Source organism: Belliella marina, from assembly GCF_042682445.1.
Lineage (GTDB): Bacteria > Bacteroidota > Bacteroidia > Cytophagales > Cyclobacteriaceae > Belliella > Belliella marina.
Window position 1 is genome coordinate 288358 of the sequence record NZ_JBHUHR010000022.1, and the last position, 40475, is coordinate 328832.

At 40.2% G+C, this 40475-nt stretch carries 36 protein-coding genes (1 of these 36 running past the window's edge); 11 read left to right on the top strand and 25 right to left on the bottom strand.

Annotated features, from left to right (window positions below):
* The 14 genes from proC to ACFSKL_RS08585 all read right to left on the bottom strand — a co-directional run.
* Window positions 1-75: the 5' end (the start) of a pyrroline-5-carboxylate reductase gene (gene proC, locus ACFSKL_RS08520; protein ID WP_376885334.1), read on the bottom strand. The gene continues 729 nt to the left of window position 1, outside the view; the window shows 75 of its 804 coding nt (coding positions 1-75); its start codon is at window positions 73-75; its stop codon lies beyond the left edge, outside the window.
* 253 nt (window positions 76-328) lie between these two features.
* Window positions 329-823 (bottom strand): hypothetical protein, encoded by a 495-nt coding sequence (locus ACFSKL_RS08525; protein WP_376885335.1) that lies wholly within the window; start codon window positions 821-823, stop codon window positions 329-331.
* Window positions 820-1536 (bottom strand): 16S rRNA (uracil(1498)-N(3))-methyltransferase, encoded by a 717-nt coding sequence (locus ACFSKL_RS08530; RefSeq protein WP_376885337.1) that lies wholly within the window; start codon window positions 1534-1536, stop codon window positions 820-822. Before ACFSKL_RS08530 ends, ACFSKL_RS08525 begins: the two co-directional genes overlap by 4 nt.
* A gap of 290 nt (window positions 1537-1826) precedes the next feature.
* Window positions 1827-3602: a DEAD/DEAH box helicase gene (locus ACFSKL_RS08535; protein WP_376885340.1), complete on the bottom strand. Its 1776-nt coding sequence runs from the start codon at window positions 3600-3602 to the stop codon at window positions 1827-1829.
* A gap of 252 nt (window positions 3603-3854) precedes the next feature.
* Window positions 3855-4115, bottom strand: coding sequence for an acyl-CoA-binding protein (locus tag ACFSKL_RS08540; RefSeq protein WP_376885342.1), 261 nt, complete (start codon window positions 4113-4115; stop codon window positions 3855-3857).
* A 126-nt stretch (window positions 4116-4241) separates the two neighbouring features.
* On the bottom strand, window positions 4242-5531 hold the full coding sequence (locus ACFSKL_RS08545) for a citrate synthase (protein WP_376885344.1): 1290 nt from the start codon (window positions 5529-5531) through the stop codon (window positions 4242-4244).
* A gap of 304 nt (window positions 5532-5835) precedes the next feature.
* Complete coding sequence (locus ACFSKL_RS08550; RefSeq protein ID WP_376885346.1) at window positions 5836-6255, bottom strand: BrxA/BrxB family bacilliredoxin; 420 nt, start codon at window positions 6253-6255, stop codon at window positions 5836-5838.
* An 18-nt stretch (window positions 6256-6273) separates the two neighbouring features.
* Window positions 6274-6615: a DUF59 domain-containing protein gene (locus ACFSKL_RS08555; protein ID WP_376885348.1), complete on the bottom strand. Its 342-nt coding sequence runs from the start codon at window positions 6613-6615 to the stop codon at window positions 6274-6276.
* 5 nt (window positions 6616-6620) lie between these two features.
* Window positions 6621-7049 carry a SufE family protein gene (locus ACFSKL_RS08560; RefSeq protein WP_376885349.1) on the bottom strand — a complete coding sequence of 143 codons (429 nt, stop codon included), beginning with the start codon at window positions 7047-7049 and terminating at the stop codon, window positions 6621-6623.
* The gene (locus ACFSKL_RS08565; RefSeq protein WP_376885351.1) at window positions 7046-8269 is read right to left on the bottom strand and encodes a SufS family cysteine desulfurase; all 1224 of its coding nucleotides are present in this window, start codon (window positions 8267-8269) and stop codon (window positions 7046-7048) included. The genes ACFSKL_RS08560 and ACFSKL_RS08565 overlap by 4 nt, the downstream gene beginning before the upstream one ends.
* A gap of 8 nt (window positions 8270-8277) precedes the next feature.
* A complete protein-coding gene (gene sufD / locus ACFSKL_RS08570; RefSeq protein ID WP_376885353.1) occupies window positions 8278-9555 on the bottom strand; it encodes a Fe-S cluster assembly protein SufD in 1278 nt (425 codons plus the stop codon).
* Between the two features lie 31 nt (window positions 9556-9586).
* Window positions 9587-10348 (bottom strand): Fe-S cluster assembly ATPase SufC, encoded by a 762-nt coding sequence (sufC, locus tag ACFSKL_RS08575; protein WP_376885355.1) that lies wholly within the window; start codon window positions 10346-10348, stop codon window positions 9587-9589.
* 50 nt (window positions 10349-10398) lie between these two features.
* Complete coding sequence (gene sufB / locus ACFSKL_RS08580) at window positions 10399-11844, bottom strand: Fe-S cluster assembly protein SufB (protein ID WP_376885357.1); 1446 nt, start codon at window positions 11842-11844, stop codon at window positions 10399-10401.
* A gap of 255 nt (window positions 11845-12099) precedes the next feature.
* Window positions 12100-12579, bottom strand: a complete 480-nt coding sequence (locus ACFSKL_RS08585; RefSeq protein ID WP_376885358.1) for an Lrp/AsnC ligand binding domain-containing protein — start codon at window positions 12577-12579, stop codon at window positions 12100-12102.
* A gap of 384 nt (window positions 12580-12963) precedes the next feature.
* On the opposite strand from ACFSKL_RS08585, the gene ACFSKL_RS08590 reads away from it, so the two are divergent.
* From ACFSKL_RS08590 to ACFSKL_RS08610, 5 genes are all read left to right on the top strand, one after another.
* A complete protein-coding gene (locus tag ACFSKL_RS08590) occupies window positions 12964-13458 on the top strand; it encodes a hypothetical protein (protein ID WP_376885360.1) in 495 nt (164 codons plus the stop codon).
* Window positions 13459-13575: 117 nt separating this feature from the next.
* Window positions 13576-15504, top strand: a complete 1929-nt coding sequence (locus ACFSKL_RS08595; protein ID WP_376885362.1) for a M14 family metallopeptidase — start codon at window positions 13576-13578, stop codon at window positions 15502-15504.
* 410 nt (window positions 15505-15914) lie between these two features.
* Entirely contained in the window at window positions 15915-18749 is a 2835-nt protein-coding gene (locus tag ACFSKL_RS08600) for a S9 family peptidase (protein ID WP_376885364.1), read from the top strand.
* Window positions 18750-18975: 226 nt separating this feature from the next.
* Window positions 18976-20619, top strand: coding sequence for a sodium/sugar symporter (locus tag ACFSKL_RS08605; protein WP_376885365.1), 1644 nt, complete (start codon window positions 18976-18978; stop codon window positions 20617-20619).
* A gap of 594 nt (window positions 20620-21213) precedes the next feature.
* Window positions 21214-22752: a GH3 family acyl-acid amido synthetase gene (locus tag ACFSKL_RS08610; RefSeq protein WP_376885367.1), complete on the top strand. Its 1539-nt coding sequence runs from the start codon at window positions 21214-21216 to the stop codon at window positions 22750-22752.
* Here ACFSKL_RS08610 and ACFSKL_RS08615 read toward each other — a convergent pair.
* Together ACFSKL_RS08615 and ACFSKL_RS08620 are read right to left on the bottom strand one after the other, a co-directional pair.
* Window positions 22749-23321, bottom strand: a complete 573-nt coding sequence (locus tag ACFSKL_RS08615; RefSeq protein ID WP_376885369.1) for a hypothetical protein — start codon at window positions 23319-23321, stop codon at window positions 22749-22751. The two genes, ACFSKL_RS08610 and ACFSKL_RS08615, sit on opposite strands and share 4 nt — an antisense overlap.
* A gap of 149 nt (window positions 23322-23470) precedes the next feature.
* Window positions 23471-24544 carry an endonuclease/exonuclease/phosphatase family protein gene (locus ACFSKL_RS08620; protein ID WP_376885370.1) on the bottom strand — a complete coding sequence of 358 codons (1074 nt, stop codon included), beginning with the start codon at window positions 24542-24544 and terminating at the stop codon, window positions 23471-23473.
* A 117-nt stretch (window positions 24545-24661) separates the two neighbouring features.
* Here ACFSKL_RS08620 and ACFSKL_RS08625 point away from each other — a divergent pair, with 117 nt between their 5' ends.
* The gene (locus tag ACFSKL_RS08625; protein WP_376885373.1) at window positions 24662-25531 is read left to right on the top strand and encodes a 3-keto-disaccharide hydrolase; all 870 of its coding nucleotides are present in this window, start codon (window positions 24662-24664) and stop codon (window positions 25529-25531) included.
* A 27-nt stretch (window positions 25532-25558) separates the two neighbouring features.
* Here ACFSKL_RS08625 and ACFSKL_RS08630 read toward each other — a convergent pair whose 3' ends face one another.
* Window positions 25559-25876 (bottom strand): HesB/IscA family protein, encoded by a 318-nt coding sequence (locus tag ACFSKL_RS08630; protein ID WP_376885376.1) that lies wholly within the window; start codon window positions 25874-25876, stop codon window positions 25559-25561.
* 526 nt (window positions 25877-26402) lie between these two features.
* Here ACFSKL_RS08630 and ACFSKL_RS08635 point away from each other — a divergent pair.
* Together ACFSKL_RS08635 and ACFSKL_RS08640 are read left to right on the top strand one after the other, a co-directional pair.
* Window positions 26403-27575: a pyridoxal phosphate-dependent aminotransferase gene (locus ACFSKL_RS08635; RefSeq protein WP_376885378.1), complete on the top strand. Its 1173-nt coding sequence runs from the start codon at window positions 26403-26405 to the stop codon at window positions 27573-27575.
* 11 nt (window positions 27576-27586) lie between these two features.
* A complete protein-coding gene (locus ACFSKL_RS08640; RefSeq protein ID WP_376885380.1) occupies window positions 27587-28723 on the top strand; it encodes an AEC family transporter in 1137 nt (378 codons plus the stop codon).
* Between the two features lie 270 nt (window positions 28724-28993).
* On the opposite strand, the gene ACFSKL_RS08645 is transcribed toward ACFSKL_RS08640, so the two are convergent.
* The 8 genes from ACFSKL_RS08645 to ACFSKL_RS08680 all read right to left on the bottom strand — a co-directional run bounded on the left by ACFSKL_RS08645 (window position 28994) and on the right by ACFSKL_RS08680 (window position 36284).
* Window positions 28994-30346 carry a hypothetical protein gene (locus ACFSKL_RS08645; protein WP_376885382.1) on the bottom strand — a complete coding sequence of 451 codons (1353 nt, stop codon included), beginning with the start codon at window positions 30344-30346 and terminating at the stop codon, window positions 28994-28996.
* A gap of 381 nt (window positions 30347-30727) precedes the next feature.
* Window positions 30728-32128: an NAD(P)(+) transhydrogenase (Re/Si-specific) subunit beta gene (locus ACFSKL_RS08650; protein WP_376885383.1), complete on the bottom strand. Its 1401-nt coding sequence runs from the start codon at window positions 32126-32128 to the stop codon at window positions 30728-30730.
* A complete protein-coding gene (locus tag ACFSKL_RS08655) occupies window positions 32125-32442 on the bottom strand; it encodes an NAD(P) transhydrogenase subunit alpha part 2 (RefSeq protein ID WP_376885384.1) in 318 nt (105 codons plus the stop codon). Before ACFSKL_RS08655 ends, ACFSKL_RS08650 begins: the two co-directional genes overlap by 4 nt.
* Window positions 32443-32444: 2 nt before the next feature.
* Window positions 32445-33569: a Re/Si-specific NAD(P)(+) transhydrogenase subunit alpha gene (locus tag ACFSKL_RS08660; RefSeq protein WP_376885387.1), complete on the bottom strand. Its 1125-nt coding sequence runs from the start codon at window positions 33567-33569 to the stop codon at window positions 32445-32447.
* Window positions 33570-33802: 233 nt separating this feature from the next.
* Complete coding sequence (locus tag ACFSKL_RS08665; RefSeq protein WP_376885389.1) at window positions 33803-34315, bottom strand: gamma carbonic anhydrase family protein; 513 nt, start codon at window positions 34313-34315, stop codon at window positions 33803-33805.
* 304 nt (window positions 34316-34619) lie between these two features.
* The gene (locus ACFSKL_RS08670) at window positions 34620-34820 is read right to left on the bottom strand and encodes a hypothetical protein (protein WP_376885390.1); all 201 of its coding nucleotides are present in this window, start codon (window positions 34818-34820) and stop codon (window positions 34620-34622) included.
* Window positions 34821-34889: 69 nt separating this feature from the next.
* The gene (locus ACFSKL_RS08675) at window positions 34890-35924 is read right to left on the bottom strand and encodes a type II toxin-antitoxin system HipA family toxin (protein WP_376885391.1); all 1035 of its coding nucleotides are present in this window, start codon (window positions 35922-35924) and stop codon (window positions 34890-34892) included.
* A gap of 3 nt (window positions 35925-35927) precedes the next feature.
* On the bottom strand, window positions 35928-36284 hold the full coding sequence (locus ACFSKL_RS08680) for a helix-turn-helix domain-containing protein (RefSeq protein ID WP_376885393.1): 357 nt from the start codon (window positions 36282-36284) through the stop codon (window positions 35928-35930).
* A gap of 311 nt (window positions 36285-36595) precedes the next feature.
* On the opposite strand from ACFSKL_RS08680, the gene ACFSKL_RS08685 reads away from it, so the two are divergent.
* The 3 genes from ACFSKL_RS08685 to dinB all read left to right on the top strand — a co-directional run bounded on the left by ACFSKL_RS08685 (window position 36596) and on the right by dinB (window position 39935).
* Complete coding sequence (locus tag ACFSKL_RS08685; protein ID WP_376885395.1) at window positions 36596-37318, top strand: YceI family protein; 723 nt, start codon at window positions 36596-36598, stop codon at window positions 37316-37318.
* A 270-nt stretch (window positions 37319-37588) separates the two neighbouring features.
* Window positions 37589-38845, top strand: coding sequence for an anthranilate synthase component I family protein (locus tag ACFSKL_RS08690; RefSeq protein WP_376885397.1), 1257 nt, complete (start codon window positions 37589-37591; stop codon window positions 38843-38845).
* Window positions 38846-38852: 7 nt separating this feature from the next.
* Window positions 38853-39935: a DNA polymerase IV gene (gene dinB, locus ACFSKL_RS08695; RefSeq protein ID WP_376885399.1), complete on the top strand. Its 1083-nt coding sequence runs from the start codon at window positions 38853-38855 to the stop codon at window positions 39933-39935.
* The last annotated feature ends 540 nt before the right edge of the window (window positions 39936-40475 follow it).

Below are 40475 nucleotides of genomic sequence, written 5' to 3' on the forward strand. Positions count from 1 at the left end.
TTCCAAAAGTCCGTTGGCGATCGACGTCCCCAGGTTTCCACAACCGATGATGGCAATTTTTTTATTCTGTATCATTTTAATTTTGAGTCAGTAGATCGTCACAATATTTCATAAAGTTAGAAATAAATAAAACAGTCTTTGCTATCACTGCGGAAATCAAAGTGGGGAGTGCCTGTTTTTCGAATATTATATGCTTTTCAATCTGGATTTGATTGAATATTCTGAAAGGAATCCCTACTTTTTGGAATTTCAGCTTCCAGCACGGAAAGCTGAATTGTTGTTGTCTTATATTTATCTTGGAATTTGGGGTATTTGACCTGCTGCACTATCAAAACCTCACAGGGGAAGTTCTTATTTCAGGTTCTGCGATCTTGATAAAAGATTCCCCTTCTTTGGCATGACAGGCATTACATCCTGATGTCAATGCCCTGAATCCCTTGATGAACTCTTCTTTGTTTTCTTTTTTGATCAATTCTTCCATTGCCGGAAGTGATTCCTTCAGGAAACTTTCTGCAGATGCTGCTCTGGTGGGTCTTCTTTTTATGCCATCTTCGATGGCTTCTATCATGTGCTCTACTTGATGTTCAGCATAGCCCCAGTTTTCATCCATTCCTGCCCAATATAACTCAGAATATCTATATGATACTTCGATCATTGTCCTGCTGAATCCACCCAAATGATGCGCTACTTCTTCGAATTTCTCTTCGGAAGTGCCCTCCAGCCATCCTTCGGAGCCTACAGCTGTACGCTCGTCTTCGGTTACAACTGATTGGCATGACACAAGTATAGCTAGGGCGAATAAGTTTAGGATTGTTTTTTTCATAATTCTTTCAAGTTGTTTTTTAATTGTAAAGTATGGACGGCTGCAACTGCGGCTGTTTCTGAGCGTAATCGGCTTTTGCCAAGTGAACATGGCAAGAAGTGGTTATCGAAAGCGAGCTGTAATTCCTGTTTGGAAAAATCACCTTCCGGACCGATCAATATCAGGTAGGCATTATCTACTTTGGTTTTGTCAAATAGATGCCTGTTGTTTTCCTTGTCTACGTATGCGATAAACCGCTGGTAAGTATCAAAGTTTTTGTCCTGTACCAATTCATTCATAGGCCTCACAGGATTAAGTTTAGGGATTCTTGTCTTGAGGCTTTGTTTGCAGGCAGCTATGATTTTCTTTTCCAGCCTGTCCAGTTTCAAATGGCTTCTTTCGGAAAATTCAGATTCCATAAATGTGATTTCGTGAACGCCTATTTCAGTCAATTTTTCAACCATCCATTCCATACGGTCAGAATTTTTGGTAGGGGAGATGGCCAAGTGGATATAAAAATCATCTTCTGGAATAAATTCCCTTTCTTCTATTCTAAGTTTGGCTTGTTTGGGATTGGCATCGGTGATCACACAGTGAAACAAGCTCCCTTTTCCGTTGGTGAAATGAACGCGGTCTCCCTGTGATTTTCTCAGTACCTTTATAAGGTGTTTTGATTCGTCGGCTTCCAGTGAGAATTGATCTTCACTGGTATGTTCATGGAAAAATAGTTGCATCGGTTATGTTTTATAATCTTATGGATATACGCTTTCTTGCCAGTACCAATCAAAATAATGTACCCACTTTGTTTGCAGCTGCTGTTGGTTGCTATCTGCATAATTGCAAGTGTTCTATCTACCTAATGGCGTCATTGGGGATAATCATATTATTCCAAAAGCTAAATTAAGTAATGCTTTTGACAAGATGGAATTTGTATGTGGAAATCTTGCTTAAAAAAATTGCCTTATAAAACGAAAAAAGCGCACCCTCCAAGAAGGGTGCGCTTTTATAAACCTAAGGTCAACAATTAACCTTTTGAAATCTCTATATTGACAATTTTACCTTTGATGGTATTGTCTCTCATAACACTGATTACGTGTTCTGCATCCTTCTGAGGTACGTCTACAAATGAGAAGTTGTCGAAGATGTCGATACCGCCAATGCTTCTTCCCGGTACACCGGTTTCGCCTGCAATGGCCCCAACGATATCATTTGGACGGATTCTGTCTTTTGCACCTACGTTGATGAATAGACGGGCCATTCCTGGCTCCCTTACACCTTTTTCCCTTGAAGAAGTTCTTTCCCTTCTAGTACCTCTTTCTCCACGGTCGGATCTTTCACCACGGCCTTCAGAACGGTCTCTTCCAGAGAATCTGTCACCTCTTTCGCTTCTACCTCTTCCTCCAAAGTCTCTTTCACCTCTTCTGGAACCTCTGTCTCCACGATCTCTATCTCTTCCTCCACCGAAATCCAAACCGAAGTTTTGGTCTTCCATTTCCTTGACAGTTTCACCCATCTGCATTTTGATCAGTCCCAAGGCAACTTGCTCTATGGTCAAACCTTCTGCCAACATCATTCCGATAGTTTCTTCGAAAAGTTGGTTGTCTTCCTCTTTGCTGATAGATGCATTCACATCTTTTACCAAAGAGGCTTTCTTCAACTCTACCAAGTCGGTTACTGAAGGTGGATCCATTTTATTGATTGAGGTCTTGATGAATTTCTCAAGGTCTCTCAATCTGTATGTATCTTTTCTTCCTGTTACAAAACTCAAAGCCATACCTGACTTACCAGCCCTACCTGTTCTACCGATTCTGTGGACATAATTTTCTTCGTCTAGTGGCAAATCATAATTGAATACCGCTTCCACATCATCTACATCGATACCTCTAGCTGCCACATCTGTAGCCACCAATACTGAGCAAGTCCCTTTTCTGAACTTATTCATTACCTTGGTTCTTTGTGCCTGAGAAAGGTCTCCATGAAGTGCCTCTGCCATGATCCCTTTAGAAATCAACGCTTCTGTTACTTCATCTGTAGCTCTTTTTGTATTACAGAATACCACACTTAGTTTGAACTGGTTAATGTCCATCAATCTGGCCATCAATTCAATCCTTAAGCTAGGCCTAACTTCATAATATGCTTGAGAAATATTCTCTACAGTCAATTCTTTTCTCAATACCTTTACAATCTCAGGATTGGTTTGGTATTTTCTTGTCAAGTCAAGGATTGGCTTAGGCATCGTTGCTGAGAAGAATACAGTTTGTCTTTCTTCCGGCATGGAGCTCAATATAGTCTCGATATCATCTCTGAAACCCATATCCAACATCTCATCAGCTTCATCCAATACGATGATGCTCACTTGGCTAAGGTTAAGGGTTCTTCTTTGCATGTGGTCCATGATACGACCAGGTGTTCCTACTACAATCTGAACACCCCTCTTTAGGCTTTTGATTTGTCTATCAATAGACTCACCACCATAGATACATGTGCTGCTGATTCCTCTTTTGTACTTGGATAGTTTGACGATTTCGCCTTCTACCTGTACTGCAAGCTCACGGGTAGGGCATAGGATCAAAGCCTGTGGCTTGTTGATCGCAGGATCTACCTGATCGATGATAGGAATACCAAAAGAGGCAGTCTTACCAGTTCCGGTTTGAGCTTGTCCAATGACATCTCTGCCTTCAAGCAAAAGAGGTATAGATTGTGATTGAATAGTAGACGGTTGGGTGTAACCCATATCCTCTACTGCCTTTAGGATTTCTGCTGAAATCCCAAGGTCTGAGAATGTTAATTCTTGTTCCATGAAATGTTTCCTTACTCTTCTGAACCATGATTTCCTAGAAGCATCCCAAAGTAAGCGACAGTAAGGAAACCCACGGTTAGAAAAATGTTATAATTTTAATTCGGTTGCAAAGGTAATGGTAAATATTTGGAATTGCAATATGTAGGTTAAAGATTTTAGAATATTCTTTAAGATATTCTGGATATGCTGAAAAAATATTTTGTGTAAAATATTTGAAACCCAATATCTCTATCGAAAAACCAAGCTTTTATCTTACATATATTTTGAAGAAAGGCTATTTACTAAAGAAATATACTCTTCCGATGCTTTTGCTTTTTCTTTTCCGGATTCCTTCAGCCAAGCATTGTATTTTGCTGCTGCGACAAAGTCAAAGCCTCCAGGTCTCTCTTCTTGGTTGTCACCTATGGTAGCTTGCTTGTACAAAGCGTAGATTTTCAACAACTCTTCGTTGCTTGGTTTGCTGGTGAATTTTTTGGTCAATGCTACAGCTTCTTCTATGGTTGTTGCGCTCATGTGTAAACTCAAAATGTGTGTTTGGGTTTCCAAATATAGAGAAGTTATTGCTATGATAAAACAACAGCGCAAAAAAAGCCCAAGACATCTTTGCCTTGGGCTTTGCATTATAATAATGAAAGGAAATTAACCTCTTTTGTTCATGGATACATAATCCCTTTCGGTAGCTCCAGTGTATACTTGGCGCGGTCTTCCGATAGGTTCGTTGTTTTCCCTCATTTCTTTCCACTGGGCGATCCATCCCGGAAGTCTTCCGATTGCAAACATCACTGTAAACATATCAGTTGGTATTCCCAATGCCCTGTAAATGATGCCTGAATAGAAATCCACATTTGGATACAGGTTTCTGTCGATGAAATATTGATCGCTCAAAGCTGCTGCTTCCAATTCCTTGGCTATTTCCAAAATAGGATCATCTACACCTAGTTTTGCCAATACATCATCTGCTGCTTTTTTGATGATCTTTGCACGGGGATCGAAGTTTTTGTACACCCTGTGTCCAAAGCCCATCAATCTGAAAGGATCGTTTTTGTCTTTTGCTTTGTCGATGAATTTCTTGGTATCACCACCATCGGCTTTGATCTCTTCCAACATCTCGATAACCGCCTGGTTGGCTCCTCCATGGAGTGGTCCCCATAGGGCGTTGATACCTGCTGAGATTGAAGCGTAGATGCTTGCTTGGGACGAGCCTACCATTCTTACAGTCGATGTAGAACAATTCTGCTCGTGATCCGCATGAAGGATTAGCAATTGATCCAAAGCCTTTGCCACTACCGGATCTGCATCATATCCTTCAGCAGGAAGTGCAAACATCATTTTCAAGAAATTGGAACAATAATCCAGGCTATTGTCAGGATAATTAACAGGATGTCCAACCTTGTTTTTGAACGCCCAAGCAGCGAATGTTGGGATTTTTGCCAAGAGACGGATGATGCTTAGGTTGACTGCCTCTTCGTTTCTGGTAGGATCCAAAGATTCTGGATAGAAAGCGGTCAAAGAGCAAATCAACGATGAAAGAACACCCATAGGATGCGAACGAGAAGGAAAACCATCAAGAATCTTCTTGATATCCTCGTGTACCAAAGTATGGGTAGTGATTTCTCTCGTAAATTTTTCGTATTCTTTTTGACTTGGAAGTTCTCCGTATATCAGTAAATAAGAAACTTCCAAAAACGATGATTTTTCTGCAAGTTCTTCTATTCCATATCCTCTATATTTAAGAATACCATTTTCCCCATCCAAATAAGTGATTGCACTTGAAGTGGATCCGGTATTTTTAAAACCTGGGTCTATTGTGATCAAGCCTGTTTGGGCTCTCAACTTCGCAATATCAATAGCCTTTTCGTTTTCTGTACCTTCAATTACTGGGAGTTCGTATTCTTTTCCTCCATATGATAACTTAGCTGTTTCGGACATAGGTTGATTATTATTTATTAGTTTATTGAATTCTCTATTTGATACAAACTGATTTCAGTGGGTTAAGTTAGTAAAAACGAGTGTTATTTACATGATTAATCGGATCAGCGGTTAGCTATTAGAAATAGCTTTGATATTGGGTAAATACTGTTTATTGCATCATTTTTTTATTATTTTCTGCAAATTCACAGTTTTGAAACTCAAGATAAAAACATTAGCTATGGGTTTCGAAATAATATACTGTTTGCAGTCGGTAAATTTGCTATATTTTTTTAGCAAAAAAAAATGCCCCGCAGGGCAAATATTATACACAGAAATGCTCAAAAACCTCAACTAGATGTTCTCCGATCATTTGGGCATTGCGACCTTCAATGTGATGTCTTTCGATAAAATGAACCAATTCACCATCTTTGAAAAGCGCCATGGCTGGAGAAGATGGGGGATAAGGCAATACCAACTCCCTGAATTTTGTAACCGCAGCAACGTCATTTCCTGCAAAAACGGTTGCCAATGCAGTAGGTTTGGCAGTGCTTTTGTCCAAAGCATATTTTACTCCTGGCCTTGCAGCACCTGCTGCACAGCCGCAAACTGAGTTCACTACCACAAAAGTAGTTCCTTTGTGGTCTTTTAGATGGTTTGCCACATCTTCGTCTGTTCTGAATTCCTGAAAGCCAACGTCAGTTAATTCTGCACGCATTGGTGCAATCAAATCCTCTGGATACATATGTTTTTTATTTAATTTTTAAAGAAAACCCAATTCCAATTTTGCCGCATCCGACATCATGTCCTGGGAATAGGGTGGGTCAAATGTCAACTCCAATTCCACATGATTGATTCCCTGGATCTGCTGTATTTTATCTTTGATTTCACTTGGGATGAATTCAGCCGATGGACAGTTTGGGGAAGTAAGTGTCATGAGTACAAATACGTTGTTGACAGGATAGATGCTGATCTCATAGATCAATCCCAGTTCGTACACATCCACAGGTATTTCGGGATCGTACACTTGCTTGATGGCAGTGATTACCTTTTCCTTCAATTCCTGGGAAGGGATTTCCACCATGTTGTTGTTAGTCTCGGACATATCTTTTATGCGTTGATTTTAGCTTGGTAAGCTATAGCGTATAGTTTCATTTGCTTGATCATCGCCACAAGACCGTTTGATCTCTGCGAACCAATGATATTTCCCATTCCGATTTTATCGATGAAATCCAACTCTGCACTGATGATTTCCTGGGGTGTCTTTCCTGACAATACCCGGATCAAAAGGCTGATCAATCCCTTGGTGATATCGGTATTGGAATCAGCTAAATAATGAACCTTATTGTCTTTTTCAGATGCCGTAAGCCATACCTTTGATTGACATCCCTTGATGATATTTTCATCTATTTTGTCTGTTTCCGGCATTTCCGGCAGTTTGTTACCCAATTCCATGATATAGAAAATGGTAGACTCCCTATCATCTCCCAATATGCTGAATTCTTCGATGATCTCGTTTTGGATATCTTGAATACTCATTTGTTCTTTATTTTTGCAATTTTCGAAACAGAGGCTACAAGCGTATCGATTTCTGATTTGGTATTATAAACAGAGAATGAGGCCCTAACAGTTCCTTCGATTCCAAACCTTTGCATCAAAGGTTGTGTACAGTGATGCCCTGTCCGTACTGCGATGCCATTTGCATCCAGCATCATTCCTACATCAAATGGGTGCATTCCGTTGATGTTGAATGAGATAACGCTTACTTTGTTTTTTGCAGTACCTACCGGAATGAAGCCTTTGATTTGCTCCAATTGTTCCGTAGCGTAGGAGAGGAGTTCGTCCTCGTATGCTTTGATGGCTTTTTTGCCTGTTTCATTGATGAATTCCAGTGCCTTTCCAAATGCAATCACATCCCCGATATTTGGAGTGCCTGCTTCGAATTTGAAGGGGATTTCATTGTAGGTGGTTTTTGCAAAAGTGACCTCCTTGATCATTTCCCCACCACCTTGGTAAGGCGGCATGGCATCCAACACTTCCCTTTTTCCATAGAGTACCCCAAGGCCTGTTGGGCCATAGAGTTTGTGTGCCGAGAAAGCCATAAAGTCACAATCCAAAGCCTGAACGTCAATTTCAAGATGGCTGGTGGATTGGGCACCATCCAATAGTACTTTCGCTCCTTTTTGATGGGATTTTTGGATGATTTCGGCTACAGGGTTGATTGTACCGAGCGCATTGGATACATGGACTACACTGACAAGCTTTGTTTTGCTGGTCAGCAATTCGTCAAATGCCTGCATGTCCAGCTCCCCAGCTTCATTGATGGGGATGACTTTTAGGACAGCACCTTTTTCTTCACATAGCATTTGCCAAGGAACGATATTGGAATGGTGTTCCAAGGTAGAAATGATGATTTCGTCCCCTTCTTGGATAAATTTCCTTCCAAATGTGGCAGCTACCAAATTGATGCCTTCTGTAGTACCCTTGGTGAAAATGATCTCTGCTTCTTCCTTTGCATTGATAAAGGACTTGACCAAGCCTCTCGTCGCTTCATAATATCTGGTCGCCCTGTCGGCAAGCGTATGCGCTCCTCTATGGATATTGGAATTGTCTTTTTTGTAATAATCAGACAATGCATTGATCACCGCCAAAGGCTTCTGGGTAGTCGCTGCATTGTCAAAATAAACCAAAGGCCTTCCATTTACTTCTTGGTGAAGTACAGGGAATAGGCCTCTTATGTGATCAATATTAATTGGCATGGATAAATCTAAAAATTGCTTCCCAATCTTTCTTGTACTAATTGGATGCAATATTCTCTAAATGGTTCATATGCAATGTGCTCGAATACCTCACCTGCGAATGCGTAAAGCAACAAGCCTCTGGCATTCTCTTTTCCAATACCTCTTGCTTGAAGATAGAATAGTGCCTCTTCGTCAAGTTGTCCTGTAGTACAGCCATGTGAACACTTCACATCGTCAGCCCAGATTTCCAATTGTGGCTTGGTATTGATGATGGCATCTTCAGACAACAGGATATTGTTGTTTTGCTGGAATGCGTTGGTTTTTTGTGCATCTTGGCGAACGAATATTTTCCCATTGAAAACACCTCTGGAGGCATCTGCCAAGACTCCTTTATACAGTTCGTTGGATTCGCAATGCGGCTTGGTATGGTCTACATTGGTATGGTTGTCCACATGGGTTTTTCCATTCAAGAGATAGAGTCCATACATATTGCCTTCACAGCCACTGTCCAAAAGGTTCAGTGTAAGGTTGTTCCTCAACATACCACCTTGTAGCTGGGTAGCTACCGAAGTGAAGGTTGCGTCTCTGTGGATGTCAGTAGCGAAGTTGTTGACTGCAATTGCATTTCTGTTTTCGTTTTGCAGTCTGTAGTAGAAGCCGTGTGCATTCTGGCTTACCTTCACTTCTACAACCGTGTTGGAGAAATATGCTTCTTCATCCAGGGAAATGGTGTTTTCTATAAATGTGACTTCGGCATTTTCGGCAACTTCTATCAAAACCCTCGCTTGGATCACCTGTCCTTCATTTGCTTGGTTGAAATGAAGCAATAGAATGGGGTTTTCTACTTTTTTCCCTTTTTCTACACTGATGTGGATTCCATCTTCAAATTCCAAGCAGTTGAGTGCTGTGAAAGGGTCTTTATCATGCTTTGCAATTTTCCCCAACAAGTCAGGGTTGGATTCCGACAATTTTGAGAAAGTATAGTTTTGGCTCGAAATGGAGGAAAGTTCAGCTGTGAAATGACCATTGTTGAAGACAAGTACATCCCCTTCAAAACCTTCAAATAGATTTGATTTTATATCAGCTGGTGAAAGCTCGGTTTTCTTAGCCCTGAGATATGAAGATATATTTTGCTCAATCTTTTTGCTGATCTGGGTAAATTTATACTCTTCCTCTTTCAGGTGTGGCAAGCCATTGCTTTCCAAATATTCCAAACCATCTTGTCTCAAGTCTTGAAAAGTGGAGAACTTGGATTTGTTTTCCAGAAATAGCCCTGTTGCTTTATTTTTAGTAATTGTAGTCATTGTATGGTATTCTTTGAGAAATAAAAGGGGATTAAACAGAAGCTGCGTCGGCTTCTTCTTTGATCCAATCGTATCCTTTTTCTTCCAATTCCAGTGCGAGTTCCTTTGTGCCTGATTTTACAATTTTCCCATTGTAAAGGACGTGGACGAAATCCGGCACGATATAATCCAGCAATCTTTGGTAGTGGGTCACTACAATTGTGGCATTTTCTGAAGATTTCAATTGATTCACGCCATTGGATACGATTCTCAAGGCATCTATGTCCAAACCGGAATCTGTCTCATCCAAAATGGATAAGGTAGGCTCCAGCATAGCCATTTGGAAAATTTCATTTCTTTTCTTCTCACCACCAGAAAAGCCTTCGTTCAAAGATCGGCTCAACAATTTCTGGTCGATTTCAACCAGTTTCATTTTTTCCTTCATGATCGTAAGGAATTTGACAGCATCTAGTGCTTCCAATCCTCTATATTCCCTTACTTGGTTGACGGCAGTTCTCAAAAAGTTGGTTGAGCTGACACCTGGGATCTCTACCGGGTACTGGAATGCCAAAAACACACCTTCTCTCGCCCTGTCTTCCGGTGAAAGGTCCAATAAGTCTTTTCCTTTGAAAGAAACTTCGCCTTCCGTCACTTCATACTCTTCCCTTCCTGCCAAAACAGATGCCAAGGTTGATTTTCCGGAACCGTTGGGTCCCATGATCGCATGGACTTCTCCAGGCTTCACTTCAAGGTTGATTCCTTTCAATATTGGTGTGCCTTCAATGGAGGCATGTAAATTCTTTATCGTTAACATTTTGTAATCTTCAATTATTAATATTCAAATCTTTCAATCAATCTTAAAGCTTATCCTACAGAACCTTCCAATGTGAGCGCAAGCAATTTTTGAGCTTCTACAGCAAACTCCATAGGGAGTTGGTTCAATACTTCTTTGGCGTATCCATTGACAATCAATGCTACGGCATCCTCTGTGGCAATACCTCTTTGGTTACAATAGAATAATTGATCTGCACCGATTTTTGAAGTAGTAGCTTCGTGTTCCACTTTGGCGGAAGGGTTTTGGATATCTATGTATGGGAAAGTGTGTGCTCCACATCTATCACCCATCAACAAAGAGTCACATTGGGAGAAATTTCTCGCATTGGTAGCTCTTTTCATGACCTGAACTTGGCCCCTGTAGGAGTTTTGTGATTTGCCTGCAGAGATACCTTTGGATACAATCCTAGACTTGGTGTTTTTACCAATATGGATCATTTTGGTCCCGGTATCCGCCTGTTGGTAATTGTTGGTGACAGCCACGGAATAGAATTCCCCTATAGAATTATCACCTTTTAGTATGCATGAAGGATATTTCCAAGTCACAGCAGATCCTGTTTCTACTTGGGTCCATGAGATTTTTGAAAAATCCCCAGCACAAATACCTCTTTTGGTCACAAAGTTATATATACCGCCTTTACCGTTTTTGTCTCCAGGGAACCAGTTTTGTACAGTAGAATATTTCACTTCGGCATTTTTGGCTGCATAGATTTCAACCACTGCTGCATGAAGTTGATTTTCATCTCTTTGTGGTGCTGTACAGCCTTCCAGATAAGATACGTAAGATCCTTCTTCAGCTACGATCAAGGTTCTTTCGAATTGACCAGTATTTGCGGCATTGATCCTGAAATAGGTGGAAAGTTCCATTGGACATCTTACTCCAGCCGGGATATAGCAGAATGATCCATCAGAGAATACTGCGGAATTCAATGCTGCATAATAATTGTCTGTGATGGGGACTACAGATCCCAAATATTTTTTGACCAAATCAGGATGCTCTTTCACCGCTTCACTGAATGAACAGAAGATAATGCCCTTTTTGGATAAAGTCTCTTTGAAAGTGGTACCAACAGAAACTGAATCAAGAACTGCATCCACAGCTATTCCCTGAAGTTTTTTCTGTTCGTTGAGTGATATGCCCAATCTTTCGTAAATCTGCAAAAGTTCAGGGTCTATTTCATCCAGACTCTTTGGTTTGTTTGATTTCTTAGGTGCTGAATAATATTTTAATCCTTGTAAGTCAATTTTAGGATAAGTTACATTCGCCCATTCAGGCTCTTTCATATCAAGCCAAGTCTTAAAAGCTTTCAACCTCCAATCGAGTAACCATTTAGGTTCTTCTTTCTTGGCAGAAATCCATCTGATGATGTTTTCATCCAGTCCTGTGGCAGCTTCATCGACTTCCATGTCGACTGACCAGCCATGTTCGTAATCCTTGGAAGTAAGCTCTTCTAAAATTTGATTGTCTTTGCTCATGTGTGTGAGTTATTTAGACTAATTATAGTTTGTGATGCGAAGATACAACATTTATCTAAAATATATTGTTCAAATTGATCCCAATAATCTATGGGCTATAGATAAATGCTATGGTAATAACCTGAAAAGTAGTAGATTGTATAAATAACAAGGCTAGATGTAAATCATCTAGCCTTTGTTGTATAGTGATAAATAATCTTGATATTATTTAAAATTTAATTTATTTAGATTTAATCTAATTTATTTTAATTCAAATCAGCTTTTTCCTGTCTTATCGAAGAACTGAATCGGTCTGTTGATACTTTCTTCCAATACGATGAGGGTTTCTGTCCTGTCTATCCCTTCGACTTTCTGGATATTGTCCAAAACAGTCCTGAGATGATTGGTGTCTTTACAGATGATCTTGGCGAAGATGCTATAATTACCAGTAGTATAATATGCATTGATTACTTCCGGTATCTGTTTCAGGTTTTCTATCACCGTATCATAAAGAGAGCTTTTCTCCAAATAAATCCCCAGGAACGCAGAGATGTCATAGCCTAATTTTGAAAAATCAATATTCAAGGTAGCACTTTTAACTATTCCCATATCTTCCAGTTTTCGCATTCTGACATGCACAGTTCCGGATGAAACGAATACTTTTTTGGCTATTTCTGTGTATGGAGTTTTGGCATCATCATTTAAAAGAGAGATGATCTTCAAATCTACATTGTCAATATCTAAAATTTTGTCCATTATTTTGAGGTTAAATTAGAGGTATGTTAATAAATCAGTTGTCAAATTATGAAATACTTAAAAAAATGCAAAATTTTTTCTACAATTTGTAAAATTGAAGAAAATACATTTATTTTGGCATCTAAGAATTAAGAGTAAATATTATTTGGCGTTTATTAAATGACGTCAAATAAAAAATTGGATAATTAAGATTTATCTTTTTTATTCCTTATTTTAAACATGAAAAACTTTTAATCTCTAAAGTTATATTTGGGTTTATATTCTGAAAAGGGTCTTGCTGATGGCAAGACTTTTTTATTTTCTATGATTAAGTTTAAAATACAAAAAATTGGATTTGAAATAAAATAATCTGTATATTTGATTGATCAGTTTAAATCCTTCAAAATGTTGAAATCCGAAAGCTTAATTTTATTCTTTGTAATTGGTTTTGTACAGATAGGTATTGGTAATAGCCTTGATTCCAATGATAAAGATCTCTTGGGTGGTGACAATAGAGTTCGCGCTGAAGTGGAGGAAATAGCTGATATAAGGATGAGTTCTTCAGATATCTCATTGATAAAACCAATCAACGAAGATGGATCGTCTTACCCCAATGATTTTGGTTCTGCATGGGTTTGGCCTGAATTCACCTTGGACTTGGTAGAAAGTTATGCGCCATTTTTGTTTAGGACGGAAATCAGTGCCCAGCTGGAAGAGGTGAGGGTTGTACTGAATGTCAACAACAAAGGTAAATTGATAGGATATGAATTTATCACGGAAGTGGACAAAGGCTTGGAGGAAAGAATGGGATATGTTTTGCGAAAGCTTCCCAAATGCCTTCCTGTCCCTGGTTATTCCGATTATGGTGCTGCAGACTTTGAATTGATCATCAAAAGGTAAATGATAAGAGTGTTTGTTTGTTTTTCCCTACTGAGAAATCGGTAGGGATTTTTTTTTGGGCGGTTAGGAATGCTTTTGATACAAGCTTAACTTTAGACAAACAAGCATCCTTTGATTATGAAAAACACTTTACTATTGACATTTCTTTTGTCCATCAGCATAGGGTTCGCAATGTCCCAATCAACTGGTGGATCATTGAAAACAGCCAAAATCTGGCCGGAAGACAACGCCAATACAAAAAATTATACAGTCTCGGGTGAGCGGCATGGACAGTCTTTTTTCAAGAAGCACCAATTTGAGGAAGTCCAATATGAACCTGGAGATGTATTGACTTTTGATATTTACCATACTCCTAATGTGATGTATCATTGGTATCGGCAATGGTCAGAGCAGTATCCCGATATTACGGAACTGTATGAAGTGGCGACTTCCTACGAAGGCAGACCGATTCTCCAAATGACCATTACCAACAAAAAGACAGGGAAGCATACAGACAAACCGGCTGCATATTTTGAAGGAGGAAGACACGGTGGAGAGGTTACCAGTAGTGAGGCGGTACTTTGGCTGACCAAGCATTTGTTGGAAAATTATGGCAAAGATCCTGAGATCACGGCATTGATAGATACCAAGACGATCTATGTCAGACCCCAAAATAATCCCGATGGATCTACGATGTACTTGTATACAGCGCAAAGAAATAGGAGTACAGTCAGGCCATATGATGTGGACAAGGATGGCTTGATGGATGAAGACCCCGAAGAAGACCTCAATGGGGATGGGATTATCCATATGATGAGGAAAAAAGCGGAGACAGCCGAAGAGAAAGAAAAAGCCAATTATATACTTGACCCCAGAGATCCAAGTGGCAGGTTGATGAAGCGGGTTTTTGAAGGGCAGGGCGATTGGTTGATGTATACTGAAGGGATCGATAATGATGGTGATGGAAAATACAATGAAGATGGTATAGGTGGATTGGATCTGCACAGAAATTATCCGGAAAACTGGAGGCCTGATTCCGGCGGTGATATGACTGGAAGAGGCTATACCCAGTGGGGTGCCGGAGAATACCCAATGAGTGAGATCGAAACGAGATCTACGGTTCTGTGGCTTTTGTCACATCCAAACATTTCGGTGGTCAATTCATTGGACACAAGAGTTCCTATGCATCTAAGGCCACCCTCGACTTCATCGGGCGAAGAGAGTATGTTTCCAAAAGACCTGGAATTATATCGGAAATTTGACAAAATGGGCCTTGATATCACAGGTTATCCTTGGGCTGGAGATGTCTATGAAACCTATAGTACAAGGTACAAGACCAATAGGCTTACAGGTGATCCCTTGAAACCCAATCCCTTGTTTGGACATGGACCTGATTTTGGATATTTCTATTATGGCGCCATATGGTATGGTGATGAGCTATGGAATAACGGAGCGATGAAGGATTATGATGGGGATGGCGTGTACGATGATTATGATGCACTCATGTGGGATGATGAAGAGAATGGTTCCAATGGGTTCAAAAAATGGGAGAAGTTTGATCATCCTCAGCTTGGTGAGGTTGAGATTGGAGGTTTTCATCCCAAATTCTTTGCGCAGAATGGTCCGCCTTGGCAATTGGAAAGATGGATTGAGAAACAGTCCTTGTTCAACTTGGCGATGGCAAAAGAGCTGCCACAGATTGAGTTGAAGGATGTGAAGGTAAGTTTGGTTGCGTCTGGTGAATATGAAGTTTCAGTTTCTTGGACCAATTCAGGTGGGCTTCCGGTAGCATTGGAACAGGCTAAAAGGGTGAAAATTGTACAGGAAGACAGGTTGATGCTTGAGTTTGACAAAGAGTTGACCAAGGGATATGAAAATGCCAAAGTTCAGATTACTTCCCCTGAATTGCATGATAAGACTATCTACGCAGGTTATACTGAAGCTGGTGAATTGAAATCTGTGAGCTTCAAAGTCAAAGTGAATCAGGACGAACCTGTCAAAGCAAAATTGAAACTGCTTTCAACCCGAGGAGGGTATGTCGAAAAAGAAATCACCATTAGAGATTGAGATTAATGTATCAATCTGGGGGAAATGCCTCGCCTTTAGGCGAAGACTTTAGTGTTTTTTCTTTGTGAACTTGGTGTTTTTACTTGGTGATCTTTGTGGTAAAAATTATAACCACAAAGATCACCAAGTTTTTCACAAAGAACACTAAGTCTCGGATTCCCTTTAGTCTCCTTTAAGCGAAACCAAACCTATCGGTCTTTAGCCGATAGTTGTTTAGTCTAGCTCTTAAAAGCTTTAGGCTGAAAGTATTCAAGAGCTTCTCGTTTGAGAGCATTGGATACCATGCCTATGGGGCTTCATGATATGAAAAACATGGCATCTATGGGCTTACAAATATAATTTCCCATTGATATAAAATTGAGGGTATTTAAATACAATGTTTATTTACTTGTGCACAAATTATTAAAAATATGATATTCAAGACAAGACACCTTTTGGGTTTTATGGTCTTTTTTGTTGTGCTGAATGTAAGCGCCCAGCAAAAGAGGGCATTGACACATGCTGATTATGATGGATGGGAATCCGTCTCTTCTGACAAATTATCTTCCGATGGCCAATGGGTTGGCTTTGAAGTCAATCCCCAAGATGGAGATGGAAGGCTTGAGATTGTCAGCCACCAAAATCCAAGTAACAAATATATTGTCCCAAGAGCGAACAGGTTGTTGTTCTCGAATGACAATAAATATGGAGTGGGAAGGATAGTAGCGGAGAAGGATTCCATCAAAGTCCTGAAGCTTAAGAAAACCAAAGCAGATGACATGCCAAAGGATTCCCTCTTTATCATACAGTTGGCAAGTGGGGAGCTGGAAAAGATCGCCAGGGTAAAATCATTTGCCACCCCCAAAGAGAAATCAAATTGGCTTGCAATTCATTTCGAAAAGGAATTGCCGGTAAAGTCTGAGAAAAAAGAAGAGGGTGATACGACGAAAGTAGAGGCACCTGAAAAACCAAAGAAAACAGATGGGACCAAATTACTTGTGAGGACATTTGATGGAAAGTCTACCTATGAATATGACCGGGTGAAATCTTATGGTTTTTCCGAAAATGGATCCTATCTGTATTATGTCAAAGCCACAGAAGATACATTGAAAAATGCCGGGATTTTCCTCTTGGATTTGAAATCCGGTGTATCCCAGATCATTGATATTGGGAAAACCGATTATTTGTCTCCCCAGGTTTCTGATTCGAACAAATACTTGGCTTACCTGACTACCGAGGATTCTTTGAAAGCAAAGAAACCTTACTATGACTTATATCTCTATGATATTGCCAAAGCAAGCAACCAAAAAATAGTTGATAAAAATACTCCTGGAATTCTTGTTGACGGTATGGTGAGCAAATCCGGGAGGATTAACTTTTCTACCGACGACAGTAGGGTTTATTTTGGGACAATCTCTGACTATGCAACCTTTGACTATGAAGATGACACTACGATCTTGGATGATGAAAGGGTCAAATTGGATATTTGGGGTTGGCAGGATGCTGAAATTCAGCCAATGCAGTTGAAGAACAAAAACAGAGAGGCAAGCAAAAGCTACCTGGCAGCATACAATATCAAAGACAAGAAAGTTATTCAAATAGGCGATGATAAAATCAATAGTATCAACTATGATCCAAAGTCAAAACACAAATTAGCCATCGCCACAGATGACGCACCTTATAGAAGGGAATATAGTTGGGATATACAGATAGGAAGGGATACATATTTGGTGAACCTAGAGAATGGATCGAAGACATTGATCCAAAGATCATTGTCAGGGTATCCCCAATTGTCCCCAGCTGGTAAATATGTGTATTGGTACGACAACAGTGACAGTTCTTGGTTTGCGTATGAGGTTTCTACAAAATCCTTGAAAAATCTGACCAAGGAAATGGATGTGAATTTTTACAATGAGCAACATGATTCCCCGTCTCTCCCCGGAAGTTATGGTGCTGCAGGTTGGTTGAAAGATGATAAGGCATTGTTGGTATATGATAAGTATGATGTCTGGAGTATAGACCCGACTGGAAAAGAGACCCCAAAAAACATCACCCTAGGTGAGGGCAGAGCGCAAACAATTGAATTTAGAAGACAAAGATTGGAGGAAGAAGAAAAAGAGGGAATCGACCCTTCCTTACCTTTTGTACTGACAGCCTTTCATGAATTCAATAAGCAGAATGGATTCTATAAAGGCGATATCACTGGGGCGAAAGCGCCAACATCTATTGTGTTTACAGACCATAGGTACGCAGGGTTGAGCAAAGCCAAAGACTCCAATCTAGTCACAGTCAGAAGATCAACATATCAGGATTATTCGGATATATATGCTACTGATTTGGATATGTCCCAATTGACCCAGCTTTCATTTGCAAATCCACAACAGGGAGAAGTGAATTGGGGTACTGTTGAGTTGGTAGATTATCTTGCCAACGATGGAGTGCCTTTACAGGGGTTGCTATTCAAGCCCGAGAATTTTGATCCCAAAAAGAAATACCCGATGATGGTCTATTTCTATGAGCGGAATTCTGATGGTTTGCACAATTATAGAGCACCAGCCCCAAGTGCCTCGACGATCAATATTCCTTATTTTGTAAGTAATGAATACTTGGTGTTCGTTCCGGATATCAAATATGATTTGGGACTTCCAGGGCCAAGTGCATACAACTGCATCATTCCGGGAGTTCAATCAATCATAGCCAAAGGGTATGTGGATGCAGACAATATGGCGATCCAGGGGCAAAGCTGGGGTGGGTATCAAGTTGCCTACCTGATCACAAGAACCAATATGTTCAAAGCGGCTGGTGCTGGAGCTCCGGTAGTAAACATGACATCGGCGTATGGGGGGATTCGTTGGGGAACTGGAATGAGCAGAATGTTCCAGTACGAACAGACACAAAGTAGAATAGGGGGGACACTTTGGGAGAAACCACTTTATTACTTAGAAAATTCTCCTTTGTTTTATATGGACAGGGTGCAGACCCCTGTTTTGATCATGCATAATGATGCGGATGGTGCAGTGCCATGGTACCAGGGGATAGAGATGTTTATGGCTTTGAAGAGGTTGAACCAACCAGCCTGGTTGCTACAGTACAACGACGAAGACCACAACCTTGTCCAAAGAAAAAACAGAAAAGATCTTTCCGTTAGGCTGTCGCAGTTCTTTGACCATTATCTGAAAGGGGCACCTGCACCTTTGTGGATGACAGAAGGATTGCCGGCAATAGAAAAAGGAAGAACGCTGAAGTATGAGCTAGGCGACAAATAGATAGATTCCAATCTTTGGAAAGCACCCTTTCATGTAGTTGATGGAAGGGTGTTTTTTTTAAGTAAAGCATGTTGATTACAATATATTCATTGGAAAAGTGTGCTTTTGTTTTCCATGAAATAGATTCAAGCACACATTTTTGACAAATACATTTAATACTAAATTGAAAAACTTATATTTGAACCTCACAAACCAAAATTAAACCCCATATAATCAATCTCAACCTATGTTATTAGAACCTTTAGATCTCATTGTATTCGTTGGCTATTGCTGCCTTATTATCGGAATGGGTCTTTTTGTCTCGCGGGAGAAAAAAGGCCACGTTAAAAATTCACAAGATTATTTTCTCGCATCCAAAGCCTTGCCTTGGTGGGCTGTAGGTGCATCCCTGATCGCTTCCAATATTTCGGCAGAGCAGTTTATTGGGATGTCAGGTTCAGGTTTTGCACTTGGGCTTGCGATATCCACCTATGAATGGATGGCTGCGATCACACTGATTGTTGTTGCTATTTTCTTTTTGCCTGTCTATATCAAAAAAGGCATCTATACCATGCCTGGATTTCTTTTGGATAGGTATGATACCAGGGTAAGGACTACAATGGCCATATTCTGGCTTGCTCTTTACGTATTCGTAAACCTCACCTCAGTCCTTTATCTGGGAGCATTGAGTTTGAATACCATCATGGATGTTCCGATGACCTATGGGATTATCGGATTGGCTTTATTCGCCATGATTTATTCCATCTATGGGGGATTGAAAGCTGTCGCCTGGACAGATGTTGTCCAAGTTTTCTTCTTGATTGCAGGAGGTTTGGCAACTACCTATATCGCCTTGACAATGGTAGGAAGCGGAAGTGCATGGGATGGAATAGCCTTGCTGAGACAAGAGGTTCCAGGACATTTTTCTATGATCCTTTCCAAAGGTGAAATGATGATCCCCGATGGCAAAGGAGGGAGTAAAGATGCTTATTTGGATCTTCCAGGCATCAGTGTTTTGGTAGGTGGTATGTGGATTACCAATTTGAGTTACTGGGGATTCAACCAGTATATTACCCAAAGGGCTTTGGCGGCAAAGAGTCTCGATGAAGCCCAAAAAGGGATGATATTTGCAGGTTTTTTGAAATTGTTGATGCCTTTGATAGTGGTGATCCCGGGAATTGCAGCTTTGGTGATTGTCAATAATGGCATTGATACTGGATTTATTGATTCTATGAAAGATCCTGTGACTGGTATTATTAAGTCTGATAGGGCATATCCTACCTTGTTACAGTTGCTGCCAACAGGCTTGAAGGGCTTGGCATTTGCTGCCTTGACTGCTGCGATTATTTCTTCACTTGCTTCTATGGCGAACAGTACTTCTACGATTTTCACAATGGATATCTACAAGAAGTATTTTGGCCAAAATGCTTCTGAGGCGAAGCAGGTAAAAGTAGGAAGGATTACTGCTGTGGTAGCATTCATCATTGCCGCGATAGTAGCACCTGCATTGGGGCAATTGGATCAGGCATTTCAGTTTATCCAAGAGTATACAGGCTTTGTCAGTCCTGGTGTGTTTGCGATTTTCTTCTTTGGGGTTTTCTGGAAGAAGACAACTTCAAATGCAGCTCTTACAGGGGCGGCACTCAGTATCCCATTGTCGGTAGTTTTGAAAGAATTTTGGCCATCGCTACCGTTTTTGGACAGAATGGGGTTGGTTTTCCTCATTGTGGCAGGATTGATGATTGTGATCAGTTTGGTAGAAGGCAAAGGTAAAGACCATCCAAACAGTATTGATATCAGTGGCGATATTTTCAAGACAAGTACCGGATTCAAGATCGGTGCATTTATTATCACCTTGATTACAGCAGCATTATATATCGTATTCTGGTAAGATCGGATACGGCGGGAGTATAGGTCAGTCAAAGTGTTTTTGCAAATACTTTGTCAGCATGAGGCATTGACTTGTGCCTAGCTTATAACCTGAGTTCGCCTATTCTCACTTTGTCAACCTGCCTGCCGGCAGGCAGGAACGGTTTTAAATGGTGAGAACTACGAAAAGAAGGTGCGAACTTTTTTATGAAGTAATATTGGGATATTGCGGATTGAAAAAGTGAAGTAGGTTGCCGTTTAAAACCGAATAGTCGGCTCAGTCAATAAAAACACCCATTTACTGCGTTGAATTTTTGGGCGATAGCTTAGGCTATCCCTCAAAAAATTGCCTTGTAACTGGATATTTTTATTGATTTTGACTTTGTGATAACAATCGAACTCAGGTTTATAGTGAAAAGGAGGACAAATAAAAGGTCCCAATCAGGATTTGAAAAAGCCCCAAAAATCCCCCTGTTAGGGAGGATTTTTGGGGCTTTTTCATTTACGTGGCTTGAAAGTTGTTTTAAATAGACCGACTGCTTTACATCAAACCATATTTTTGAACCTATAGAATGCTGATGGCTGATAGGTTTGTTCACTAAAAATACTATTTAATATGCCCATTATTGGAGAAATCATCAAAAGATCTGTAGAAACGGTAGATAAGATTTTTACAAATCCAGACCCCAAAGAAGCACAGCAAAAAGCATTGGAGACATTATTGTCCAAAGCAAAAGACACGGCATTTGGGAAATACCATCAATTTGAGAGGATCTTAAAATCCAGTAATGTCCGGGAAGAATTTGCCAAAGAAGTCCCCTATTTTGATTATGATCAATTGAGGAAAGAATGGTGGCAGAAAGTGATCGATGGGGGTGAGGATATTACTTGGCCGGGCAAGGTGAAGTTTTTTGCTGTCTCAAGTGGCACTACCAGTACGAAAAAGCACATCCCAGTAACAGATGATATGTTGCAATCTATCAGAAGAGCGGGGATGCAACAGATCAAGGGTGTGGCTGATTTTGACCTTCCGGCCGAATTTTTCGAGAAGGAGATTCTGATGTTTGGAAGCAGTACCAATCTAAAAGAAGTCAATGGCCACCTAGAGGGAGAAATCAGTGGGATCAGTGCCAGTCAGATCCCGTTTTGGTTTGAAGGTTTTTATAGGCCTGGAAAAGAAATATCAGCCATTGATGACTGGGATAAAAGAGTGGAGGAGTTGGCCAAAGAGTCTGCCAATTGGGATATTGGCGCGATCTCGGGAATCCCATCTTGGATAGAGTTGATGATCAAAAAAGTCATTGAATACAACAATGCGAAGACCATCCATGATGTATGGCCAAATTTTCAGGTCTATACTTCTGGAGGGGTTGCGTTTGAACCATATAGAAAATCATTTGAAAAACTTTGTGGGAAAGAAATCACAATCATCGATACCTACTTGGCTTCTGAAGGATATATAGCTACCCAACTTAGAAAAGAGACAGATTCCATGGCATTGATTACTGATAACGGGATATACTTTGAGTTTGTGCCATTCGTTCCGGAAAACATGAATGATGATGGGAGTGTCAGCCAAAAAGCCGAATCGGTAAGAATCGAAGATGTAGAAGAAGGGGTTGACTATGTTTTGGTGATTAGTACAGTTTCTGGTGCTTGGCGCTATATGATAGGTGACACGGTAGCGTTTACCGACAAAGAAAGGGCAGAGATCAAAATCACAGGAAGGACAAAACACTTTCTCAATGTAGTAGGCTCTCAGTTGTCCGTAATCCAGATGAACAAAGCGATGGAGCAATTGAGTGGGGAGTATGACTGCCAAATCAAGGAATTTACTGTCTCGGCAGTTTTGGAGGAAAACGAATACCTTCACAGATGGTATTTGGGGGTCGAAGGAAGTATCGATAAAGATGAAAAAGAAATTGCGGATAGGCTTGATGCCATTTTGAAGGAGAACAACAAAAACTATAAAGTAGCAAGGGGGAAAGCCTTGAAGTATGTTGAAGTGAAAATTGTATCCGATGGGATGTTTCGGAAATGGACTGAAGACACCAAGCAAAAAGGTGGTCAAGTCAAAATCCCGAGGGTAATGAAAGAAAAGGATTTCAGGGAATGGGAAGATTACGTGTCCAATAACAAATCGGTCAAAGCTTAATCTTTGACCGATTTGTTTTCCATCATCAACATGATTTCTTCTGGAGGTAAATATAGTTTGTTGATCTTTTGGATGTATCTTTCTGACATCCCAGCCTGGTGAAGTATAAAATCCTTCGTTGCAAGGATATAGTCTCCCAGACCGTGGTTTACGGCATGGGTATCTGCGACTCTTTCGGCAGAAATGATAAAGCTCTTGGAAGTCATATAACCAATGCCAAATAGGATCATGGACCAATTGCCCCTGTTCAAATAATCCATGATATGCCCTAGTTCATGACCTATCCAACCGATTAGAACATCTTCGGGCAATAGATGGATCGGGGTGACTTTGCCTTTTAACGAGAAAAAGCTGCTGATTTTTATGAGGTAGGTTCTTTTCTTCCGTGACCCAAACATCGTGTTGAACTTAGGCTGTGCCTGCATGACAGATTTCCTGATATTCTCACTTAACCTGAATTCTATTTCTACTTCAGCTAGGTCAGGGTAAAAGTCAAGGGCTTTGATGATTACAGCTTTCAGTTCATTAGGGATTCGGTTTTGGATGTATTTGGTATCGGTAAGTTGCATGTTGGATTATGTGGGGTTTCGAAAAGAATAACGCTTTGATGCAGATTAATCTTATGGTTACAATCTAATTGCAATGCATTTTGTTCTTGCGAAGTCTAAATAGTTTGTTTTGTTTCGAAACCACTTGGCAAAAACAATTGCCAAACGCTCTATTCCTCTTCAGCCACAATTTTCCTCAGAGGCTTTTCCCATGTAAAAGTCGCAGAAATGGGGTAGTGGTCAGAATAATCTACCTCTTTGTGGGTTTTGAAACGCTCGACTTGAAGGATGTCATCGTAGAAAATATTGTCTATCCTTAGAAAAAAGAGGATTTTGTTATAAGTAAACCCAAACCCTCTTCCGGCCGTCTCAAATGCATTTTTCATTATTTTCCTCAAAGAAAAGTAGGTATAGCTGTAGGGGACATCATTGAAATCTCCCACAAGTATATTGGCATAGGGGCTATTGCCCATATGCTCTTGGAGAATACTCAATTGGGCAGCTCTCGAAACTTGGCCTCTTTTCAGTTTCCCCAAAGTCTCCCGGTAGTTTTCTTTGATCCCATCAAGATTGCTTAAGCCTTCGGAAGATATGCTCATAGATTCCAGGTGGGCATTGTAGATCCTGACGGTATCTTTGTCTACTTTGATATCGGCATATATCACTCCATTGGTTTGCTTTGTGTCAAAGACTTTGCCCTCATTGATGATCGGGTACTTACTGAAGATAACCATCCCATAAGATCTCTTTGTGGGATTTCCCACAATGACTTGATACGAGTATTCATACCCCGTATCTGTTGCGAGTGCTTTGATGGCGTTTTGGGAAGGGGTGGTATAGTCTTGGTAAAACTCTTGGAAGCACTTTATGTCAGAAGGATTGTCTTTGAGCCATTTGATGATGTTTTGGGTTACTGCATTTGGGTCTTCACCTTTTTTGGTGTAGCTCAGCAAATGGACATTGTAACTTAATATTGACAATCCTTCAGGGTTTTCTGCATGTGGATGGAGTTGGAAAGTTACTCCTATGAACCTCCAGCCTAAGATGATCGCCAACAATGGAAGCAATGCCAACCTTCTTTTGGCGAGTACCAATAGGACAAATATAAGCGCATTGACTAGGATGAGTGGTGGGATCAAGAGGGTCAGTATGCCGGCATACGGAAAAAACTCTGGAGAGATATAAACGCTGAAAAATAGAATAAGCGAGATGCAAAAGATAATGCCAGTCAGAAATCGCAACATGAGTTTTTTTTTAAAAATCGAAATTATGCCTTTAACTTGTTCTTTCCAAGTTTTTAATTTTCTTTAGCTTTGTTCTTATTACATTTACTTATCAAACCACAGCAAACAAAATTTATTATGTTGAAGAATAACTTAATTTTATTATTGACAGTGGCAGTGCTAATGAATGCCTGTAACCCGTCGACCAACAGTGATGCTAAAGAAAATCAAGAAGAAAACGAGATCACAGGGGAGTGGATTCAACTTTTCAACGGGAAAGATTTGGATGATTGGCAGATAAAAATCTCAAAGCATGAACTGAACGATAATTTCGCAAATACTTTTCGTGTGGAAGATGGATTGATGAAAGTCCGATACGATGGGTATGACCAGTTTGACAAGCAGTATGGACATATTTTTTACAAAAATCCATTTTCTTATTATTTCTTAAGAGTGGAATATAGATTTGTAGGTGAGCAAGCGGCAGGTGGAGAAGGTTGGGCAACCAGAAATAGTGGGGCAATGCTGCATTCACAAGACCCCGCTACCATGATGGTAGATCAGGATTTTCCGATTTCGGTCGAAGGCCAGATGCTTGGTGGCGATGGGGAGAACCCAAGGCCTACCAGCAATCTCTGCACTCCTGGAACACATGTAGTGATAGATGGGGAATTGTTTACCCCGCATTGTGTGACTTCCAGTTCCAAAACATATCATGGGGAACAGTGGGTTACAGCGGAGTTTTTGGTGTTGGGGGATTCTGTAGTCCACCATATTTTGGAGGGTGAAAAAGTCCTTACCTATTTCAGTCCACAGATTGGAGGTGATAATGTCAATCCCTTTGATCCTGACGTAAAAAAAGACGGGCAACTCCTGAAGTCTGGATATATTTCCCTTCAAAGTGAAAGCCATCCAATAGATTTCAGAAAAGTAGAGTTGTTTGACCTAGCTCCATATGCCGAGAGCAAAGAAAAGCTTCAAAAAGCAATCGATAAAATATCTGAGTAAATCAATTCAATGGTGCAGGGTAGGGGACTACTCTGCATCATGTCTTTTGGGGATGTCGGGATTGATAAATGTAAAGCCTCTCGCTTCATTTCCCTCATAAAAATCAATTTGCATGCCCATCAAAAACATCACATGCTTTTTTTCTATCAATACCGGGATTTCATTTATCGAGAACAGCTGATCTCCTTCTTTTAGTTTGTCAAAGCCTAATGCATACGACATACCCCCGCAACCGCCGCCTTTGACACCCACTCGGAGTGAATAGTCTTTGGGGATGTTTTTATTGGACATGATGTTTTTAATCTCGTCTTGGGCTTTTTCAGTAATGCTTACAGGTGTGATCATGTACAATAAAGTTAATTTTCTGGTTTTGGGTTCAATTTGACAGCCAAAAATAATCAATTCAAAAATATCCCTATATAAGATAAACCATAAAGTCTCAATTTTTTGAACATTAAGATTTGTTCTTCACCACTCTTTGAAATAGTATGGTATTTATGGTACATCAACCAATGTCGTTTGGATAAGTTCTGTCAGAATAAGTTAAGAAGAGTACAGGTGCCTTATTTGGCATGAAAGGATTTCAGAAGATTTGAATCTGGCTGATCTCGCTTTCTGCCAAAAAGCATTTGTGTAAATCTTATAACAATGGTTTAATTTTTATCCATCTATGTAAAAATATATGTTATTTAAAAATAAATAGGTTTTAATTTTAACTTATATTTTTTAGATTAACAGAAAATTTAGATAAAATGGTTCTTTTTATAATCTTGTTATCTGGTTTTTGATCCCAAATAGCCTTTTTCATGAACTGTCCGAACGTTCGTTCGTCGATGGTTGATCATCTACTGACATTTTAATATCCATTTATATGAATAAGTCAATCAATAGAAGAAATTGGATCAAATCTTCACTACTTGGCATCGGTGCACTCACTGTTGGCCCAGCCATTGCTTTTAACAAGAAAGCTGAGTTATTACACACCTATCATCCAGAAAGTACCCTTAAAGAATATATACCCACTTATAATTATGATGAGACGAGAATAGTAGCTCGTCTCTCAGCAAACGAAAACCCCTACGGCCCATCACCGAAAGTGGTCCAGGCCATCACCGAGGCTGTCAGCACCGGAAACAGGTATGGGCATCAAGATGCGGCTGCCTTAATCAAGATGATTGCCGAAAAAGAAGGGGTAACCCCAGACCATATTATGTTGGGTCCAGGTTCATCCGATCTGTTGGAAAAAACGGCATTTGTATCATTTGGAAATGGCGGAAATATTGTTTCTGCTGACCCTGCATATATGTCTATCATCAGTACTGCAAGGTCATTGGGAGCTACATGGAAACCAGTTCCTTTGACCAAAGACTATGCTCATGATCTGGACAGCATGGCTGAGGCGGTAGATGCAGAGACAAAATTGGTCTATGTGTGCAACCCCAACAACCCCACCGGATCGATTACTGATCCAGAAAGGTTAAAGCTGTTTTGCAGTTCTGTTTCAGAAAAAACTCCTGTGTTTGTAGATGAAGCGTATTTGGAATTTTTGGATAAGCCGGATACACACACTATGGTAGGTTTGGTTGCCGAAGGTAAAGATGTGATAGTAGCTCGGACATTTTCAAAGATCCATGGGATGGCAGGTTTGAGGATTGGGTATATAGTGGCGCAACCTGATAGGATCAAGTCTATTACGAATAAGGTAAGAAGTACTATGGGAATGTGCGTGACTTCACTTAAAGGAGCTATAGTAAGTATGCAGGATCAAAAATTTTTGGAGGATTGTCGTAAAATGAATACTGAATGTAGGGATTTTGTGGCTTCTGAAATCACTGCTTTGGGCTATGATATCATCCCTTCAGTTACCAGTTTTCTGATCTTTCCGATTGAGATGGAAGGTCAGGCTTTCATGAAGGCAATGTACGAAGAAGGAGTTGGGATCAGGGTCTTCAATATTGATGATAAACCCTGGTGCAGGGTAAGTATGGGAACCATGCAAGAAATGGAATATTTTGTGGACACTTTCAAGAAAGTAACTGTATAAATCCTGATTAAATGAGTGTTGCTTTACAAAAAACTTTATCATTGATCCTGTTGATTATTTTGGGTTTGTTTCTGAAAAGGAAATTCACAACTGCAGATCAAAACAAAGGAATCAAAACCATTATACTTGATATAGCTTTGCCTGCAATGATTTTTGTGGCTCTGCTCAAGATTGAAATCAACCCGGATTTATTGATTTTGCCAATTTTGGCATTGGTGTTCAATATTCTTATGCTATTGTTTACACGCTACGCCATGCTGGTATTTGGGATTGAGTCCAATACAGCAACGATGAGGACTTTGATGCTGCTGATACCATCTTTGGCTCCAGGCTTGACCTGTTTTCCCTTTATAGTAGAATATCTGGGTGATGATGTTTTGGCTTGGGCTGCCTTATCTGATATGGGCAACAAAGTATTTGTTTTGATCGCTGCCTATATGCTTGCCATGTCGTGGTTTTATAAAAACCACCGGCTAAAATCTAGATCCAATACCCAAAAGGTCAAAGAATTGTTGGTGTCGATGATAAAAGAACCAATCAATATGGTCATCATATCGGCAATCATCTTGTTGGGTATAGGTGTGAATTTAGAATCCATGCCGGTATTTGTAAGTGATGCCATCCTGATGATGAAAAACATGATGACTCCATTGGTCCTTCTTTTTATAGGGATTGCGGTAGTGTTCAAGTGGCAGCAATTGAGGATGATTACAGCATTGTTGGTGTTTAGGGCGGGATTTGTCTTTATTTTGAGTGGTTTGTTTGTGTTGCTTGTTCCTCTGCCAAATGAAGCAGCGGTATTGCTTGCGGTAGTGTTTCCACAAAGTGCGGTGAGCTTCTGGCCATTTGCTCATATGTCCGCAGTTAGGTCTTTGGAGTTGAAAAATAAGGACTTGGAGAAAAAACCAACCTTTGATCTGGAGTTGGGGATCAATATTTTGGCTGTGTCAATGCCTTTCAGTACTTTGTTGGTTTTGGGGATTTTTACCTCTGATTCATATTTTACAAATCCATATCACGTGCTTTTGTTTGGGGCGATAATGCTCAGCATGGCCGTTGTGCCAAAGGTCATCCAATGGTTGAAAAGTACGGATATAGGTTTGGATTCACTCAACGAAAAACAACTGGATGACAGCACTGTGGAATAATAAGTTTGCGAAAATATAGTGGTTTACAAGGTTTGATAGCAAATAAGCCTCCGCATTTTGTGGAGGCTTATTTTGTTAGGTTACACCAAAAGGATGCAGTTTTGTCTTTTGTGTCCAATTAGGGTGTATCCCTTTCTTTTGACGAATATTCTGGTTTTAGTGGTTAAGTTTTTTTTATCACTAATTCCAATAAGGTTTCTGAAAGTCAGTAAAGTCCAGATTTTGTCTGGAATTGGATGGATTCTTCTGTTTGCTCTGGCTGAAGGGAATTTAATTCCTGCCAAATCCCCAACTCAGGCCTAAATGGAAATCAGCTTGCATGGTGTCTGCAGTAAAGCCGGTAAGGATGGAATTGCTGCCAACAAAGAAACCACCATATCTTAATCCCAATCCACCGGAGTAACCTGCCACGTCCGTCTTTGACCATGGGGAGTATATTTCGAAGTTCCCCAACAATAGCCTAGGTGTGATCACGATCAGGTTTTGTGCGGTGATTTGTTCATTTGCATAATCATCCCCAGTCCTGAATTGTCCGTATGCACTGACAAATAGTTTTTCCAAAAGTTTCACTTCAGCATACCCGGATACGATGGATGGCAGGCTTGTTTTTATTCCTGTCGTTTCTGAGGTTTTGGTGAAATATCCACTGTCCAATAGTTGTTGCTCTATTTCATCAATATTATCTCCGAGATTGTCTAAACGAAAGTATTCATTCTCTGGGATGTTGATACTATAGGTATTGTTGATTTGCCCGTCTGCGAAAGTCATACTTCCCAGGTTCCTCACAGCAAGTCCCGCATTCAATCGAGGTCTTCCATATGCATCTTTCAGCTGGTAGTTGAATCCCAGATCTAAGCCCACACCTTTCATTTGGTTCAGTTTGAAGGAATATCCTTTCAGAGAGAAAATACCGTCATTCACCATATTGTCTGGATAGTTTAGATTGAGGGTTCCATTCGTATTGGTGAGACGCACCTCAGTTCCATCTTGAAGGATGACAGCATTGAATCTGTCAAGTCCAACATTGGTGTAAGTGTTTGGGAAGAGGAGTTTTAGACTGGCACCTGCAGAAAGTTTGTGTTTTTCTGTTTCGAATATTTCACGGCCAAGCACAAAGCCCAGTTCAATCCATGCATTTGCATTGATTCTTTGGTTGTAATTGCTGGCAATGCCTGTTTGACTGCTGGATGAATTCATTTCTATGTTGAGGATAGATTGCCCCAAAGTCGGATCCAAATCCACAATGTCAGCCTTTCCAAATGCCTGTGTTGTAATACCAAATGCCCATTTTCCATAGTTGAAACCTACAGAAGGACCGATGACGTTTATGTTTGAACGCATATTGACAGGCCTTTCATTTGCCCTGTTGAAAGCAACGTCAACCACATCTCCCCCAAAATCCAGGATATCTCCAAATGAAATGATGTTGTTGCCAACATCACCGCTGATTGAAAAGAAGTTGACTTCTATTTTTTTATCCAGATTGTTGATTTCTGCGGGATTCATCACCGCACCGATCATTCCTTTTCTTGGGCTATTTTGGATACCCAAAAAGGAATTTTGTGCCGAAGCAAGTGTGCCGATTCCAATGAGTATTGTCAGTGTTAATAATAGCTTTTTCATCCGGATATTTGTTGGTCTTAGAAGAATTCAGTCTTGTATAGTCTGTAAAAATATAAAAAAAGGAAAACAAATTATTGCTTTCCTTATTGATATCATAATATTAATAACAATCAATGGAGTAAATCTCTGAGCATAAAGAGGTTTGATGTGTAAGTCTAATACCCCGAATGGGCTTAAGTTTCAATGATCCCCGGATAGCAATCCGGGGATCATTGTCGATGATGGAGATAACAACATCAGAGGACTTGGCTGATGCAGACAAGGTTGGGCTGCTTCATTTGAAAGAGATGGGGGCATGGAATTTCAGGATTCGACAGAATCAGGGTACAATAAACCCAAGAGCTTTGGACAAATTTTCCAATGGACCAGCCTTCCAACTTTCTAAACTTCTTTCACCTCCGCAGTCAGCTTCTGCAAAGAGTCTTTTGCATCTCCAAACAACATCCTTGTTTTTGGATAAAAGAACAGTTCATTTTCAATGCCCGCATAACCGGCACTCATGCCTCTTTTTAGGATGATGACATTTTTGGCCTGGTCTACTTCCAAAATCGGCATACCGAAAATAGGGGAGGATGGGTCTTTTTTGGCAGCAGGGTTTACCACGTCATTTGCCCCGATGACAACCACTACATCTGTATTGGCCATTCTGGGGTTGATTTCTTCCATCTCCTGCATTCTTTCATATGGGACATCTGCTTCAGCCAATAGCACGTTCATATGTCCTGGCATCCTACCTGCGACAGGATGGATTGCATAGTTCACTGTTACCCCTTTTTCTTCCAGCAACTGTTCCAATTCATGGCAAATATGCTGTGCCTGTGCCACAGCCAATCCATAACCCGGAACGATTACGACATTTTGGGAATAGGAAAGTAAAACAGCGGTATCGGAAATACTGATCTCTTTTGCAGTTTGATCTCCAGCTTCCCCTTTCGCTCCGGAAGCTTTGGTTGCGCCAAAGGCTCCAAGCAATACATTGGTCAATGACCTGTTCATGGCTTTACACATCAGGATCGTCAGGATCGTCCCAGCGGAACCCACCAATATACCTCCGGTGAGCATGGCTTTGTTCCCATATAAGAAACCGCCAAAAGCTGCGGCAACACCTGTAAATGAATTGAGCAATGAAATGACTACAGGCATATCAGCTCCACCGATAGGCATGACAAACAGAATTCCATAGATCAAAGCTATCACCAGTAGGACATAAAATACAGTGGCATCACCATATCCCAACAGCTGATAGACTGTCAATGCAACTATTGTGAAAAGCATGACCATGTTGATCAATTGGTTCATCGGAAGGACTTTGTCTTTGATTTTTCCTTCCAATTTGCCGTAGGCTATCATAGAGCCAGAGAACGACACCGAACCGATGATCAAGCCTAAAAGCATCACCAAGAACTCTCCATCAAAAGAACTTCCCAAGCCAGTTTCGTGGTTTTGGAATTCTATGATAGCGATCAATGCGGCACATGCACCACCCATCCCATTGAAAAACGAAACCATCTGTGGCATGGCAGTCATCTGGACTTTCTTTGCCATCATCGTTCCGATAATAGTCCCTACGATCAAGCCCAATGCAATCAATCCATAATTAACCAATTTGGAATTGTCGAATGGCTGGTAAATAGTAATTGTTGCGATCACTGCTATCAGCATTCCGACTGCAGCAATCAAATTCCCTTTTCTGGCAGATTCGGGATGGCTGAGCATTTTCAAACCTATCACAAAAGTAAGGGAGGCAATAAGGTAAATGATTTCCAGTATGTTTAAACTCATGATTTCTTAGGTTTTTTCTTAAACATCTCCAACATTCTATCCGTCACTACAAATCCACCAACCACATTCAATGTGCCCATTACCACAGCCAAAAAGCCTACTATTAATGATGGGTAATTGTCAGGGGAAGCGTGAAGCATGACGATGATGGCTCCCACTACCACTACACCATGAATGGCATTGGCTCCTGACATGAGAGGTGTATGTAGGATTGCGGGGACATTGGAAATCACTTCTACTCCCAATAATATAGCGAGAATCAGGAAATAGATCATTTCCATATTTTCCCCAATAAAATTCAATGATTCTTCCATTTTTATTGTGTTAACATTTCAGAGATTCGGGAATTGACGGCTTCACCAGCATGGCATACGCAGGTTCCCTTGACTATGTCATCTTCGAAGTTGAGGTTGATTTCTCCATCTTTGATGATCAGTTTAAGGAAATTGAGGTAGTTTTTGCCATACATTTTGCTGGCATCTTGAGGCAGTTCAGATGCGATATTTCCAACGCCGATTATTTTCACTCCATTGATTTCTACTGTTTGGTCAGCTTGTGTCAAGGCGCAGTTTCCGCCTGAGGAAGCAGCAAGGTCGACAATGACTGAACCTGGCTTCATCGCCAAAACAGTCCTTTCTTCAACCAGAAGCGGCGCTTTTCTGCCAGGGATTTGTGCAGTGGTGATGATGACATCAGACTTGGCGGCATATTCGTGGATGGTGTCTTTTTGCTTTTGGATAAATTCTGCCGTTTGTTCTACAGCATACCCACCGGCAGCCTTGTCTTCTTTGGCACCTTCTACATCGACGAATTTTGCACCCAAAGAAAGAACTTCTTCTTTCGCAGCTTGTCTGACATCAAATGCAGAAACAGAGCCTCCAAGTCTCTTGGCTGTTGCGATGGCCTGTAATCCGGCTACCCCAGCACCCAAAATCAAAACTTTGGCTGGTGTGATACTTCCTGCTGCTGTCATAAACATTGGGAAAAAACGAGGCAAACTGCTTGCTGCCAATAGCACGGCTTTGTAACCCGTCACTGTGGCCATGGACGAAAGTACATCCATACTCTGAGCCCTTGTAGTTCTGGGTACGAGTTCCATGCTGAATGCAGTCCTTTTTTCCTTGACAAGAAACTTGGTGAGTTCAGGGTTGAAAAGTGCTCCCATTTGACCCAAAAGGACAGATTCGGGCTTCATTTTTAGAATTTCTTCCTGACTAATTGGTTGGATGCCACAGATCATGTCAACGCTGGCAAGAACTTCTTCCCTCGGTTTTATAGAAGCGCCGACAGCTATATAAGAAGCATTGTCTGCAAATGCTGAAAGTCCTGCGTCGGATTCTACATAGACTTGTGCACCCCATGAAAGTAAGGTTTTGACAGCCTCTGGAAGCAAGGCTACTCTGGCTTCCTCATTCGGCTCTTTTAATATTCCTATGATCATATGTGATTCGTGTATGGCGATGAAAGGATTGATTGGTTTTTTGCTTCAATTCCTAAAACTATTAAAATCTAAAGGAATAAAAAGTCTTGTTGGTGTAAAAATATTGCGGATTGTCAATTTTTCGATCGATATATTTGATCGCAATGGATGTTTTGAAATTATATGTTGAATCGGGGCAAGGGTAGGGAGGTTTGAAAAATACAGATAGGATTATCCGAAAACCCCATATCCAACTATTCTTTGAACCATTCGGCATACATCGGATAGTTTTTTGCAGTTCTCTCTATAACTTCCTGCATTTCGGGACCTGTAGTTTTTATTTTCTTCGCCGGCATACCGGCATAGATACTGTTTGCTTCTACTACCGTACCTGCCAATACAACTGCACCTGCAGCAATGACAGCTCCAGAATGGACAATTGCGTCATCCATCACTATAGCTCCCATTCCTATCAAAACATTATCATGAATGGTGCAGCCATGTACAATTGCATTGTGGGCGATGGAAACTTTATTGCCGATATAAGTCCCGGCTTTCTGATAGGTGCAGTGAATTACAGCCCCGTCTTGGATGTTGGTGTCGTCACCGATTCTGATTTCATGCACATCCCCACGGACTACGGCATTGAACCATACGGTGCAGTTTTTTCCCATGATGACATCCCCAACTACAGTTGCATTGTCTGCCAACCAGCAGTTTTCTCCCATTTGTGGACTTTTTCCTTTGATAGATTTGATTAGAGGCATTGGATTTTGATTGTTTGATTCACTGTGAACAAATATAGAAGATAAATAAGGAAGATGTTTTGGGTTTGTTTATTCTTCATTGAAAATGAATTCAGATATTCTAAATCTTATTCAAAGAATATCTATACATTTCTCATTTTATCCCTTAATATTAAAAATCGTTTTTTTACCTAAAGAATAGGCTGGAATTGGGAGATGCACAAGTATATCAATAGAGCAGATGAGAGGTTTTTGAATTTTAGTTTATGCAATGGCCCAGGTCGATATGGGTGAACCTTGTGTTGGTAAAGTTCATCAAGAAGTATCACCTTAGATTCAAAAGTGTTTTACCGATTTCATCTCTGAGTTTTGGATTGACTTCTACGGAGTCTGCATATTTTTTCCATTGATTTACTGTCTCGTTGATTTCTTGGATGATTTCTGATGCTTTTTTACAGCGGATTGATTCCCCAATCGATAGCAAATCAGATTTGTTGATGTCTTTTCTCTTGCCATTGATACTCAATGCATGTTGACTGACCCAATCGCTGCCGGGACGATAGGCATGGCATAAGTCATAAGCTGGGGCTAATTCCTATTTGCCACCTTGTTTCAGCAAAAAAGCAAAGTTCTTTGTGTGATCGTCACAGTTGCGGGAGACGACATTGAAAACCATTCTTCTGAACATTTGCTCGGCATCTGCATAGGTGAGTTTTAACTCACGCATACACTGAAAAAGTTGCTCATAACTGAAACTATTGACTTGATTAAAACCAAAAAGCTTCATCGCACAGAAGGTTTGGATGTGATGTTTGACATTTTCACCTTCCCGGTCAAATCTTCTGGTCATAAAGTGTGCCCTGCTATTTTCTTCCAACAAGCGAGAGGGCATCATCTCGATGCCGCAGTCTAAAGCCATCTTATAATAAGCCATTTCCACACGCCCATATCCATGACTTGATCCTAGTTGGATTTCACTGACACCATCAAGTTTGATTAGCCAATGTTCAAAACCTTTTGGAGATTTTGATTGTCCTGATTTTACCTCAACAGTTTTTTCATTCCAAGCAATGACAGCTTTTGGTCGGGCACCACCTGCGGATGTGCCAATCTTAAGGATTTCCAAAACAGCCTGCTCTTCATCTTTACTTAAGTTTGTGTTGAAAGCTTCTCTTTGGTTTAGCAAATGCTGGGCTGTTCCTATCAAGCTATCGATCTCAATGTTGAAACTTTTTTTATTTTCCTTTAAGACTGTCGGCTCAAATTCGAGCGCTCCCATTCCACGCTTGCCGATGAAGCAGAGCATTTCTACAGGATTCATGCTGTCTTGTGCACGGCCTTGCTGAGCAAGCCAAATATTGATCAATTGATTTCCATATCTATCAGGAAGTGTGTCTGCCAATAAGCCAGGCAATCCTTTGAAAGTATCGAAATTGGAGTTTTTGTCTTTTTTTAATTCAGGGAAAGAAAAAATGCTTTGTGATACGTCATTAGGCATCTTTATGGGTGCTAAGGTCCATCCCACTTGTTTGAATTTATCATCATATTCAAATATTGCCAAGCCTGTATTGTAATCCCATGCTACAGCCCCAACCAATTTTCCCCATATTTTTACTTCTGCTACATTCATGGATTACCAATCTAGTTCTTCAGATGGTTTATCTTTTTTCCCTGATCTTCTTCCTGCTCTCTGACGCTTCTCTTTTTGGAGTTTTAGGAGAGAAAGTGGACTTATAGATTCATGAATCTCAAAACCATCCATAATAAATAGTTTGTCCAATACCCTTAAGACTTGCAAAAGTGTTGCTATCGTTCCGTTATCTCCATTTTCTAGCAAACTTAAAGTGGATCGACTGATCCCCGCTTCATTGGCAAGTTGCTCTTGTGTTTTGTTTAGCTCTATGCGGTGATGCTTTATATATGCTCCTATTTGCCGAATTAAAGCCGAATCACTTTTTTGGTTGTATTTATTGTGTGTTATATCAGTCATTAATATATTTTTTTCGATTTAATGAATGGTTTATCATGCACTTGTAATGGTTTAAGTTCGGGGTTGAACAAGGAATAGTCGAACATGATGCCTATTGAAATATAATTGTCTAGGAATTTATTTACAAACTTTATCCTGGACAGTCTTTTTAAACCCTTGTTCTTAGGATCTTTACATCGGTTTAAATCCTTTGATACGCAAAAAACCTTCAGATATATTTATTTTTTTTACATATGGTTGAACTTTTTCCGATATTATTGGTTTTCGTGTATATACATTTAAAATCAGAAATTAAAATTCAAACACTTATTATGAAACTATTACAAAAAACAGGCTTGTTTTTAGCGGCAACTTTGATCGCAGTATCTTGTGGTGGCCCAAGTGAAACTGTAGAGACTACTGACGCTCAGGAAGTAGGAGAAGCTTCAGGTAGTACTTTGACTATCGATGCAGCAGCTAGTAATGTTGAATGGAGAGGCTACAAGCCTGCTGGTCAGCATTATGGTTCTATTCCGGTTACTTCTGGTGAATTGGTTGTAGATGGCGATGCGATCACAGGTGGTAAATTTGTTTTCGACATCACAGGTTTGAAAATCGACGATATCGAAGAGTCAGATGAAAACTATGGTAAACTTTATGGCCACCTTCAGTCTCCAGATTTCTTTGATGCAGCAAATCATCCTGAGGCTGAATTTGAAGTGACTAAAGTCGAAACTTATGCTTCGAGTGATAAAATCGAGGATACTGAAGAGTTCAAGACTGACAACACTCCTAAGAAAGATTCTGAATTGATCTCTGGAACGCCTACCCATTGGATCTCTGGTAACTTGACCATGAGAGGAAATACCAAAAACATCAAATTCCCGGCAGTAGTATCAATTGCCGATGGTACCGTTTCTGCAAAAGCAGGCTTTAACATCGACAGAACTTCTTGGGGTTTGTCATATGGTGACGAAAGCAGCGCAGCAGACAAAGCAAAAGACCAGTTTATCTACAATTCTGTGAGTGTAAACTTTGACATCAAAGCAAACTAAACCAATTGGATGCATTGATTGAGAGAGGAAATCGAAAGGTTTCCTCTTTTTTTATGTTTAACCCGAAATATGCATTAGAATTTCTATTACGATCTAAAACCACTTCATAATCAAACGCTTCGCTGCATTTAGCTCATTCACCATAGAAATTACTATGCTTCATTCGCTAAATGCTTGATTATTTTGTGTTTTTAGCTCTTCCCGTATGAATCGGGACAGGCTATTACGAACCCTAATACATAATCCGGGTTAAAAGGTTAATTTTGTAGGATGAACAATACTTATTACTTTTCTGAAGAAGCCTATGGAATTTGGATCAAAAAGCTCCTTTTTTGGGCAGATATCAAGTATGGATTTTTCGCATTCTTTGATGACAACGGTGTCAAATATCCCGAAAATGGCTTTGGAAAGTCATTTTTTGCTGCCCAAAAATCCATGGATATAAACCAAGCATTTGATTTGTATAGAGAAAAGGACTTGGTTGGAATCTTAAGCTATGATTACAAAAACAAGGTTGAGAAACTCCACAGTGAGAATATTGCTTTTACAGAGTTGCCGGAATCGGTTTTTTTTATTCCAGAATTGACCATACGATTTGATGTTGATTCCATTGAGATTGAAGCGGAAGATCCTGATTGGGTTTTTGGATCTGTGGATGCGGTTCTTCCCAATATAGATACCAACCCGAAGGTTGAAGTCTTAGCCCAAACCTCAAAAGAAGAGTATAAAGAGTCTGTAGAATCGATCCAAAACCATATCCGTGAAGGGGATATTTATGAAATGAATTATTGTATGGCTTTTTCATTTGAGTCTGATAATTGGAACCCGATAATTGGGTTCTTTGACTTGATGAAGAAATCTCCCATGCCATTTTCATCCTTATTCAAATCTGCAGACAAGTATTTGCTTTGCGCTTCCCCTGAGCGGTTTTTGAAGAAGGAAAAGAGAAAACTGATTGCCCAACCGATCAAAGGGACGATCAAGAGGGGAGTGGATGTCCATGAAGATGGATTATTGAAGGATATATTGTTGAACAGCGAAAAAGAAAGGGCTGAGAATTTGATGATTGTGGATTTGATGCGGAATGATCTTTCGAAAGTGTCCCAAACAGGTTCAGTGAAAGTTGACGAGCTTTTTGGAGTCTATGCATTTCCAAAGGTCTTTCAGATGATCTCCACTGTGAGTTCAGAATGCCAAGATGAGTTGGGTTTAAAAGCACTTTTCCATGCAACTTTTCCCATGGGAAGCATGACGGGAGCTCCAAAGATCAAGTGTATGGAATTGATTGAGAGGCATGAGAAATTCAAGCGTTCTTGGTTTTCGGGAACAGTTGGCCATGTGGGCAAAAATGGAGACATGGATTGGAATGTTATTATCAGGAGTATCATTTTCGATAAGAATTCCCAAAAAGGTTATTTTGCAGTAGGAAGTGCGATTACGTTTGATGCAGATGCATCATATGAATACGAAGAGTGTCAGCTCAAAGCTGCTGCAATTATGGAAGTGTTATCCGGTGATTTGTTGTAGATAAATAATGGAAAATATCAGGAAGATCATACATGTGGATATGGATGCTTTTTATGCGTCTGTAGAGCAGTTGGATAATCCTGAACTGAAAGGAAAGCCAGTAGCAGTAGGAGGAAATCGTGAAAGGGGCGTGGTTGCGGCAGCATCTTATGAAGCAAGAAAATATGGCGTTCGCTCTGCCATGTCTGGAAAAATGGCAACATTGAAATGTCCCCAGCTGATTTTTGTCAGACCAAGGTTTGACCGTTACAAAGAAATTTCCAACCAGATCAGGGAGATTTTCTTTGAATACACTGATTTGGTAGAGCCCTTGTCTTTGGACGAAGCTTTTTTGGACGTGACAGAGAACAAGTTCCAAAATCCATCGGCAACACTGATTGCAAAAGAAATCCGGGAGAAAATCAAATCCAGAACCGGGCTGAATGCTTCTGCCGGGATTTCCTATAACAAGTTTTTGGCAAAGACCGCCTCTGATATCAACAAACCAAATGGACAAGCTGTAATTTTACCGAAAGATGCAGAGGCATTTTTGGAGAGATTGCCCATAGAAAAGTTTTTTGGGATAGGAAAAGTGACTGCGGAGAAAATGAAACGGTTTGGGATTCATCAAGGAAAGGATTTGAAGGAATACAGCCTACAGTTTTTGACCAAGAGATTCGGAAAATCAGGCCTCCATTTTTATAATATCGTCAGGGGAATCCATATGAGTGAAGTACAGCCAAATAGAGAAAGAAAATCTATCAGCGCAGAAAACACTTTTGAGAAGGACTTGCATACGCAGGCAGAGTGGGAGTTGGCATTGAAGGGGATTTATGAAGAACTGATTAGGAGAACGGAAAAAACCGGAATCAAAGGCAGGACCGTGACCCTGAAAATCAAGTATAAGGATTTTACGCTTCAAACCCGAAGTAAGAGCTTTGACCAATATCCTGATAATGAAAAAATATGGGACACTGTCATGGAACTGTTGAACCAGGAGGGCTTGTCAGATGCTGTCAGGTTGTTTGGTATTGGTATCTCCAACCTCAATCTGATTGAAGAGAAGATTCATTTTGGAAAGCAGTTGTGGTTTGATTTTGAGGACTATTGATGTACTAATTAATGTCTGCTGAAAAAATAGAGATAGACTATTTTTAATATTTTCCAACAATTTTACAGGTCGCTCCTATGGAGCTTCTTTTACACTATTATATTTAATCTCTACAAACAGTTAGTCCCAATGGGACTTTTCAATATGTGAGAACTTCATGTTTGCTAAAAACATTTGGGACTATAGCTCCGTAGGAGCTTACTGTTTATAGCAAAATAAAGTTTAATAATCAGTTAAGCTCCTTAGGAGCGACCTGTTTTTTCAATAAATTCAAAGCTGAGAAATAGATTTATAAAATTAAAATTTAAACTATTTTCAGGAAGTCACAAAAGGTTTATTTGTTTAGGTGCTCCGAAAATTTGATTGCCATAGATGTTCCGATAATAAAATTGTCGTTTACCATATTGGTTTTAGTTTCAAAAACATTGTCTTTACTTTCTGACTAACGTAAACAAAATCCCTCAATTTGAGCTGATTTCGAGGCCTAAATCCTCATTAGTCAGACCGAATTTATCGATTTGTTTTTTTATTCTCTTAACT

What these genes read in the sequence shown, in the direction of transcription:
- ACFSKL_RS08525 (WP_376885335.1), bottom strand. Translation starts at nt 823, where the DNA reads ATGAAAAAAACAATCCTAAACTTATTCGCCCTAGCTATACTTGTGTCA.
- ACFSKL_RS08530 (WP_376885337.1), bottom strand. Translation starts at nt 1,536, where the DNA reads ATGCAACTATTTTTCCATGAACATACCAGTGAAGATCAATTCTCACTG.
- ACFSKL_RS08535 (WP_376885340.1), bottom strand. Translation starts at nt 3,602, where the DNA reads ATGGAACAAGAATTAACATTCTCAGACCTTGGGATTTCAGCAGAAATC.
- ACFSKL_RS08540 (WP_376885342.1), bottom strand. Translation starts at nt 4,115, where the DNA reads ATGAGCGCAACAACCATAGAAGAAGCTGTAGCATTGACCAAAAAATTC.
- ACFSKL_RS08545 (WP_376885344.1), bottom strand. Translation starts at nt 5,531, where the DNA reads ATGTCCGAAACAGCTAAGTTATCATATGGAGGAAAAGAATACGAACTC.
- ACFSKL_RS08550 (WP_376885346.1), bottom strand. Translation starts at nt 6,255, where the DNA reads ATGTATCCAGAGGATTTGATTGCACCAATGCGTGCAGAATTAACTGAC.
- ACFSKL_RS08555 (WP_376885348.1), bottom strand. Translation starts at nt 6,615, where the DNA reads ATGTCCGAGACTAACAACAACATGGTGGAAATCCCTTCCCAGGAATTG.
- ACFSKL_RS08560 (WP_376885349.1), bottom strand. Translation starts at nt 7,049, where the DNA reads ATGAGTATTCAAGATATCCAAAACGAGATCATCGAAGAATTCAGCATA.
- ACFSKL_RS08565 (WP_376885351.1), bottom strand. Translation starts at nt 8,269, where the DNA reads ATGCCAATTAATATTGATCACATAAGAGGCCTATTCCCTGTACTTCAC.
- sufD (WP_376885353.1), bottom strand. Translation starts at nt 9,555, where the DNA reads ATGACTACAATTACTAAAAATAAAGCAACAGGGCTATTTCTGGAAAAC.
- sufC (WP_376885355.1), bottom strand. Translation starts at nt 10,348, where the DNA reads ATGTTAACGATAAAGAATTTACATGCCTCCATTGAAGGCACACCAATA.
- sufB (WP_376885357.1), bottom strand. Translation starts at nt 11,844, where the DNA reads ATGAGCAAAGACAATCAAATTTTAGAAGAGCTTACTTCCAAGGATTAC.
- ACFSKL_RS08585 (WP_376885358.1), bottom strand. Translation starts at nt 12,579, where the DNA reads ATGGACAAAATTTTAGATATTGACAATGTAGATTTGAAGATCATCTCT.
- ACFSKL_RS08590 (WP_376885360.1), top strand. Translation starts at nt 12,964, where the DNA reads ATGTTGAAATCCGAAAGCTTAATTTTATTCTTTGTAATTGGTTTTGTA.
- ACFSKL_RS08595 (WP_376885362.1), top strand. Translation starts at nt 13,576, where the DNA reads ATGAAAAACACTTTACTATTGACATTTCTTTTGTCCATCAGCATAGGG.
- ACFSKL_RS08600 (WP_376885364.1), top strand. Translation starts at nt 15,915, where the DNA reads ATGATATTCAAGACAAGACACCTTTTGGGTTTTATGGTCTTTTTTGTT.
- ACFSKL_RS08605 (WP_376885365.1), top strand. Translation starts at nt 18,976, where the DNA reads ATGTTATTAGAACCTTTAGATCTCATTGTATTCGTTGGCTATTGCTGC.
- ACFSKL_RS08610 (WP_376885367.1), top strand. Translation starts at nt 21,214, where the DNA reads ATGCCCATTATTGGAGAAATCATCAAAAGATCTGTAGAAACGGTAGAT.
- ACFSKL_RS08615 (WP_376885369.1), bottom strand. Translation starts at nt 23,321, where the DNA reads ATGCAACTTACCGATACCAAATACATCCAAAACCGAATCCCTAATGAA.
- ACFSKL_RS08620 (WP_376885370.1), bottom strand. Translation starts at nt 24,544, where the DNA reads ATGTTGCGATTTCTGACTGGCATTATCTTTTGCATCTCGCTTATTCTA.
- ACFSKL_RS08625 (WP_376885373.1), top strand. Translation starts at nt 24,662, where the DNA reads ATGTTGAAGAATAACTTAATTTTATTATTGACAGTGGCAGTGCTAATG.
- ACFSKL_RS08630 (WP_376885376.1), bottom strand. Translation starts at nt 25,876, where the DNA reads ATGATCACACCTGTAAGCATTACTGAAAAAGCCCAAGACGAGATTAAA.
- ACFSKL_RS08635 (WP_376885378.1), top strand. Translation starts at nt 26,403, where the DNA reads ATGAATAAGTCAATCAATAGAAGAAATTGGATCAAATCTTCACTACTT.
- ACFSKL_RS08640 (WP_376885380.1), top strand. Translation starts at nt 27,587, where the DNA reads ATGAGTGTTGCTTTACAAAAAACTTTATCATTGATCCTGTTGATTATT.
- ACFSKL_RS08645 (WP_376885382.1), bottom strand. Translation starts at nt 30,346, where the DNA reads ATGAAAAAGCTATTATTAACACTGACAATACTCATTGGAATCGGCACA.
- ACFSKL_RS08650 (WP_376885383.1), bottom strand. Translation starts at nt 32,128, where the DNA reads ATGAGTTTAAACATACTGGAAATCATTTACCTTATTGCCTCCCTTACT.
- ACFSKL_RS08655 (WP_376885384.1), bottom strand. Translation starts at nt 32,442, where the DNA reads ATGGAAGAATCATTGAATTTTATTGGGGAAAATATGGAAATGATCTAT.
- ACFSKL_RS08660 (WP_376885387.1), bottom strand. Translation starts at nt 33,569, where the DNA reads ATGATCATAGGAATATTAAAAGAGCCGAATGAGGAAGCCAGAGTAGCC.
- ACFSKL_RS08665 (WP_376885389.1), bottom strand. Translation starts at nt 34,315, where the DNA reads ATGCCTCTAATCAAATCTATCAAAGGAAAAAGTCCACAAATGGGAGAA.
- ACFSKL_RS08675 (WP_376885391.1), bottom strand. Translation starts at nt 35,924, where the DNA reads ATGAATGTAGCAGAAGTAAAAATATGGGGAAAATTGGTTGGGGCTGTA.
- ACFSKL_RS08680 (WP_376885393.1), bottom strand. Translation starts at nt 36,284, where the DNA reads ATGACTGATATAACACACAATAAATACAACCAAAAAAGTGATTCGGCT.
- ACFSKL_RS08685 (WP_376885395.1), top strand. Translation starts at nt 36,596, where the DNA reads ATGAAACTATTACAAAAAACAGGCTTGTTTTTAGCGGCAACTTTGATC.
- ACFSKL_RS08690 (WP_376885397.1), top strand. Translation starts at nt 37,589, where the DNA reads ATGAACAATACTTATTACTTTTCTGAAGAAGCCTATGGAATTTGGATC.
- dinB (WP_376885399.1), top strand. Translation starts at nt 38,853, where the DNA reads ATGGAAAATATCAGGAAGATCATACATGTGGATATGGATGCTTTTTAT.